Source organism: Streptomyces sp. NPDC060194, from assembly GCF_042728285.1.
In the GTDB taxonomy this organism is placed as follows: Bacteria; Actinomycetota; Actinomycetes; order Streptomycetales; family Streptomycetaceae; genus Streptomyces.
Genome location: NZ_JBHWZH010000021.1, coordinates 1 through 57,226 on the forward strand (window position 1 = coordinate 1; position 57,226 = coordinate 57,226).

A 57,226-nucleotide genomic window follows, 5' to 3' on the forward strand; every position below is an offset into this window, starting at 1 on the left:
CCCGATCTCCTTTTTGGTGTGGTGTGGGGGGTTTTTTTTTTTTTTTAAATCCCACCCCTTGCCCCGGGGGGGGGGGGGGCGGGGGGGGGGGGGGCCCCCCCCCCCGCCCCCCCACCCCCTCATGGAGCCGCCCCGTGCCCCGCCCACGCCTGCGCCTGCGCAGACCCGCCTCCACGCTCGCGCTGTCCGCCCTCCTCGCCTCCTCCCTCACCGTCATCGCCGCGCCGACCGCGGCCCAGGCCGCCGACCCCCTCATCTCACAGGGGAGGACCGCCACCGCCTCCTCCTCCGAGGGCGCCGCCTACGCCGCCTCCCAGGCCGTCGACGGCAACCTCACCGGCACCCGCTGGGCCAGCCAGTGGTCCGACCCGCAGTGGATCCAGATCGACCTCGGCCAGAAGGCCGACCTGTCCCGCGCGCTCCTGACCTGGGAGGGCGCGTACGGCAAGGGGTACGAGATCCAGGCCTCGGACAACGGATCCGACTGGCGGACGCTGAAGAAGGTGACCGACGGCGACGGCGGCACCGACGACCTCGCCCTGACCGGCTCCGGCCGCTACGTCCGGATGCTCGGCACCGCCCGGCCCGGCGGCTACGGGTACTCGCTGTGGGAGTTCCAGGTCTACGGCTCGTTCTCCGACGACCCGCCGCCGCTGCCCGGCGGCGGCGCGGTCAAGGTCACCGGCGCCCAGGGCAACTGGCAGCTGACCGTCGGCGGGCAGCCCTACACCGTCAAGGGCCTGACCTGGGGTCCCGCGATCGGCGACGCCGGGAAGTACCTGCCGGACCTGAAGTCCATGGGCGTCAACACCATCCGCACCTGGGGCACCGACGGCGGCACCAAGCCGCTGCTCGACGCGGCGGCCGCGAACGGCATCCGTGTGGTCAACGGCTTCTGGCTCCAGCCCGGCGGCGGACCCGGCAGCGGCGGGTGCGTCAACTACGTGACGGACACCGCTTACAAGGCCAACATGCTCACCGAGTTCGCCAAGTGGGTGGAGGCGTACAGGAACCACCCGGCGACGCTGATGTGGAACGTCGGCAACGAGTCCGTCCTCGGGCTCCAGAACTGCTACAGCGGCGCGGAGTTGGAGGCGCAGCGCAACGCGTACACGAGCTTCGTCAACGACGTGGCGAAGAAGATCCACAGTATCGACGCGGACCACCCGGTCACCTCCACCGACGCGTGGACCGGCGCCTGGCCATACTACAAGCGCAACGCGCCCGACCTCGACCTGTACTCGATGAACGCCTACGGCGACCTCTGCAACGTGCAGCGGGACTGGGTGGCCGGCGGGTACACCAAGCCGTACATCATCACCGAGGGCGGCCCCGCGGGCGAGTGGGAGGTCCCGGACGACGCGAACGGCGTCCCGGACGAGCCCACGGACGTGCAGAAGCGCGACGGGTACACCAAGGCGTGGGAGTGCGTGACCGCGCACAAGGGGGTCGCCCTGGGGGCGACGCTCTTCCACTACGGCCTGGAGCACGACTTCGGCGGGGTGTGGTTCAACCTGCTCCCCGACGGGCTCAAGCGGCTGTCGTACTACGCGGTGAAGAAGGCGTACACCGGGTCGAACGCCGGGGACAACCTGCCGCCGGTCATCACGAACATGACCGTGACGCCGGCCGGATCGGCGCCCGCCGGGCGGGAGTTCACCGTCCGGGCGGACATCCGCGATCCCGAGGGCGACGCGCTGACGAACAAGATCTTCCTCAGCGGGAACTACGCGTCCGGTGACAAGCGGCTGGTCCCGGCCACGTTCCGGTCCACCGGCAACGGCACCTTCGCGGTGACCGCGCCGGCCAAGCTCGGGGTGTGGAAGGTCTACATCCAGTCCGAGGACGGCAAGGGCAACGCGGGCATCGAGACGAAGTCCGTCAAGGTCGTCGCGCCGCCGGTCGCGGGCACGAACATCGCCCAGGGCAGGGCGACCACCGCCTCCAGCTTCCAGGCGTCCTACGGCGACTGCCCCTGCAACCCCGAGAAGGCCACCGACGGCCGCGCCGACACCCGCTGGGCGAGCGACTGGAGCGACCCGCAGTGGCTGTCGGTCGACCTCGGCTCGCGGCAGCCGGTCCGCACGGTCCAGCTCGTGTGGGACGCGGCGTTCGCCAAGGCGTACGAGATCCGGGTGTCGGACGACGGGACCAACTGGCGGACCGTGCACAGCACGTCGGCGGGTGACGGCGACGTCGACACGATCGCGCTGAACGAGACCGCGCGGTACGTCCGCGTGCACCAGACGCAGCGGGGCACCGGCTGGGGCTACTCGCTCCACGAGTTCGGCGTCTACAGCTGACCGTTCGACCGGTGGGGGCGGCCGTCAGGGGCCGCCCCCGCTCCCCCCACCCCTCGAAGGAGACCGGGATGAGCACGGAGAGCACGGAAACGGCACGATCGCGGCGCAGGTCGCGCAGACTCATGGGACTACTGCTCGGCACGGCGCTGGCGGCGTCGGCGCTGGGCGTCGGGACGATCACGACGGCGGGCGCGGGGCAGGCGGACACGGCGCCGTCCGTGTCGGCCGGCCTGCACCGGGGGCACGTCGCCCCCGCCGCCGCGCCGGCGTTCGGCGACGACCCGGACGGTGACGGGTACATCCCCGCCGTCCCGCCCGTCACCGGCGTCACCCCCTCGGACGCCGAGCCGCCGACCGCGTACTTCCACGAGTTCCAGGCGAACTGCTCGGTCACCCACACCGCGCCGGACGACCCGATCGTCTACCCGGGCCAGCGCGGCGCGTCCCACGACCACACGTTCATGGGCAACCGGTCCACGAACGCGACCAGCGTCACGGCGTCGCTCTACGGGGGCGCGACGGCCTGCCTCGCGCCGGGGGACTCCTCGGCGTACTGGATGCCGTCGCTCTACAAGGGCGACAAGAAGATCCTGCCCATCGGGCCGCAGGTCATCTACTACAAGTCCGGCGTCACGGACTACCGCAGCGTCCGGCCGTTCCCGAAGGGCCTGCGCTACGTGGTCGGCAGCCCGACGCAGAGCGCCGCGGAGTTCCGCGCGCACAAGGGGTGGGTCGACGGCTGGGAGTGCGGCAACACCTCCGGCCTGCCGGACTTCCCGCAGAACTGCCCGGCCGGCACGCAGCTCAACCTCCGGATGCAGGCGCCGAGTTGCTGGGACGGGCGCAACCTCGACACCCCCGACCACAAGGCGCACATGTCCTACCCGGTGGTGAAGCCGGGCGGCAACATGGACGTCTGCCCGCCGAGCCACCCCGTCGCCCTGCCGATGATCGAGTTCAAGATGGCGTTCCCGGCGGACGGCGACATGTCGCAGGTCCGCCTCGCCAGCGGTCGCGGCTACTCGTTCCACTACGACTTCTTCAACGCGTGGCACGAGCCCACCCTCGCGGCGCTCGTCAACCACTGCGTCGTCGGCGGTCTGCAGTGCAATGCGCGCGGCTACGACGAGACCAAGCCCCACCGGGGCGCGGCGCTCACGGCGGACTACCGCCTGCCGTAGGCGGCCCGCGTGTCGGGAACGGCCGGTCCGAGCACCCGCTCGGGCCGGCCGTTCGCGTGGTGCGGTTGTGGTGCAACCTGGGGGTTGCGTCTCACGTCGGCGATGTGCAACCATGGGGTTGCACCTGATCGTGACGACGGAGGAGTTCGTGATGAGCGAGGACCGGATCGAGCGCGAGACCCTGATCGCCGCGCCTTTGGAGCGGGTCTGGACGCTGGTGGCGCAGCCCGGGTTCTGGGCGGCCGACAAGGGGACGCTGGACGGCACGGTGGCCAGGGAGGGGGAGACGCTGACGGTGAAGGACGAGGAGCACGGGGCGTACCCGGTGCGGGTGGAGAAGGTGCAGCCGCCGACGTACCTCGCGTACCGCTGGACCAGCGCGTTCCCGGGGGAGGAGCTGCGCGAGGACAACAGCACGCTGGTGGAGTTCACGCTGAGCGAGGAGGCCGAGGGGACGCGGCTGCGCGTCGTCGAGAGCGGGTTCGCCGCGCTCGCCGGCTCCGAGGAGCTGCGCGCCGCGTGCCACAAGGACCACACGGGGGGCTGGCCCATAGAGCTCGACGCGCTCCGGGCCCGTGCCGAACGGAAGGCGGCGTGACGGAGGAACGTCCCGCCGCAGCCGTCGACGGCGTCCTCGCGGCGCTGGCCGATCCGACGCGGCGGCAGCTGCTCGACCTCCTGGCCGCGCGCGGGTCGGCCACCGCGACGAGCCTGGCGGAGGGGCTTCCCGTCTCCCGCCAGGCGGTCGTCAAGCACCTCGCCGTGCTGGACGCCGCCGGGCTGGTGTCGGGCGGCCGCATCGGCCGCGAGGTCCGCTACGCGGTGCGGCCGGCCGCGCTCGACGCGACCGCCCGGTGGATGACCGCGCTCGCCGCCGACTGGGACCGGCGGCTGGCCCGCATCAAGCGCGTCGCCGAGGCGGCGGAGCGCGACCTGCCCCTCGAATGAAGGGAACCCCGATGGACACGTCGGCCCTCCGCGCCGCCTACGCCGCGCTCCTCGACGCGGCCGCCCTCCCCGACCTCGGCGAGGCGGCCGACGGCGGTTGGAACGCGGACCAGATCCTGGCCCACCTCCTGAGCGTCGACGCCTCCGTCGCGGCCGTCGCGCTGGGCGTCGTCGCCGGGGCGCGGCCTACCTTCGACAACCGGATCGCCCTCGACCCCTGGAACCTCGACCGCATCATCACCGAACACACGGGCCGCGCCGACCTGATCGCCCACGTCGGAAGCCAAGCCGGCCTCCTCTGCGACGTCGCCGACCGGCTGGGCGAGGAGTCCGCGTCCGTCCTGGTGCCGTCGCTCCTGCTGTCCGGGGACAAGCTGCTGCTCGATCAGCCCGTCCCCCTGTCGGCCCTGGTCGACGGCCTCGCCGAGGACCACGTCCCCCGGCACACGGAGCAACTCCTTGCCCTCCGGGCGGGGGCAGGCGGCTGAACGGGGGCGAACGGAGCGCCCGGCGCGCCTTCGGGGCGGCACGCGCGCGCCGAGGCCCGCGTGCGGGACGGCCGGTCCGGGCCCCGCTCGGACCGGCCGCTCGTCTGCGCGTCAGCGGCGCGCGTACGCCGTGAACGCGGCCCAGGCGTCGGGGGCGACGGTGAAGGGGGCGCGGGTGGTGTCCTTGGAGTCGCGGACGTGGACGGCAGTGGGGCGGAGGGCGACCTCGATGCAGTTGTCGCCTTGGTCGCCGCTGTAGCTGCTCTTGGACCAGGTAGTGTGCGATGCGCGTTGGACGATGGCGATCTCGATGCAGTTGTCGCCGCCGCTGCCGCTGTAGCTGCTCTTGAACCAGTTGAGTTCGGTGCTCATAGCGCTCCTTGCATCTGCTTCAGCAGGCCCACCGTGGCCTCGTGGCTCAGCGCCTGTGAGCGCATCTTGCCATAGCGCTGGAGCATGCCACTGACCACTTTCGGCTCTGCGAGGAGGGTGCTGCTGTCGTGCCCTTCGACATACCCGAACCAGCTGTTCGACGGCGTCTCGGCCAGGTACATCTGGCCGTCGACGCCTGAGTGGTCAGGCTGCCTGAGCGGCATCACCAGGATCTCCACGTTGCGCCGCCGCCCCTGCGCGAGCAGGTTGTCGATCAGTGCGGCGGTGACGGCGTCGCCACCCAACCGGCGCTCCAAGAGGCTTTGCTCGATCAAGAACGAGAAGGAGGTGTTGGGGCGCTCGGGCAGCAGGCGCTGCCGCTCCAAACGCGCAGCGACCTGGTGCTCGAACTGCGTCTCGGAGAGGGGCGGCAGACGCCGGTCGAATACAGCCCGGATGTACGCCTCCGGTTGCAACAACCCCGGTATCCCCCTGCACTCGTACGCGTACAGCGTGATCGCTTCCTCCTCGATCCCCGCCCACTGGAGGAACCACGACGCCAGCCCCGCCTTGCGCCGCAGGCTCTTCGCCGCGGCGGCAAGTACCTTTCCCGCGACCGGTCCGAGCACCTCCGCCGCCCGACCCGGGAGGTTCTCCGGCGGGAACCGCTTCCCCTGCTCGATCTTCGCGATGTACGCCGCCGAGTACCGCACCCGGGGCGCGAACTCCTCCTGGGTCAGCCCGTCCGCCTCCCGCAGGGTCTTGAGTACCGCGCCGAACGTCTGCAGGCCGGCGGACGCCTCGGGCTCCGCACCCGACCTCGTGCTGTCGTGGTCCACCGTCATCGCCGCCCCGCCCTCGCGCTCCGATCAACCTCCCCATGGTCACGGCCCGTGACCCACCCGGTCCAGAGCGTCAACCCATACAACCGGAACTGTATGGGCGCCGTTCCTGTCGACCGACCCGCCCCGCGCGGAACGCTGGACGCATGACAGCCCAGCGCCTCCAACCCCCGGCCACATCCCACGTGTTCGTCCAACGTTTCAGCGCCACCCGCCGCGGCGCCGCCCTCGCCCGCCGCCTCGCCGTGTGGCAACTCGACTCCTGGGGCGTCCCGTACGGCACCCCGCTGTCGGACACCGCCGCTCACCTCGTCGCCGAACTCGCCGCGAACGCCGTCCTCCACGGCCGCGTCCTCGGCCGGGACTTCGAGCTGCGCGTGGTGTACGACACCGACGCCGCCACCGTCCGCGTCGAGGTGTCCGACACCCACCCGCGCCGTCCGGACCCCGCCGGCGTCGTCGATCCGCACGCCGAAGGGGGCCGCGGCCTCGCCCTCGTGCAGGCCCTGTCGCGGGCCTGGGGCGTCTGCGACCGCCCCGGCCCGGGCAAGACCGTGTGGGCGGAGACCGCCGCACGGGGGGCCCGCGCGGGGGCGTGCGTAGGATCGCCTGTATGGGACTGCGACCCGTCATGGTGAACATCAAGGCCGTGGACCACGCGGCGGTGGGCCGGTTCTGGGCGGCGGCGCTCGGGTGGAACGTGTCCGGCGGGGGAGCGGGGGCGACGGCGGTGATGCCCGACGGGTTCGACTGGCTGGACCCGGTGGGTGTGTGCCTCGACGTGATCGCCGTGCCGGAGGCGGGGCCGGCGGTGAAGAACCGGGTGCACGTCGATCTCGCCACCGCCTCGCCCACCCACCAGGCGGAACTGGTCGCCCGCCTCCGGGCGCTCGGCGCGACGCCGGTCGACATCGGCCAGGGCGACGTGCCCTGGACGGTCCTCGCCGACCCCGAGGGCAACGTCTTCTGCGTGCTCGAACCCCGCGAGAGGTACCGGGACACCGGCCCGATCGCCGCGGTGGTCGTCGACTGCGCCGATCCGCGCGCCATGGCCCGCTTCTGGGGCGGGGCGCTGGAGTGGCCGCCGCACGAGGTGACCGACGACGGGGCGTCGCTGCGCTCGGCCGACCGCTCGGGCCCGTACCTGGAGTTCCTCCGCGTGCCCGACACGGGGCCCGCCCCGGACCGCGTCCACCTCGACCTCGTTCCGCGCCCCGGCGACGACAAGGACGCCGAGGTCACCCGCCTGCGCACGCTCGGGGCCGCCGACCTCGCCATCGGTCAGGGCGACGTCCCCTGGACGTGCCTGACCGACCTCGAGGGCCACGCGTTCTGCGTTCTCGCCCGTCCCTGAGGGTCTACGAGGCGACGTCGACCCCGTACCCCCGCACCAGTCCTTCGAGCCCGTGGTCGTAGCCCTGGCCGACGGTTCGGAAGCGCCACAGGGGGCCGCGGCGGTAGAGCTCGGCGAGCAGGAGGGTGCGCTCGGTGGTGGCCGCGTCGAGGGTCGCGCGGGCGAGCGGCGCGGCGCCGGGGCCGGGCGCGGCGGCGACCTGGACCGCGCCGACGTCGCCGAACGTCGCCGCTCCGTCCACCGACGCGGCGACGACGACCCGTCGCGCGGAGGGCGGCAGGTTGGCGAGGTCGAGGGCGACGGTCTGCTCGGCGGGCCCGTCGGTCAGGAGGCGCACGGTTCCGGCGGGGTTCTCGGGCGCGCCGAAGAAGACGAGGTCCTGGTCGCAGGAGACCTGCTCGTCCTCGTCGAGGACGAGCGCGACGACGTCGATGTCGCAGGCCTTCTGCGACTCCCAGCCCGCGGTGACGTGCCAGACGGGCGCGCTCCCGGGCGTCACCGGCAGGTCGACGACGCCGCCGCGCGGCAGGACGAGCGGGTCGGCGCCCGGGCCGTCGCGGCGCGCGCCCGGGAGCGGCGCCGTCGGGAGGGGCGCGGCCGCAAGGGGCGCGGACAACCACGCCTCGGGGTGCACCGGGATCTCCAGCGCGGTGATCCGCTTCATCCGCCGGTCGTGCTGCCCGTCCCGGAGCAGGACGACATCGGTGACGCTCGCCGACAGGTTGATCGCCGCGGACGCGCCCAGCTCGACGACCCGGGTGCGCGCGGCCACCGCCTCGGCGTGCAGGCCGCCGAGGACGAGGACGCGCCGCTGTCCGAGAGGCCGCGCGTCCGTCCGTACGACGGCGGAGGCCGGAAGACCGGGTGCGGGTGCGGGTGCGGGTGCGGCGTCGGCGACCGGCCGAGGCGTGGGCTGCGGCGCCTGTCGCGGAACATCTGCCGCCGGTGCAGGCGCGGTTCCCTCGTGCGGCTGCCCCTCCCGGACGTCACCGAGCAGCCGGAGGAACGTCAACTCGTCGATCACCGGAACGCCTTCGGCCTCCGCGCGCCGCGCCTTCGCCGAGAACGAGGGCGCGTTGGTGACCAGCACGCTGGTGTGCCGGCTGACGGACCCCATGACGTTCAGACCCGCGGCCACCGCGCGCCGCGTCAACTCCGCCCGGCTGTTCGCCGTCTCGCCGGTGATCGCGACTTTCATCCCCTGCCGCAGCGGTCCTCCCGGTGCCATCCGACCCGGATTCCGGTACGCGCAGGGCGTCTTGGGGGGCTGCGGTGTGAACGTCGGCTCCGCCCGCGGGGGGCAGGCCACCAAGGGCAGCGGCAGGTCGAGCCGCGCCGCCTCCCGCAGCGAACCGCGCAGGATGCCGGACAGCACGCGGGCGTCGTCCAGCGCGTCGTGGGCCCGCTGCTGGGGGACGCCGTAGTGCGCGGCGAGCGTGCCCAGCCGCATGTCGGCGGTCGGCGGGTCCATCTGGCGGTTCAGTGCGAGCGTGCACAGGCGTCGGGCCACCGGCAGGGGCTTGCCCGCGCGGGCGAACTCGTGGGCCAGGAAACCGTAGTCGAACTGGGCGTTGTGCGCGACCATCACACGATCGGTGAGCAACTCCGCGATCCTGGCCGCCACATGGCCGAACGTCGGCGCGCCCGCCAGCCGCTCCGCCGTGAGCCCGTGCACCTCCACCGGGCCCGGGTCGCACCCCGGGTTCAGCAGGGTGGAGAACTCGCCGGTCTGCCGCCCGTCCGCCCCGAGCGTCACCACGGCTATGGACAGCACCCGGTCCCTGCGCGCCACCAGGCCGGACGTCTCGACGTCCACGAGCGCCCAGTCGTGCGCGTATTGCAGGGGGAAGAGGCCGGAGTCGTCCAGCGGTGCGGCGAGGGTCATGCCCGCAAGGATGGGTCGCCGTTCTTCGCGGCTTCAACCGGAATGCCGGTTTGCCTGCATATGCGGGGGGAAAGTGTGCGGAACGGGGATGGGGAGGGAACCGTTCCGCTGCGGTGGGCGTCCGGGAGCCGCTTCACTGGGGGCATGGAACTCGTCGCGCCACCGGCCGTGTGGTCTCCCCGCCACCACGGAGCCGGCACCAAGTCGGCCGCGGGGCAGTGCACATGGGGCGCGCCGTGCGGCGCCGAGGCCGTCTGGAGCGTGCACGTCGCCGACCGCGGCGGCGAGAGCCGGCGGGCGGCGTGCGAGGAGCACCGTGCGGCGTCGCCGGTGCTCAGCGCGCTGCCGCCCGCGACGGGGCCGGCGGGCTGAGCCGGCGGCCCGCACTGCGGCGCAGTCGGCCCGTACGCCGGCTCCTCGGGTCCTCTGATGGGGCGGGCCCGGTGGCCGCGCGCTCCCGCACGAGCGCGCTCCGACCCGGGCGCCGCCCCCTCCCGCGCCCCCGCCTCAGCCCTCGGCCGTCAGCGGGGCGTACGCGTCCGGGCGGCGGGTGGTCAGGAAGGGGAACAGCTCCAGCCAGTCGCGGCGCGCGTCGAGGTCGAGGTCGGCGACGAGGACGGCGGGTTCGTCGCGCGGGGCCTGCGCGAGGACGCGGCCGTAGGGGTCGACGATGAACGAGCTGCCGTAGAAGACCAGGCCCTCCTCCGCGCCGATGCGGTTCGGGACGACCATGAACGTCGCGTTGGCGATCGCGTTGCCGGTGATCACCTTCTGCCACAGCGGCTGGGTGTCGAAGCCGGGGTGGCCGGGCTCGGAGCCGATCGCCGTCGGGTAGACGAGGACGTCCGCGCCGGCGAGGGAGTACGCGCGGGCCAGCTCGGGGAACCACTGGTCCCAGCAGGTCGGCAGGCCGAAGTTCGCCTCGTCGACCTTGACCAGCGGGAACGCGTCGTCCCCGGCCGGACCCTGCCGGAACCACTGGTCCTCGTAGTAGCCCTCGGTCACCGGGATGTGCGTCTTGCGGGTGCGCTGGGCGAGCGTGCCGTCGGGGGCGACGAGGATCGCCGTGTTGTAGCCGAGGCCGTCGTCCTCGCCGCCGGGGGCCGCGGCCCGCTCGTACAGCGAGGCGTGCACGTAGAGCCCGAACTCGCGCGCGGCCTCCGCGGCGAAGGTGAACGTCGGGCCGGTGAGCAGCTCCTCCGGGTCGGCCGGGGCCGGGTGGTCGGCCTTGCGGACGACCGCGAAGTACGGCGAGAGCGTCAGCTCCTGCAGGCACACCACCCGCGCGCCCTCCTGCGCCGCGAGGCGGATCCCCTCGCGCAGCGCCGCGCGGTGCTCGGCCGGGTCGCGGTGCCAGCGCGTCTGCACGGCGGCGACCCGCAGCGGGGTCCGCTCGGCGTCGCGGGTGCGGGCGGGGGAGGCGGGCGGGGCGTACGCGGTGATCAGGCGCATGGGGGTTCCTGACGGGGGTGCGGGGCGTCGGGGCGACGCGGGGGGCGGGGGGCGGGGGGCGGGGGTGCGGGTGTGCCGGGATGCCGGATGCCGGAACGTTCCGGCACGGTCGAATGTAGGTCATGCCGGAACGTTCCGGCAAGGCCTGGCCGGTACGTCTAGACTTCGTGACCGTGACCCCCCGCCCCGCCACCCTCCTCGACGTCGCCCGCGCCGCCGGTGTCTCCAAGAGCACCGCGTCCGACGCGCTGCAGGGCTCGGGCCGGGTCGCCGACGGCACCCGCGACCGGGTGCGGGAGGCCGCCGCGCGCCTCGGCTACCGCCCCAACAGCGCGGCCCGCCGACTGCGGCGCGCGAGCACGGGCGCGGTCGGCCTGCACCTGCCGCGCACGGCGACGCGGCTCGACTACTACATGAAGCTCGCGTTCGGCGCCGCCGCCCGCGCCCAGGAGGCCGGGTACGACGTCGTCCTGCTCGCCCCGGGCACCACCGACCGCATCGCCTCCCGCGTCGACGGCCTGCTCGTCATCGACCCCGAGCTCGACGACCCCGCCGTCCCCGCCCTGCTCGCCGCGGGCGTCCCCGTCGTCACCGGCGAGCGCTACCTCGGCCCGGCGTCCGCCCCCACGGGGGCCGTCGTCATCGACAACGCGGCCTCCCTGACCGCCCTCCTGGACCACGTCCGCGAGCGCGGCGCCCGCCACCCCGCCCTGCTCGCCCCCGCCGACACCTCCGCCTGGGCCGCCGCCCTGCGCGCCACCGCGGCCGACTGGTCCCGCGCCCACGCCACCCCCGTCGCCGTGCGCACGGTCTCCTTCGCCGCGACCCCCGACGAGGCCGAGCGCGCCACCCTCGCCCTCCTCTTGGAGGCCCCCTCCGTCGACGCCGTCGTCTGCGCCCCCGACGGCGCGGCCCCCGGCGTCGTCCGCGCCGCCTCGGCGCTGGGGCGGTCCGTCGGCGACGACCTCCTCGTCGCCGCCTGCGTCGACGGCCCCACCGCCCGCGCCACCACCCCGGCCCTCACCGCGGTCGACCTCCACCCGGACGCCTACGGCCACGCCTGCGCCGACCTCCTGTGCGCCGTCCTCACTGGGCACACCCCCGCGGACACGGTCCGCACCCACGCCTGGACGCTGGAGGTCCGCGCCTCGACGCACGGGCGCGGCTGAGGGGGCCCGCCGGGTGCGGGGCGCGGCGCTGTGCCGTGCGGTGCCGTGCCGTCCCGGAAATTCCGTCGCTCCCGCCGGCCCGCCACCCTAGGCTCGCGCGGATGACCTCCCCCTGGACGAACGAGGCCGCGATCGGCCGATGGAACACCGGCACCACCGTCGAGGCGATGGAGGCGACCGCCGATGACGGGGACTTCGCCAAGCGCCACCTCGTCAACCCCGACCTCCTGCGCCTCCTCGGCGACGTGCGCGGCCGCAGGGTCCTGGACGCGGGCTGCGGCAACGGGTACTTCAGCCGCATGCTCGCCGAGCGCGGGGCCTTGGTGACGGGCGTCGAGCCGACGGACCGCATGGTCGCCTTCGCCCGCGGCAAGGAGGCCGAGCTCCGGCAGGGCGTCACCTACGTCCAGGCGGACCTGACCCGACTCCCCGACCTCGGCGACCCCTTCGACGCCGTGGTCTGCAGCATGGTCCTGATGTCGATCCCCGACTGGAAGCCCGCCATGCGCGCCTGCGTCGAAGCCCTCCGACCGGGCGGCCGCTTCGTGTTCGCCCTCGTCCACCCCGCCTTCGAGCACCTCCTGGAGACCTGGCGCGAGCACGGCCACCACCGCCGGCACCGCTACCTCACGGAGTACGAGATCCCCGGCCCCACCGCCCCCGACTTCCACCGCCCGCTCTCGGCCTACCTCAACGAACTCGCCTCCCTCGGCTGCCGCATCCGCGAACTCGCCGAACCCGCCCTCGCCCCGGCGGCCGCCGCCGAGGCCACCCCGACCACCCCCGGCATCGACGCCTACGTCCACCTCCCGAACTTCCTGCTCGTCTCGGCGGACGCACCCGCCTGATCCTCGTGGGGCGGCAGGCAACGGGAGGCTGCGCCCCGCAGAAGCCGGCGCGGACGATCAGCCTGATCTGATGGGGCTTCTCTCCTGGCCGCTCGTCCATCGAGTCGTCTCCCCCTGGCGCTGTCCTCCCACCCGTGGGCGAGAGGGCAGACGCCTTCGAGGCGCGTGTCACGATGAACGCGCCTACAGGCTCCGGTAGACGTCGCGACGGTTGGCGACCGCTAGAACCCAGAGGATCAGCTCGCCGTCCTCGACGGTGTAGACAGCGCGGTAGTCGCCGATCCGCAGGCGCCAGCGGGCGTGGTGTCCCTGGAGTGCTCTGATGTCGAAGGCCGACGTGTCGCCGCTGTCCAAGGCGCGCTGGAGTTCGGTCAGGCGATGGAGGATGCGAACGGCGTCGGAGCGGGGGACCTTCAGCAGATCCCGCTGGGCGTGCGGGGTGAACCGCGTGACGTGTCCCACGGCGCTAGGCGTTTCGCGTCCGCAACAGCTCGGCCATCTCCTCGAAGGAGACCGACCCCGCCGTACCCTCCGCCTCGGCCTGGTCGGCGAGCCGGTTCAGCCACGCGTCCTCGCCCTGCTCGGCGAGCCGCTGCAGCCGCCGGTACTCGTCGATGTCCACCAGCACGGCCTCCGCCTTGCCGCGGCGGGTGATGACGGTGGGAGTGTCGTCGCGCCGGGCGCGGTCTATGACGTCCGCAAGGTGACTCCGGACCTCGGCCATGGATGCCACTACAGGCTCACTCATGTAACAAATGTAGCGGATGTACATCTGTTGGTTTCAGTCATCCGCGGTCGGTGTCGCCTACCGGTTGATCCGGAGTCGGCCCGGCGCCCGCTCGGGTACGGGGCCGGCCGGTCGCTGAGGAGAGGGGAGCGAACCGATTCTTGCGCCGGCGAAGGCCCGGGGGGGGGGGCAGGCGGGCGCGGACGCGGGTCGGGAAGGCGCTTGTCCTGAACTCGCCCGGCTCGGCGACGGATCCTCCGTCGGCCGACATCGCGCCTGGTGGGGAGTGGTGTGCGCCCCCGGCAGGACTCGAACCTGCGGCCAAGCGCTTAGAAGGCGCCTGCTCTATCCACTGAGCTACGGGGGCCGGTGGTGGCCTGGCCGGGCTGCGGGCCAGGGGTGTGCCGGGTGGACCTTGCCGGGACAAGGATAGGGCTCCGGTTTCCGTGCCCCGGTCGCTTCGCCCCCGTGGAGCGGTGTGGAGGTTCGGTGAAGCGGTCCCGATAATCGCAGGCAGGTACGAATCGTGCACCGCTTTTGACGCCCCGCGCCTCTGGTGTTGTGCACTCGTTATGCCTGCGCCCCCCGTCGTCCCATCTGTCCGGGCGCGTCCCGGTGGGCGAGGGGGCTGATCTTCCCGGGTGATCGGCGCGCTGGAATGCTTATACGCTTCAAAAAATGGACAAACGCGGGCATTCTGCACGTGTGGTGACCTTGGACGTACGGCCTCAGCTGCTCGATGCACTCTCCGCCCTGCGCGACCGCGTCGCCGCGGCACGCTTCCCGCTGCCGCTGGCCGGGGCCGAACGCGCCCGGATGAACCGGGCGGAACTCCTCGCCCAGCTCGACGACTACCTGGTACCCCGGCTGCGCCGCCCCGACGCCCCGCTGCTGGCCGTCGTCGGCGGCTCCACCGGGGCGGGGAAGTCGACGCTGGTGAATTCACTCGTTGGGCGGCAGGTCAGCGAGGCGGGCGTGCTCCGCCCCACCACCCGCACACCCGTCCTGGTGTGCCACCCGGACGACCACCACTGGTTCGCGAACCTGCGGGTCCTGCCCTCCCTGGAGCGCCGCTGGGTGCCCCACCAGCTCGCCGTCGAGGCCGACGACCCCGACGACGGCGGCGACGGCGAGGGCGACCCCGAGCAGCGGTCGCTGCGCATCGAGACCGCCGAGACGCTCCCGCGCGGACTCGCGATCCTCGACGCCCCGGACATCGACTCCCTGGTCGACGAGAACCGCTCGCTGGCCGCGCGGCTGCTGTGCGCGGCCGACGTCTGGGTGCTCGTCACCACCGCCGCCCGGTACGCCGACGCCGTCCCCTGGCACCTGCTGCGCACCGCGAGGGAGTACGACGCGACGCTCGTCGCCGTGCTGGACCGGGTGCCGCACCAGGTCGTCGCCGAGGTCTCCCGCCGGTACGGGGCCCTCCTGGACAAGGCCGGCCTGGGCGGCGTGCCGCGGTTCACCGTCCCCGAGCTGCCCGAGTCCGCGGCCGGCAGCGGGCTGCTGCCCGGCAGCGCGGTCGCCCCGCTGCGCGACTGGCTCACCCGGCACGCCCAGGAGCCCGGCCCCCGCCGGCAGGTCCTCGACCGCACCGCGCGCGGCCTCATCGGCTCGCTCGACGCCCGACTCCCCGAGCTGGCCGGCGCGGTCGCCGCGCAGTACGCCGCCGTCGTCCGGCTGATGACGGCGGTGGAGGACGCCTACGAGCGCGAGCACGCGGTCCTGCGCCGCCGGCTGCGCTCCGGAGCGCTGCTCTCGGGGGACGCCCTGGGCGTCTGGCGGAGCTTCCCGCACGACAGCGCGCCGCTGGAGCTGACCGACGCGCTGACGGAGGCGCTCGCCGCACTGCTGCTGTGCGCCGTGTGCGCGGCGGACGAGCGGGCGGCGGCCGGGTGGACCAAGGAGGCCGCCGCGAGCGGCCTGCCGCCGGTGGAGGGCGAGGCGGAGGCCGAGGGCACCGCGGACCGGATCGGGATCGCGGTACGGCGCTGGCGGCGGATCGTCGACGAGTTCGTGGAGGAGGAGCTGCGGGGGCCCGACGCCCCCGACCCCGACACCGTCGGCGCGCTCCTGCTCGCCGCGCTGCTCGGCGGGCGGCGGGCCCGTACGGCCGGCGACCGGCTGGCCGAACTGGTCGGCGCGCAGAGCGCCGTACGGCTGCGGGACCGCGGCGCGCGGTCCCTGGACGAGTACCTGGACCGCGTGCTGCACGCCGAGCGCGACCGTCGGCTCGCGCCGCTCGACGCCCTGGACGTCGTCGTGCACCCGCAGGCCGAACTCATCGCCGCCCTCTCGGCGGTGCGCAAGCAGTAGTCCGCGCGCAGGGGCGGTCGCGAGAACGCGAGCCCTCGTCAAGCGCGATGACGGACGACGGACGACGGCGGGAGCCGGGAAGCAGGGAGAAGCGGCGTGGAGAGTGCGGCGAGCGAGGGCAGGACCCCCCAGGCGAACGGGGGAGGGACGGCCGTCCCCGTGGGGGCTGGACCGGGCGACGACGGTTCCAGGGGCGACGAAGGTGCGGTCCGGGCGGGGGAGTGGTCGGGCGGAGTCGCGCAGGACGTGCTCCGCGCGGGGGGCCGACCGGTCGACGGCGGACCCGGTGACGACCGCGCGGACGGCGACCGGACCGGCGCGCCCGCTCCCCGCCCCGGCTGGGACGACGGCCTGATCGCCCGCCGCGCCTCCCCCTCCGAGGAGTCCGCCCGGAGCATCGCCGCCCCGGCGGCCCCGGACGCCGGCATCTCCGGCGAGTCGGCCCGCACCCCGGGCCCCCGGGACCCCGCCCCGCGCGCCCCCCGCGAGGCCGCCGCCCGGCGCGACGGCGGACCGGAGTCCGCAGGCATCCTCCGCGGCTCCGAGGCGGCCCGGATCGAGGCCCTCAAGGAGCTCGTCGGCCTGTCGAGGACACGCCTCGAGGGCGACACCCTCGCGGAGGCCGGGCGCGTCCTCGACGAGGCCGCCGCGCGGGGCAGGCTCTCCGCCGACCACACCGTCGTCGCCCTCGCCGGAGCGACCGGCAGCGGCAAGTCAACGCTGTTCAACGCGCTCGCCGGGACGCAGATCTCCGAGGCGGGCGTCCGGCGGCCGACGACGTCCGCGCCGATCGCCTGCAGCTGGTCGGACGGGGCGGCGGGACTGCTCGACCGGCTCGGCGTCGCCGGGCGGCTGCGGCGCCGACCGATCCTCGGCGCGTCGCCCGACCCGCAGCTGCGCGGGCTCGTCCTGGTCGACCTGCCCGACCACGACTCGGCGGTCACCGCCCACCGCGACGAGGTCGACCGGGTGCTGCGCCTCGTCGACGCGGTGATCTGGGTCGTCGACCCGGAGAAGTACGCCGACGCCGTCCTGCACGAGCGCTACCTGCGGCCGATGGCCGGCCACGCGGAGGTCACGTTCGTCGTCCTCAACCAGATCGACCGGCTGGCCCCGGAGGCGGCGGACGCCGTCCTGGACGACCTGCGGCGGCTCCTGGACGACGACGGCGTCGCGCTCGGCGAGCACGGGGAGCCCGGGGCGCACGTCATGGCGCTGTCCGCGCTGACCGGCGAGGGCGTCGGGGAACTGCGCGAGGTCCTGGGCCAGTTCACGCACGAGCGGGGCGCGCCGGCGCGCCGGATCGCCGCCGACCTGGACGCCGCGGCGGCCGGGCTGCGGCCCGTCTACGTGGCCGAGGGGCCGACCGGGCTCAGCGAGTTCGCACGGGAGCGGTTCGCCGACCGGCTCGCGGAGGCCGTCGGCGCGGTCGCGGTCGGCCGGTCGGCCGAACGGGCGTGGCGCCGCAACGCGGGCCTGGCCTGCGGGACGCCGTGGCTGCGGTTCGTCCGGGAGTGCGGCGGTGAGCGCTGGGCGGGCCGGAGCGGGAGGGCGGCGGCCGTCGCTCCGCGCGGGGCGGCGGGGGAGGGCGCGGCGCACGCGGGCGGCGACGGCGCGCAGGAGCGGCCGGCGGCCCGGCAGCAGGTGGAGCAGGCCGTCCGGGAGCTGGTCGCGGAGGCCGGGCACGGCCTGCCAGGGCCGTGGGCGCAGGCCGTGCGGGAGGCCGCCGCGCGGGGCGCGGAGGAGCTGCCCGAGGCGCTCGACGAGGTCGCGGTGACCGCGGAGAAGCGGCGCGGAACGCCGCCGCGGCCGAGCTGGTGGGCCGGCGCGGTCCTCACGCAGACCCTCATGGCGGTCCTCCAACTCCTCGGCGTGCTCTGGCTCGTCGGCCAGGTCGCCGGTGCGCTCGCCCCCGAGCTGATCGGCCCCTTCGTGCTCCTCGCCGCGGGCACGGCGGGCGGCCCCCTCGCCGAGTGGGTCTGCGCCCTCGCCGCCCGCGGACCCGCCCGCCGCTACGGCGCGGAGTCCGAACGCCGCCTGCGCGACGCGGCCGCGGGCTGCGGCCGGGCCCGCGTCCTCGACCCCGTCGCCGCGGAGCTCCTGCGCTACCAGGAGGTCCGCGAGCAGTACGGCACCGTCGCCGGCCCCACCACACCCCTCCCGGGCCTCCCGGGCCCGGCGGCACCCGCCGCGGCGGTCGGCGCGGATCTCCGCAGGGGGTGACCGCCGCGCGGGATCGGGTGGCCGCCGCCCTGACCGGAGCGGCCGTCCGAGGGGGCTGACCGCGACCGCTGGTCAGCGAGCCCGGCCCGCCCGGCCAGTGCGGTGGTCTCACCCGGCCGGGTGGCCGAGTTGTCCACAGGTCGCCGCCCGTCCACAGCCCCGCGCGCGGCCTCGCGGAGCCGGGCAGTCTGAGGTCTCCACCCGCTCCCGGACCACGGGGCGGGGGAGACGGACAGCGCCCCGCCGACGGGGGCGGGCGCGTACGGACGGGGGAGACGGACATGCACAACGACACGATGGTGACGCTGGTCGGACTGGTGGCCACGGAGCCGGTCTACGGCGGGTCGGCCTACGGGGGCGCCGCCCGCTTCCGCCTCGCGGTCACCCCCAGACGCTGGGACCGCGAGAAGGAGACCTGGTTCGACGGCCACACGAGCTACTACACCGTGTGGGCGCCGAAGGCGCTGGGGGTGAACGTCGCCGCCTCGGTGTCGGTCGGCGAACCGGTCCTCGTGCGGGGTCGGTTGAAGGTCAAGGAGGACAACTACGACGGGCGGCGGGGGAGTTCGGTCGAGATCGACGCGGTGGCCGTCGGCCACGACCTGGCACGGGGCACCTCGGACTTCCGGCGGGTGACGCCGGGTCGGCCGGGCGCCGGGGAGAGCGGCGCATTCGGCTGGCCGGAAGGGGGTGGGACGCCACCGGAGCCCGGTGCGAGGGCCGCGGTGCTGCCCGGGCCCGTGCCCGAACCGGTGCCGGTTCCGCCGTTCTGAAAGTCCGAGGGACGGACGGGGGTTCGAGGGGGGTTCGTCGGGCACACGGGGGCAGGGTGGACCGCTCTGCGGAGTCGCGGGCGCCGGGCTCGGACAAGTGCGCGGCGATAACGATTGCGACGCGGATCGAGCGAAGATCCCGATTGGCCCGAGTTGGGGTGCGGGGCGTCTTCGTAGGATGCCAGGGGTGGGGCAGGGGAGCGCAGTGGGCCGTGCGGTGGGGCCGATGCGTTTGAACAGGGCCTGCCGGAAGGGGAGTTCGGTGTTCTCAGCGTCATCCGCAGCCGCGGCGGCGGAGGTTGTACGCGGGGCCGTCGCACCGGGGCGGTTCGGTCGGGGGCGGCTCGCGCGGGTCGGTACCGGGCGGCTGGCCGGCGCGGCGCTCGCCGCCCTGCTGACGGTCGCGGTCCCTGGCGCGGCGGCCGTCGCCGCCCCGCCGGCGGACGCGGCGGCCGACCGCCCGGGCCCCCAGCGCACCGGCGCCTCCGCGGTCCTCGGCGACCTGAAGACCTTCGGCGCGGCGGTCGTCCGGGACCACGGCACCGAGACGCGGCTACCGGCCGGTCTCTTCCAGATGGCCGTCGAAGGCGGCGGCACCCTGCAGACCTACGGCCTCGACCCCCGCACCCCCGTGCAGAGCGAGGCCCGCTACCAGGAGACCCCCTGGCGCGGCACCTCCCTGCACGGCAACGCGAACGCCGGCCGCATCCGCTGGATCCTCCACAACTCCTACCCCCAGGTGAACGACCTCGCGGCGCTGGCCAAGCGCTCCGGCGTCCCCGCTCTCAGCGAGGAGGAGGCCGCAGCCGGAACCCAGGTCGCCGTCTGGCGCTACGCCGCGGCCGACGGGACGGGCATCACCGTCGAGGCCCTCGCCCCCCGCGCCGAACGGTTGGCCGACTTCCTGGTGGCCCGGGCCAAGCGGCTCCCCGAGCCGAGGGCGACCCTGTCCCTCGACTCCCCGGCGATCTCCGGCACGACCTCCGCACCACCGGCCGTGACGGGCGCGTCGGCGGCGGGCGCGACGGCGGACGGCGGGAGCCGCACCGCGGAAGACGCCTCGGGGAGCGGGGGGACGGGCGACCTCGCCCACCGGTTCGGGCCCGTCACCGTGCGGACGAGCGCCCGGACGGTGAGCGTCGCACCGGCCGAGGAGTCCGCTGCCCAGGGGATACGCGTCGTCGACGGCAACGGCCGCCAGGTGCAGACCGCCCGCGACGGCAGCCGGCTCTACTTCGAGGTGCGGCCCCGCACGGAAGCCCCCGAGGACGCGAGCGACGACGCGGCCGGCGACGCGAGCGACGACGCGGACGGCTCCGCGGCGGCGGAGGACGGCACCGGAGCGGACCCGGCCGCGGCCGCCCCCGCCGCGAAGGGCGGCGACGGAGGCGCGGCGGACGACCCGGCCGGTACGGACGCCTCCGCCCGCAAGGGCGGGCCCAGCGCCGGCGGCGCACCCGTCGCCCCGGAGACCGCCGGCCCCGACGGAACCACGGGCCCCGACGGAAGCGCCGACCCCGACGAGGCCGCCCCGAGCACCCCCCGCGCCCCCGCAGCCGGGACCGCCGCGCTGACCGTGCAGGCCTCCACCCCCGTCCCGGTCGGCCGCGCGTTCACCTCCGAGTCGCGCAGCCAGACCCAGGTCCTGGCCGGCTCCAGCGGGACCGCGGTGACCGCGACCGCCACCGTCCGCTGGGCGCCCGGGGGCGCGATACCCGCGGTCGTCGCCGAGGAGGACTGCGACGTCGCCGGCGTCGGGGTCACCGTGGCCAACGCGGGGGACGAGCCGTTCGCCTTCGAGGTCGCCGGGATGGCCGGCACCGCGGCCCCGGGCGAGCGGACCTCGACCACCGTCCCGGTCGTCGAGGACAGCGGCTACGACTTCGCCGTCACCGGGCCCGACGGCTTCGAGCAGCGCTTCGAGGGCGTCCTGGACTGCGCCCCCGCCGGCGGCGTCGCCACCGCGGCCGGCACGGGCAAGGGCGAGGGCCTCGCCCCTCAGGCGGCCCCGAAGGCGGCGGATGGAGCCGGGAAGAAGGCCGCCGTCGCGGAGCAGGACGCCGACGACCTCGCGACGACCGGCGCCTCGGACACCACCGGCACCGTGCTCGTCGTCGCCATCGCCCTGCTGTCGGCCGGCGTGCTGCTGCTGGTGCTGAAGCGCAACAAGCGGGAGTGACGCCCGCCCGCCGGGAACCCGGTCCGACCTACTCATTTCCGTACGGGGACGGCCGTACGGCAGACTGGGGTGCATCTGCCCACCCATCGATCTGCCGGACGGTTTCTCTTGGCTGAGTACATCTACACCATGCGCAAGACGCGCAAGGCGCATGGCGACAAGGTGATTCTCGACGACGTCTCCTTGAACTTCCTGCCGGGCGCGAAGATCGGTGTGGTCGGCCCGAACGGCGCCGGTAAGTCCACCGTGCTGAAGATCATGGCGGGCCTGGAGCAGCCGTCCAACGGCGACGCCTTCCTCTCGCCCGGCTTCAGCGTCGGCATCCTCATGCAGGAGCCGGAGCTCGACGAGTCCAAGACCGTCCTGGAGAACGTGCAGGACGGCGCCGCCGAGACGATGGCGAAGCTCAAGCGCTTCAACGAGGTCGCCGAGCTGATGGCGACCGACTACTCCGACGAGCTGCTCGAGGAGATGGGCCGGCTCCAGGAGGACCTGGACCACGCCAACGCCTGGGACCTCGACGCCCAGCTCGAGCAGGCCATGGACGCCCTCGGCTGCCCGCCCGGCGACTGGCCGGTGACCACCCTCTCCGGTGGCGAGAAGCGCCGCGTGGCGCTCTGCAAGCTGCTCATCGAGGCGCCCGACCTGCTGCTCCTCGACGAGCCCACCAACCACCTCGACGCCGAGTCGGTCAACTGGCTGGAGCAGCACCTCTCCAAGTACCCGGGCGCCGTGGTCGCCGTGACCCACGACCGGTACTTCCTCAACAACGTCGCCGAGTGGATCCTCGAGCTCGACCGCGGCCGCGCCCACCCCTACGAGGGCAACTACTCGACCTACCTGGAGAAGAAGCAGGCCCGCCTCAAGGTCGAGGGCCGCAAGGACGAGAAGCGGCAGAAGCGCCTCAAGGAGGAGCTGGAGTGGGTCCGCTCCAACGCCAAGGGCCGCCAGACCAAGTCCAAGGCCCGTCTCGCCCGGTACGAGGAGATGGCCGCCGAGGCGGACAAGATGCGGAAGCTGGACTTCGAGGAGATCCAGATCCCGCCGGGCCCGCGCCTCGGCTCGATCGTCGTCGAGGTGAACAACCTCTCCAAGGCGTTCGGTGACAAGGTCCTGATCGACGACCTGTCGTTCACCCTCCCGCGCAACGGCATCGTCGGCGTGATCGGCCCGAACGGCGCCGGTAAGACCACGCTGTTCAAGATGATCCAGGGCCTGGAGACGCCGGACTCCGGCTCGATCAAGGTCGGCGAGACCGTCAAGATCAGCTACGTCGACCAGAGCCGCGCGAACATCGACCCCAAGAAGACGCTGTGGGCCGTCGTCTCCGACGAGCTGGACTACATCAACGTCGGCCAGGTCGAGATGCCGTCCCGCGCCTACGTCTCGGCGTTCGGCTTCAAGGGCCCGGACCAGCAGAAGCCGGCCGGCGTGCTCTCCGGCGGTGAGCGCAACCGCCTGAACCTGGCGCTCACCCTCAAGGAGGGCGGCAACCTGCTCCTCCTCGACGAGCCCACCAACGACCTCGACGTCGAGACGCTCTCCTCGCTGGAGAACGCCCTGCTCGAGTTCCCCGGCGCGGCCGTCGTGATCTCCCACGACCGCTGGTTCCTGGACCGGGTCGCGACCCACATCCTGGCGTACGAGGGCAACTCCAGCTGGTACTGGTTCGAGGGCAACTTCGAGTCGTACGAGAAGAACAAGGTCGAGCGGCTCGGTCCGGACGCCGCCCGCCCGCACCGTGCCACGTACAAGAAGCTCACCCGGGGCTGATCGGGTTGAGCCGCCACATCTACGCCTGCCCGCTGCGCTGGTCGGACATGGACGCCTTCGGGCACGTCAACAACGTCGTCTTCCTGCGGTACCTGGAAGAGGCGCGGATCGACTTCATGTTCCGGCTCGCGCCGGGCGACGGCAGCCCGTCCTTCTCGGGCGGCTCCGTCGTCGCCCGCCACGAGATCGACTACCTGCGCCCGCTGGTGCACCGGCACGAGCCGGTCGTCGTCGAGTCGTGGGTGACGAAGATCAGCGCCGCGTCCCTGACCATCGCCTACGAGGTCAAGGACGCCGAGCAGGTGTACGTGCGGGCGTCGACGGTCGTCGTGCCGTTCGACCTCGCGGCGGGACGGCCGCGGCGGATCACCGCCGAGGAGAAGTCGTTCCTGCTCGAGTACCTGGAGGACGGTTCGGAGGCGCTCGTCGCGTGAGCGCCGTCCTGAGGTTCGCCGACGAGGGGGAGGCGGTCGACCTGACCGCCTTCCTCGGCCGGCTGCTGCGCTACGACCGGGCCGCGGCGGTCCGGCTGCAGGCCGCGGGCGACGCGCTCGCCGTCTTCGGCCGGCCCCCCGCGTTCGAGGTGCTCGCCGTGCGGGCGGTGCGGCTCGCGGAGCCGACGGAGCTCGATACGACCGTGTCCGCGGGCGAGCTCCTGGAGGCCGTCGAGGGCGACCGGGTACGGGTCCCGGCCGCGGTGACCGGGCCGGCGTGGGCGGGCGTGCTGCCGCCCCGCGGCGGCTGGCGGCAGGTCGACGCGCCGTCGGCCGAGGCCGTGCGCGAGGAGGTCGCCGGTGCCGTCGCCGATTTCAGGGCGCAGGTCGAGGAGCTGCCCGCGGACAAGCGCACCCGGGCCGAACTCGACCGGATAGGGCGCCTGGTGTGGTCCTCGCTCGTCGCGGGCACGGAGCTGCCGGTCCGCGTGGCGCACGCCGCGCAGGGGCTCGGCTTCCTGCGGCCGGGCGCCGCGGTGGAGCTGCTCGCCAGCGGCACCTGGCTGCGGTTGCGCACCCCGTACGGGGCGGTCGTTTTGCGCCGCGGCGGCGGGGCGGGACTCAGCGTCAGCCCGGTCTGAGCGCCCCTCTATCTCGGGCTCGGTTCGCCTCCGGGGCACCGTGTGTCGGTGTCGAGACGGCGACCGTGCTCGGCCCTCCTCCGTCCGGCCTCCGCGCGCTCGCCGTCTCGACACCGACGCGCCCCTTCGGCTCACTCGCCCGTGTGCCCCGGGGCCGAGAGCCCTCGCCCCGGTCAGCCCTCCGTGTTGAGCATGGACGCCGCCGCGTACGTCAGGTAGCTCCACAGCGTGCGCTCGTGCTCCTCGGAGAGGCCGAGCTCGTCGACCGCCGCCCGCATGTGCAGCAGCCAGGCGTCGTGCGCCGCGCGGTCGACGCGGAAGGGGGCGTGCCGCATGCGCAGCCGGGGGTGGCCGCGGTTGTCGCTGTAGGTGCGCGGGCCGCCCCAGTACTGCATCAGGAACAGCGCGAGGCGCTCCTCGGCCGGGCCGAGGTCCTCCTCCGGGTACATCGGCCGGAGCAGCGGGTCCTGGGCGACGCCCCGGTAGAAGTGGTGCACGAGGCGTCGGAAGGTCTCCTCGCCGCCGACCTGCTCGAAGAAGGTCTGTTCCTGAAGCGTGCCGCGCGGGATCTCTTTCACGCCCCCATGCTCTCAGACGCCCGGCCCTAGGTCCGAGGGACCAGGACTCCGCGCGGACCTCGCCGCGGGGGCGTCCCGCGCGGGACAGTGGAGGCATGAGCCACACACCCCGGCCCGCCGCGGGGCCGGGCCCGGGCGACCCGGCGGCCGCGCGGGCCCACGAGGGCCTGGTCGCCGCGCTCGCCCGGGCCGGGCTGCCGGCCGACCCCGCCTGGCGGGCCGCCTTCGCGGCCGTGCCCCGCCACCTGTTCGTGCCGTCCTACCACGCCCTGCTGCCCGCCGGGGGCCACGAGCGGCTGGCGGCGGACGACCCCGACCCCGCCGTCCGGGAGCGGTGGCTGCGCGGGGTCTACGAGGACACCGCGCTCGCCATCGAGGTCCACCAGGGGTCCGTCCGGTCCTCCAGCAGCCAGCCCTCCCTGACGGCCCGGATGCTCGACGTCCTGGAGGTCGAAGACGGCCACCGGGCCCTGGAGATCGGCACCGGCTCCGGCTACCAGGCGGCCCTCCTCGCGCACCGGCTCGGCGACGCGCGGGTGACGTCGGTCGACCTCGACGAGTCCCTGGTGGACGCCGCCCGCGCACGGCTCGCGGCGGCCGGCCACCGTCCGGCGGTGCTCGCGGGGGACGGCGTGCGCGGCTGCCCCGAGCGGGCCCCGTTCGACCGGATCGTCGCCACCTGCGCGCTGCCCTCGGTGCCGAGGAGCTGGCCGGAGCAGTGCGCGCCGGGCGCGGTGGTCGTCGCGCCGCTGTCGACCGGGCTGCTCGTCCTGCGGGTCCGCGACGGTCGCCGGGCGGAGGGCCGCTTCCTGCGGACGCCGGTGAGCTTCGTGCCGCTGCGGGGCGAGGGCGGCCGGCCGCCGCGCCCTTACGTGGGCGGGCTGCCGAAGGCCGCCCTGGAGGACGAGGGGTTCCGCTTCATGCTCGCGCTGACGACCGGCCGGCTCGACCCGCACGAGGCGCTGTCGCTGTGGCGGCGCGAGGGCCGGCCCGAACGGGACCGCTTCGGCATCACGGTCAGCGGCGACCACGAGTGGGCCTGGCTCGACGACCCGGCGGGCCCGTACGCCTGGCCGCTGTAGGCGCGCGCCCCGCGCCCCGGCCCGTGCCCACACGCAGACGAGGACCGGCCCGAAGCCTCGGACCGGTCCTCGTGGAGGTGAGACGCGGGGCTCAGCTCCGGTGGATGGTGATCGTCGTCCAAGCGCCCACGTGCACCTTGTCGCCGTCCTGCAGCGGCACCGGCACGAACGGCTGGATCGGGTCCTCGCCGCCGTTCACGGTCGTGCCGTTGGTGGAGTTCTGGTCGACCACGGCCCACGAGCCGTCCGGCTGCTGGACGAGCACCGCGTGCTGGTGCGAGACGCCCGGGTCCTCCGGCGGCACCGACAGGTCGATGTCCGGGGTGTCGCCGGTGGAGTGCCGGCGGCGGCCGATCGTGAACTGGTTGCCCGCGAGGTTGCGCTGCTGCTCGGGCGAGTACGCCGGCAGGTTGAGGCTGGTGGCCTCGGGACCCGAGCGGTGCATCATCGACCGGAAGTAGTCGCGGTCGGTCTCGACCGTCACCGACCAGTTGCCCCCGCCCTGCGGGTAGCCCTGCAGGCCCGGTGCGCCCTGGCCCTGCGGGCCGCCGCCGGGCGGCTGCAGCGTCCAGTCGCCGCCGCCCGGGCCCTGACCGCCCTGGCCGGGCCCCTGCTGCCGGTTGTCGTACCCCTGCTGGCCCTGCGGGTAGCCCTGCGGGCCCCCGCCCTGCTGGTACCCCTGCGCGCCGCCGTCGCGGCCGCCGTACGACGGGCCGCCGGGGGCCGGCTGGCGCTGGGCGTACGACGGCTCCTGGTGCAGGGCCTCCGCGGGCCGGTTCACCTGCGAGGGCCGCGACGCCTGGTACTCGTACGGGTCGCGGGACTGCTGGTAGCCGCCCTGCTGCCCCTGCCCCTGGCCGGGCCCCGGGTAGCCGCCCTGCGTGCCCGGGCGCTGACCGCCGGGGTAGGGCGTCGCGGAGTTGGTGAGGAAGTTCCACCGGCACTCCTCGCAGTACGGCGCCAGCGCCTCGCGGGGCGTGTGGCACTGCGGGCAGTACTCGGCCGACGGCGGGCCCGCCTGCTGCGGCGGGTAGCCGTAGCCCTGGTTCTGGTTCCCGTAGGGCGGCGGCGGGGTCGCGCCGCTGGGAGCCATGCGGTGTCCGCAGACCTCGCACCAGTCGTCGGCTCCCGACTGGTGTCCGTTCGGGCAGGTCGGCATGTCGGCGTTCCCCCTCTCCTCATCCGGCCCGAGGGCCGTACATCAAGCATCTCAAACACGTGTGCTGTCTACTGCTGCTTCTTCACGCGAACCGTCTTCGTCGACCGGGTCTCGAGCGTCATCTCGTCGGCCTCCGTGACCTTCGCCTTCAGTCGTACGGTACCTGTCGCCGCATCGACGACATCCACCACCTTCGCAAGAAGTTTCGCAGTATCGGCGTTGCCCGACGCACTCGCCAGCTGCACCGCACGGCCCAGTTTGGCCGTCGCCCCGTCGATATCGCCCGACTTGCGGGCGTCGAGGCCCTGTTGGATGACCTGTGCCAGTTCGGCCTGGCCCGTGTAGTGCGCGACCTGGGGGTTGATGGACGTCGAGGCGGCCATGTCGTCCGTCCACACGGCCCGCACCAGACCCTGGGCGAGCGTCTGCGGGGCCCCCTCGGCCCCCTCGGCGGGCGGCAGGACCAGGGACACGCGGGCCGCCAGCATCTCCTGCCCGACGCTCGCGGCCGGCACCTCGACGCAGACGTGGTAGTCGCGCGACTCGTCGCCCCAGGAGCCGGTCGGGTAGTCGCCCGCGCGCGGCCCGGCCTCGGTGCGCCGCCCGGTCAGCTCCTCGACGGTGGGCGCGACCTGCTTGACGAACCTGACCTCCGCGCCCATGGGCGTCCACAGCCGCAGACCGACGTCCGCGACCTCCTTGCCCATCGCGGCCTCCATCATCCGCGTGAAGTCCCCCGCGAGCCCCGCGGGGTCGGCGACGATGTCGGCGCTGCCGAGGAGCGCGGAGGCGATCTGGGTGACCTCCTTCACCTCCCAGTCCGTGCCCACCCCGCGCGCGTCGCAGGTGTACCTGCCGTCGACGGCGTCCAGGGCGGCCCGCAGGTCCTCCGCGGACTCGTGCTCGTTGCGGCCGTCGGTCAGCAGGATGCCGTGCCGGATGGCGGCGTCGCCGGAGTCGAAGAGGCGGTCCGCGAGCCGCAGCCAGGTGCCGATCGCCGTGCCGCCGCCCGAGGTCAGCTTGGCGAGCGCGGCCTTCGCCTGCTCCCGGGTCTCGGGGCTCGCCGTCGCCAGCCGGCCGCCGCCCGGGTAGACCTCCTTGGCGACGTGGGTGCCGGCGACGACGGCGAAGGAGACCCCGTCGCGCAGGGTGTCGACGGCGGCCTTCGTGGCGTCCTTGGCGTTGCGCATCTTGGTCGGCGGGTACTCCATCGACCCCGAGCAGTCGACCATGACCACGACGGCCGCGTCCGGCGCCTCCCCGGCCCGGTAGGTGTGGCGCGTGCCGCTGCCCTGGGTGCCCCCGCCCGTCGAGCTGACCGTCACGATCGCGTTGACCTCGCGCCCGCCCTCCGGCAGGAACTCGTTCTGGTACACCTCGACGGCGAACCGCGGCACGCTCGATTTCGAGAAGTTGGCCATGCGTGTCTCTCCCCCTAGCTCTCCACGCCGATCCTGCCCTCTACGGCGAGAGGGGGAACGGCAGCACCGCCACCGTTACGTTGTCGTGCCCCCCGCCGTCGAGGGCGTGGCCGACGAGCACCTGGGCGGCGTGCAGGGGCCGCTCGGAGGCGTCGGGCGGCAGTACGGCGGCCATCTCGTCGGCGGACTCGGCGTAGTTCCACAGCCCGTCGGTGCACACCACGACCACGCCCGGGCGGTCGGGCTTGAACGAGGCGGTGTGCGGGTCGATCTCGTAGGCGTCGGCGCCCAGCCAGCCGGTGATCGCGTGCGCGCGGTCGTCGGCGTAGGCCTGGGCCTCGCCCATGAGGCCCGCGGCGACCATCTGGGCCGCCCAGGAGTCGTCCTCGGTGAGCCGGGCGGCGAGCCCCGTGCGGTCGTCGGGCACCCAGTAGGCGCGGCTGTCGCCGATCCAGCCGACCGCCAGCAGCCCGCCGGCCACCACGGAGGCGACGATCGTGCAGGCGGGCGCGTTCTGGTGCGGGGCGTGGTCGCGGGCCCGCGCCCCCGGCTCGGCCGGGCGGGCGGCCAGCGCGTTGACGGCGTCGGCCGCCGCGACGATCGCCTCGTGCAGGGCGGTCTGCGGGTGGGTGCCCAGCGGAAGGGCGGCGAGCAGCGACTCGTTGGCCGCACGGGAGGCGGCCATGGAGGCCTCGTCGGGGCGGGTCGCGGAGGAGACGCCGTCGCAGACCACCGCGCAGACGGCCGAGGAGCCGTCGGGCAGCGCGGTGGCGGAGATCGCGAAGGCGTCCTCGTTGCGGTGGTGGCGCAGCCCACGGTCGCTGACCGCGGACACCGCGTCCAGCTCCCGCTCCATGTGGTCGCGTTCGCGCGGCTGGGCGTGCCCGCACCGCTCGCAGTAGCCGTCGGTGTCGACGTACCCGGTCCGGCAGGCGACGCAGACCTTGCCCGCGGGCTCCGGCGGGGCCGCGGTGCGCGGGTCGGCGGGGCGGGGGTTCTCCTGGGTCGGCGAGTAGCCCTCGGGGTCCCCGGCCGGGGGCCCGTCGAGGCGGACGGCCGGCGGGGCCTGCGGGGCACGCGCCGCCGGCACGGGGGCCGCAGCAGGCGCCGCGGGCGCCGCGGCGGCCCGTGGGGGCGCCTGCGGGCCCTGCGGCGGGTCCGTGGGCAGGACGGTCCCGCCCGAGTCGACGCCGGGCAGGTCGGCGGGCCGGTGGACGGGCGCCGGGCCCCGCGGGCCCTCCCCGCCGTCGGCCGCCATCGGCCACTCCACCGCGGCCGGCGGGGTCCCGTCGGGGCCGTTCCCGGGCGGCGGTTCGACGGCGGCGGACAGGTCGTGTCCGCAGGCGCCGCAGTAGCGGTCACCGGAGTCCAGCGGTTCCGAGCAGCTCGGGCAGGCCGTCAGCTGATGCGTATCCGACATCAATCACACCCACGTCCGGGGGCGGAAACGGTTGGCCCGCCCCACCAGTTCGATCCTCTCCTCGCCGCGCTGCGCGAGTCTGGCGAGGGTCCGGTAGGACCGTTCCAGGCCGAAGCGCAGCCCCCGCTCGTCCAGGCTGCTGCCGAGCAGGGTGGTGCCCTGCGGCGGCAGCTGACCGGATGGGGGCGCCGGGCTCGCGCCGCGACTACCGGAGAGTACCCAGTCGAGCGCCGTACCCAGTACCTCGGTGGACAACTGTTCGCGCCGGACCGCGTCCAGGCCGAACGCGCGCAGGGCGTCGACCTGTCCGGCGGCGGCCGTCAGGTCGCCCGCGAGGGGTTCGTGGGGGGCGCGTTCGCGCAGCCGGGCGCGGACCGCCGCCACCCGGGCGGGGGTGTAGTGGATCGACGCCTCCGGCACCGACTCCAGGGTCCGCACGGCCGCGTTGCGGTCGCCGGCGGCCAACTGGACCCGGGCGAGTCCGAACGCGGCGCTCACGTAGGCGGGGTCGGTGGTCCAGACGAGCCCGTAGTAGTCGGCGGCGTTGTCGAGCTGGCCGAGGACCTCCGCGCAGACGCCGAGGGCGAGCTTGGGGGCGGGCTCGCCCGGGAACGCGTCGTAGATCGCGTCGAAGGCGAGCGCGGCGCCCTCGTGGTCGGCGGTGGCGAGCGAGGTGACGCCCCGGTACCAGACGACCCGCCAGTCGTCGTCGTACCGGGTTTCCAGGACGGCCAGGGTGTCGGCCGCCACCGCCAGTTCGCCCATCTCCAGGCGGGCCCGCAGCTCCCGCAGCTCGCACTCCAGGGACTCCGCCGGCGCCGAGCGCAGGGCGGTGATCAGCTCGGCGGGCGCCGACGTCATCAGCCCGGCCAGGAAGCCCGCGTTGGGGTCGGCGGGGTCGACCCGGGGGACGGGCAGCGCGAGCGCGGTCGCCTTGAGGTCCAGCGGCCGCAGCGCCTGCGGGGCGGTGGTGGGCGCGGCGGCGGGCGGCGGGGAGGCGGGAGCGGGGACGGTCGCGGGCAGCGGGGCGGTGGACGCCCCCGGCGCCGCGCCGCGCCCCCCGGAGCGCCGGCGGCCCGCGCGGACCTCCCGCACCCCGAGCCGGGAGACGACGCTCGCGCCGCCCCACGCCGGGAACAGCTCGGTGTCCGTCACCCGCGTCTCCGGGCCGAACAGCGTCGACAGCTGGGGCCTGGGCCGGCCGCTCTGCAGCGCCACGACCTCCCGCAGCACCCCGGTGAGCTGCTCGGCCATCTCCTGCGCGGAGGCGAACCTGCGCCCCGGATCGGGGTCGGTGGCGCGCACCAGGAGCCGGTAGAACGACTCGTAGCGCCGGAAGACCTCGATCGAGTCGGGGTCCGGGAGGCTGTCGGCGTAGGACGTGGTGTAGCCCTGGAAGTCGAAGGTCAGGACGGCCAGGGTGCGGGCGACGGTGTACAGGTCGGAGGCGACCGAGGGGCCGACCTCGCCGACCTCGGGGGCCTGGTAGCCGACCGTGCCGTAGATCGCGGAGACGTCGTCGTCCGCCCGGCGCACCGCGCCCATGTCGATCAACTTGAGCTGCTCGCCCTGCTGGATGGCGTTGTCGACCTTGAAGTCGCAGTAGAGGAGGTTGCGGCTGTGCAGGTGCCCGAGCGCCTCCAGGGCCTCGATGCCGTAGGCGCAGGCCTGTTCGACGGGGAGCGGGTCGCGCCGGCCCGTCGTCGGGTCGCGGCGCTCGTTGGCGATCTCCTTCAGGGACTTGCCGCCGACGTACTCCATGACGATGTAGCCGTCCAGGGAGCCGGTGCGGCGGTCGAGGTGCTCGACGAAGTTGTAGATGCGGACGATGTTGCTGTGCTCGATCTGCGAGAGGAAGCGCCGCTCGGAGATCGCCGCGGCCATCGCGTCCTGGTCGCCGGTGTCGAGCAGGCCCTTGAGCACCACCCAGCGCCGGTTCACCGGCAGGTCGATCGCCAGGTACACCCAGCCGAGCCCGCCGTGCGCCAGGCAGCCCACCACCTCGTACTGGCCGTGCACGACGTCGCCGGGGCGCAGCTTCGGCACGAAGGAGTACGGGTGCCCGCACTTGGTGCAGAAGCCCTCGGTGCGGCCGGGGCGGTCGCCGCGCGAACGGCCCACCGGGGCCCCGCAGTCCGAGCGCGAGCAGAACCGCTTGCGCTCGGGCACCTCCGGGTTGTCCTGGACCACCTCGGAGGGGTTCGGCGGCGGGATGCCGGGCACGGAGACGAGCCCCGCGCCGAGCCGGTGGCGGCTCGCCGAGCCGCTGGCCGCCGATCCGGAGGAGCGGACGGACACCGACCGGGTTGAGGTGCTGCCGCCGGCCAGCGAGCGGGACAGGCGCCCCGAGACCGAGCGGCGGGACGTCGAGGAGCGCGCCGAGGCGCGCGAGGACGCGGTGGACCCGCTGGAGCGGCCCTGGCGGCCGGAGACCGAACCGCTGCCCGGCCTGCGGGCGTTGCCCGTGACGCCGGTGGGCGGCGACTCCAGGGTGCCCGAGGGGGCGACCACCGGGGCGAGCCCGCAGGTCCCGCAGTACAGCTCGCCGCCGCCCATGTCCTCGTAGGCCCCGTCGCAGCCCGGCCGCTGGCAGGCGCCTTCCGCGCCGCCTCCCGTACCGCCGCCCGCGCCGCCTGCCGCGCCCTGTGCCACGCTCATGACTCCCCCCTGAGATCCTCGGGCCCCCGGCCGCCGTCCTGCCCGCCCGGCGGTAGCTCGCGCGGGGCCTCCAGGGCCTCGCGGGCCGCCTGCTGGTACCGCCACACCGCGGACTCCGCCACCCGCAGGTCGCAGGGCGCGCTCCACAGCATCCGGCGGGCCGCGTCGTACCGCTCGGTGAGCAGCGGGTCCTCCGCGTGCCCGAGCCGGGCGACCTTCGCGCGGTACGCGTCGAGCCGCCCGCGCAGCTCCGCGCGGACGGCCAGCGGGGCCGTGACCGCGGTGAGCTGCTCGCGGGCCCGGTGCAGCTCCTCCTCCGCCCGCCGCTCCAGGGACTCCAGGAGCGGCGAGAGGCGGTGCCACTGGGCGTGCCTGCGGTACTCGGCGGCCGTCGCCAGCTGCTCCTGCAGGGCCGTCGGCGGGCCGCTCACCGCGGGCACCTCGCTGGCCGCGATCTTCGCCAGCACCTCGCCCCGCGCGGAGCGCGCCTCGGTCAGCGTCCGGTCCGCGCGCGAGAGCACGTCCCGCAGCCGGCCGAGGCGCACCTCGGCGTCCTGGCGGACCGTCAGGACCGCCTCGATCTCGCGGCGCACGTCGTCCAGGGCGCGCGCCTGGCGGTCGTAGCGGGAGGTGTCCGGGCGGCCGCCGCCGGGGGCCTGGGAGCCGGGGCCCGGCAGCCAGAAGGCGAGCGGGTCGCTTATCACCTGCGCGCGCAGGGTGGTGAGTTCGCCGGTGATCCGCTCCAGGTCGTCGCCGGCCGGGTGCTCGCCGGGCAGCACCCCGGCGGAGCGGGCGAGCGAGCTGGTGCGGCGCAGCTCGGCGGAGAGCAGGTCGATGCGGGCCGGCAGCGCGTTCCACACCGAGTCGGCCGCGACGACCATGTCCAGGGCGCGCGCGTACAGCTCGTTCATCCGGGCGACCAGCTCGGCGAGGGTGAACTGCTCGCTGAGCACGGTGCTCTGCGGGCCGCCCGCCAGGGTGACGCTGCGGCCGCGGAGCAGCTCGGTCAGCTCCACCAGGTCCTCACGGGACGGCCAGCGCCGCCGGCCGCGCAGCTCCCGCGCGGTGGTGACGGCGTCGGCGTACGCGTCGAAGTACGCCCACAGGCGGGTGATCACGGCCTCGGTCTCCGCCCACCGGTTCTTGGTGGTGCCGGTCAGCTCGGCGCCCTCCAGGAGTCGGCGGCCGGCGTGGTCCTGCAGGGCGAGCAGGGAGCTCTCGACGGCCTCGTGCTCCGCGCCGAGCCGGGCCAGGGCGCGGTCCGCCTCGTCCCGGTCCATGACCGGGCCCGGCGTTCCCGAGACGCTCATCGTTCCCCTCTCCGCACCGCGTTCGCCGTACCGGCCCCGTGACCCCTGCCGCCGCCTGCTGCCCGTCCCGGCCGGTCCGGCCGGTCGGCCGGGCCCGCCCGATCCGTCACCCGGGTGCCGCTCAGTCCCGGTACAGCGGCACCGGCGGGGTGCTGCTCTCGGTGGCCAGCTTGCCGTCCTCGCCCTCCAGGCCGGCCTTGAGCCACTTGTCGTACGCGTCCTGCCAGCCGTCCGCACGGTAGTCGTCCAGGACCTTGTTGACGCGGCGGACCAGGTCGGGGGACCTGTCGTCCATGGCGACGCCGTAGTACTCGTCGGTGAAGGTGGCGCCCACCAGGTCGACCATGGGGTCCTGGGCGGCCTGGCCGGCGGCCAGCGCGTTGTCGGTGACGACCGCGTCGACCTCGCCGAGCTGGAGCCGGACCAGGCAGTCGAGCTGGTTGGGCACGGTGGTGGAGATGTCGGCGCCGTGCGCCTCCTTCTTCAGCTCCTCCAGGGCCGTCGAGCCGGCCGCCGAGCACACCTTCTTGCCCTGGAGGGTCTCGTCGTAGCCCGTGATCGTCGTGCCCGCGGGGGCCAGGAGCTGCTGGCCGGCCTTGAAGTAGGCGGTGGAGAAGGCGACGCCCTGGGCGATCCGGGAGCAGGAGATGGTCATGGTGCGGACCACCATGTCGACCTTCCCGCTCTTGATCATGGGGATGCGCTGGTTCGTCGGCACCGCGCGGAAGACGACGTCGTCGGGGCTGCCGACGATCTCCGCGGCCAGCCGCCGGGCCAGGTCGATGTCGAAGCCCTCCAGCTCGCCGGTGTCGGCGTTGCGGTAGCCCCAGCGGTAGCTGTTCTGGTCGATGCCCACCACCAGCTTGTTCCGCAGCTCGGCCCGGGTCTTGATGGCGCGTATCGCGGGCCCGTCCGCGTCGGACGGCTTCAGGCTGCGGACGGCCGTCTCCGGCGTGCAGTCGTCGTCGGCCGCCTGGACGGCGCGCCCCACGCCGGTGCCGGCGCCCTGCGGCGGGGCCGAGCCGGCCCCGCCCGCCCGGGAGAGCGGCACCAGGGTGAGCGATGCGGTCAGCGCGCAGGCCCCGGCCATGGCGGCCACGCCGCCCCAGCCCCGAAGCCGGCTCCCGCCCCGGTCCCTGTCCATGCCGTCCGCTCCCATCCCGCCCCTCCTCACCGGTACTCCGAAAGCCTGCGCCCGACCCCGAGCAGCGCGCCCGCCGCCCCGAGCAGCGCCACGACCACCGCCCCGAGGGGAAGCCCCGTCATCGCGCCCCTGCCGTCCCCGGCGGCGGTCTCGAACTGCCGCTGCTCGAAGGCCAGCGCCTTCTCCAGCGCGCGGTCGACCTCCTCGAAGCACTCCCCGGTGGACCCCTCCTCGCCGATCACCCGGGACAGGGCGGCCTCGTAGTCGCCCTCGGCGTCCTGCGTGCGGGCGCCGGAGTGCCGTTCCTTCCAGACCTTCATGGCCTTGCCGGCGTCGGCGACCGCGCGGGCCCCGCCGTCGCCCTTCCCGGCCAGTTCGGCGGCGCGGTCCAGGAGTTGGCCGAGGCCGCGCTGCTCCTTCGGGAGCAGGCCGATCGCCCGCTGGTACTCGACGTCGTAGAAGTCCTCGCCCTCGTGCGGCTCCTGGACGTCGGGGTCCTTGTCGGGGACGGTCACCGCGCCGCGGGCCACCAGGGTCAGGTTCTCGTTGCCCCGGGCCTTCAGGGAGCTGATGCGGGCCTCGTTGAGGACGTTCAGCGAGCGGACGCCGTTGTCGTAGGAGTCGCCCAGCTGCGCGCGGGCCAGGGTGTGGCCGGCGGCGAGCCAGAGCAGCACGGCGACGGCGGCGACGGTGGCGCCGAGCAGGCCGTGGTTCAGGACCCGGTTGGTGTGCAGGAAGTTCCGCCGCTGCGCCCACAGCAGGGCGCCGACGGCGAGCACGCCGAGGGCGAGCGCGGCCCAGGGGTAGGCCTTCGCGTCCTCGTAGTCGGCGTCGAGGCGGGCCTTCTCGGCGGTGTAGAGGTTCTCGGCGACCGGCAGCATCTCCTGCTGCATCAGGTCGTTGGCGTTGCGCAGCCAGGCGCCGCCCAGGGGGAGGCCCTGCCGGTCGTAGACCCGCGCGGTCTGCACCCGGCGCTCGTACTCGGGCAGCAGCCGGTTCAGCTTGGCGATCTCGGCGGCCGCCGAGGAGCCGCGGCCCGCGTTCGACGCCGCGCCGGCGAGCTTCTGGGAGGCGTTGCGTATGCCGCGCTCGTAGGCCTCGCGGGCCTTGGCGGGCTCCGGGCCCTCGGCCAGGAAGCCGCTGGAGGCGGCGGTGTTGGCGTCGGCGAGCGAGCTGTAGATGCTCGCGGCGTCCGCGGTGAGCGGCTGGCTGTGCTCGACCACGGAGGTCGCGGAGGCCTCGCGGGCGTCCATCTGCAGCGAGGTGACCGCGCCGAACGCCACGACCAGCGCGGCGAGCACCGCGCCGATGATCCGCAGCCGGCCCGGTTCCGTCGTGGCGCCGGCGCGCAGCCGGTCGACACCCTCCGACCAGGCGGTGCGGCGCGGCGGTTCACCGCCCGGGGCGGACGCCGGAGGGTAGGCGGGCGCCTGCCGGGATACCAGGGGCAGCGCGGCGGCCGGCTGCGGGGGGACGACGGCCGGTGCGGCGGGAGCGGGCGGTGCCGACGCGGCCTGTCCGGGCTGCGCCTGTCCGCCGTACGGCGGGTACGTCAAAACCGACCTCCCCCTGAGGACCATCCCGCGTGAGCGGGGAGCAGACTACTCGAACGCCGGGCCGCACGGCCCCCCTTGCCTGTACTACGCCCGAGATCGCCGATCGGTTCCGCTCGTCGGCGGCTTCGCGGGATCTTCCCGCGGAATTCCCCCGGACGGAGGACGGCGCTACTTGGTGAGGCTCGGCCCCTGCCCCGGCTGCGGCCCTATCGGGTTGGTCGCCACCGACTGCGGCGAGGTCGGCGAGGCGTACGCCGAGGGCGCGGCCATCTGGGCCGCGGGGTCGGCCGCCGGGGCCTCCTCGCCGGCCGGCGCCGGGCCGCCGACGATCCGGATGCCGGCGGCGTCGAACGCGCGCTTGACCCGCCAGCGCAGCTCGCGCTCGACGCCGAGCGCCTTGCCGGGCATGGTCTTGGCGGCGATCCGGACCGTCGTCGCGTCCAGGAGCACCGACTCCAGGCCCAGGACCTCGATCGGGCCCCAGAGCTGCTCGTTCCAGGGCTCGTCCTTGGACATCGTCTCGCTGACCTCGGTCAGCACCCGCCTGATCTCGTCCAGGTCCTCGTCGGAGCGCACCTGCACGTCCACCGCGGCCGTCGCCCAGCCCTGGCTGTGGTTCCCGACCCGCTTGACCTCGCCGTTGCGGACGTACCAGATCTCGCCCTCGTCGCCGCGCAGCTTGGTGACGCGCAGGCCGACCTCGATGACCTCGCCGGTGGCGACGCCGACGTCGATCGTGTCGCCGACGCCGTACTGGTCCTCCATGATCATGAACACGCCGGACAGGAAGTCCGTCACCAGGTTGCGGGCGCCGAAGCCGAGCGCGACGCCCGCGACGCCGGCGCTCGCGAGGAGCGGCGCGAGGTTGATCTTCAGGGCGCCGAGGATCATCAGCGCGGCGGTCGCGAGGATCACGAAGGACGCCACCGAGCGCAGCACCGAGCCGATGGCCTCCGAGCGCTGCCGGCGCCGCTCGGCGTTCACGAGCAGACCGCCCAGCGCCGTCCCCTCCACCGCCTGCGCGCTGCGGTTCATCCGTTCTATGAGACGGCTCAGCGACCGGCGGATGACCGTCCGCAGGACGGCCGCGATCACCACGATGAGCAGGATGCGCAGGCCCACCGCGAGCCAGGCGGACCAGTTCTCCTCCACCCAGCCGGCGGCATTGGTGACGGATTCGTGGTTCAAGGAGGTTCCCCTTCGTGTGCGGCGCACGGAAGGGTCACCGGGCGCGCAGGACGTCCACACTAACGGGGCATCACGCGCGGCCCGTTGTGCTTCCGCGCGGAGAGACACAGCTCACCGGCGCTGACCGGGCGCGGCCCGCCGGCTGTGTCGCAAAACACCTCGGACCCGTTACCCGGACGTGGTGGCGCTTCCACCAGCCATGAGGGGAGACTGAGACCTGATCGTCCCGGCGCGAGCCACGCGCCGCCGGCGTCCTAGGAGGCACCGTGCCGCATGTCCTGGTCCTCAACGCGTCGTACGAGCCCCTCGGCGTCGTACCGCTCCGCCGCGCGCTCATCCTCGTCCTGGAGAACAAGGCCGTGTGCCTGGAGGAATCAGGCGCTCTCGTGCACAGTGCGACCCTGTCCGTCCCCGCGCCCAGCGTGGTGCGCCTCAAACGCTTCGTCCGGGTGCCCTACAAGGGGCCCGTGCCGCTGACCCGGCGGGCGCTCTTCGCCAGGGACGGCGGCCGGTGCGCGTACTGCGGGGGCGTCGCCACCAGCGTCGACCACGTCATCCCCAAGAGCCGCGGCGGCCTGCACCGCTGGGACAACGTGGTGGCGTCCTGCCGCCGCTGCAACCACACCAAGGCCGACCGGCACCTCATCGAGCTCGGCTGGCGCCTGCGGCACCAGCCCGCGCCCCCCAAGGGCCTCGCCTGGCGGATCATCGGCACCGGCCACCGCGACCCGCGCTGGCTGCCCTACCTCCAGCCGTACGGGGCGGACGACGCGCTGGCGCGGATCGACGGCATCTCGGCGTGAGTCCGCGCGGGGCGGGACCGCCCGCCGCGCGGACCGCGATCGGCGTCCACGCGGGTCAGCGCGGCACCGCGATCCGCCACCGGTCGTCGTAGGTGCCCTCCACCTCGCTGACGCGCCACCTGTCGTCGTCGCCCGGCGGGCCCGCGCGGTTCTTCAGGACCACCGCGTCCGGCGTGCGGCCGGGGCTGTGCGCGGCGGGCGAGCAGCGGGCCCAGTAGGCGAGGGGGATCACGGCGCTGTCCCCGCCGAGGACGCACCCGGGGCCCACGCCCGCCTCGCGCAGGGCGCCGGCGACGCGGGGCCAGTCGCCGCGCGCGCCCCGCTGGATCTCGGTGTGGCCGTCCACCAGCGTCAGCTGGAAGGCCACGTGCCCCGCGACGGCGACCGCCACCAGGGCCGCGGCCGCCCGGCCGCGGGCGCGGGCCGCCCGCCACAGGGCGTGGAAGGCGAGCGAGGCGGGGACCAGGGCCAGGGCGTAGGTGGTGAGCAGGAAGCGCGGGGCGGCGTAGTACAGCAGGAAGGCGTAGGTGACCGCCGAGGAGCCAGCGACCGCGAGCGCCAGCAGGGCCGCGGTCCGCTCGCCCGCGCGGACCGCGATCCGGGTGCCCGCGACCGCGAGGGCGGCCAGCGCGACCCACCACAGCGCGGCGGGCCAGAACAGCTCGTCGCCGGTGCAGGGGCGGCACAGGAGCGGCCCGTCGAGCGAGGTGAGCAGCGGGGCCAGGTTCAGCTGCGGACCGACGTCGCCCTGCTGCGCGCTCGCCAGCCGCAGCCGGTCGCGTACGCCGTCGAAGCGCAGGTAGGACTCCACCAGCCAGGGCACCGCCGCGGCCGCGCCCCCGGCGACCAGGGCGGCGGCGACCCTCCACGCGCCGGGCGGCCGCAGCAGGAGCAGGGCGAGGAGCAGCGGCCCGGCCACCCAGACGGCGTCGTTCGGCCGCATCAGGGTGACGACGCCGATCCCCGCGCCCGCGCCGGCCAGGAGCCGCCTCGCCCGCTCCCCGCGCAGCCACCGCACGACGCAGGCGGTCGCCGCCGTCGCGCCCATCGCGGTGTAGTGGTTCGGCATCGCCGACGCGGCGTAGAACAGGGTGATCCACAGCGTGCCGTACCCCGCGGCGGCGAGCGGCGCGGTCCACGGCCGGTGCGGGAAGACCCGCAGCCACGGCCGGAAGCCGGCGTACAGCGACGCCCCCGCGAGCAGGGCCAGCCAGCCGCGCAGCAGCACCGTGCTGTCCGACCAGGCGGCCACGGGGGCCAGCAGCCCGGGCACGCCCCGGGTGCGCGGCGCCTGGAAGGGCACGTCCACCCCGTGCGACCAGGGCGCGAACCGCGACGCGTAGACCAGCTCGTCCCAGCCCAGCGGCAGGGACAGCGGGACCAGCGCGGCGGACAGGAGCGTCACGGCGGCGCAGACGGCGAGCAGCGCGATCCGGGGCCGGTCCGGGGGCGCGCCCGCTCCCCGGGCGACCGGCGCCCCCTCCGCGGGGACGTTCGCCGCTCCGGGGGTCGCGGGGTCCGGACGGGTCCAGAACGTCGTGCGCATGGATCGCGAGCCTCCTCGTCGGCGGCCACCGCGGCCCCGGCCCATCCTGGGCCGCGCGGGCCCGGAGGCGGGGGTAGCGCGCGGGGTGTGACCGAATCCGGCCCCCGGAAGGGCGACGTCCGCGTCACGCCGCCGCCGGGGCCCGGCGTGTGCGCGTCATGTCGTGCGGAGCTCCGACGGGCGCAGGGCGCGGCGGAGGGCGGGGAGGGTCGCCGCGGTCGCCAGGAGGCAGGCGGCGTAGACGGCGACCGGGGTGAGGAGGGGCGGCAGGCGGCTGCCGGCCCCGTCGCCGGTCAGGCCGGCGTACCAGCCCTGGACGGCGAGTCCGACGGTCCCGGCCAGGAGGACGGCGGGGGCGAGCGGGAGCGCGGTCTCCAGGAGGACGGCCCGTCCCAGCACCGCGCGCGGCACTCCGGCGGCGCTTTGGGCGGCGAGTCCGCGGCGGCGGCCCGCCAGGGATTCGACCGTGCCGACCGCGAGCGCGGCGAGGCCGATCAGCAGGGCGAGCAGGATGCCGGCGCCGGTCAGGTCGATGCCGGTGGTGTAGAAGGCCCTGCTCTCCCCAAGGTGCTCCTGCGCCCCGAGCGAGGCGAGCAGTACCTCGCGCACCCCCATGAACGCGGTGCCGACGAGCGCCACGAGGACGAGCACCGCGTGCGTGCGGGCCGCGGCCCAGGGGTCGGCCTCCAGGCGGCCGGCCGCGATCAGCACGGCGGGACTCCTGGTGCGGGCCCCCAGCCGGCGGCCGACGATCCGGGCCGCGCCGCCGGAGAGGGCGAGCGCGGCCGCTCCGACCAGCAGCACCAGGCCGATGACGCCGACCGGGACCAGGGCCGATGTCAGGTCGTACGCGTTCCGGCCGTCGCGCACCACGAGCGGCACCAGACCGGTGACCAGGGCGACGGTCACGATCGGCACCACGATCGTCAGCAGGGCCCGGCGGCCGTACGCGGGCCGGATGCGCCGCACCCAGCCGAGCGGGGAGACGACCACCCGGCGCAGGGCTGCGGCGGTCACCAGGCCGACGGCGAGCGGGATGCCCGGCACGAGCAGCGCGTAGCCGATCCAGGCGAGCGGCCAGGGGGTGTGGCCGATCGCCAGGAGCCCGACCAGCGCGAGCAGCGCCGCCGCCAGGGCGCCGGCGAGGCTCGCGAGCCCCGCCTCCAGGGCGGCGATCCGCCGGACCTGGCCCGGTGTGGCACCCGCGAGCCGCAGACCGGCGAGTCGCCGGTCGCGGTGCACGGCGCCGATCCGGGCGCACTGCCCGAGGAAGCCGAGGACCGGGACGAGCAGGAGCAGCAGTGCGATCACGGCCCCCGCGCGCTGCCCGGGCTGGTCCAGCAGACCGTGCACGTACGGGATGCTCACCTGTCCCCGGATCGCCGCCAGGGTCACCGCCCCCGCCGCGCACAGCGTCGCGAGCATCGCCCCGACCCCCGTGAACCCGACCCGCCACCACTCCCGCCGGTCGGAGCCGCGGACCAGGAGGAACGTCAGCCTGGTGTCCGCCCGCAGGGCCGTGATCCGGCCCGGACGCGCGGACGCCTTCAGCTCAGCTCTCACGACGCGCCTCCACCGCAACGGAGGCGGAGACCGACGCGTCCGACGGACCCGTCGCGTCCCCCTCGACCAGGCCGTCCACCACCCGGACCTCCCGGTCCGCGTACGCCGCCACCCGCGCGTCGTGGGTCACGAGGACCACCGCCGCACCCGACTCGCGCGCCGCGTGCACCAGGGCGGTCATCACCTGCTCGCCGGCGAGCGAGTCGAGGGCGCCGGTCGGCTCGTCGGCGAAGACGATCCGCGGGCCGGTGACCAGCGCGCGGGCCGTGGCGACCCGCTGGGCCTGGCCGCCGCTCATCTCGCCCGGGCGCAGTTCCCCCTGCCCCCGGACACCGAACCGTTCCAGCCACTCCCCGGCCGCGGCCCGTGCGTCCCCCCGCGACGCACCGGCCAGCAGCAGCGGCAGGCTGACGTTGTCCAGAGCGGTCAGCTCCGGGATCAGCTGGCCGAACTGGAAGACGATCCCGAAGTCGCTGCGGCGCAGCGCCGAGCGGCGGGACTCGTCGAGGGAGTCGAGGCGGTCGCCCGCGAAGAGGACCGTGCCCTCGTCGGGCGTGAGGATGCCGGCGAGGCAGTGCAGCAGCGTGGACTTGCCGCTGCCGCTCGCCCCGGTGACGGCGAGGATCTCGCCGGGGCCGAGGGCGAGCGAGGCACCCCGCAGGGCCGGGGTGCGGCCGTAGGACTTCCGCAGAGCGCGGGCGATCAGCAGACTCATGCCGAGCCGACCTCCTGGGTCAGTGAGGCGAGCCGGTCCGCGGCGGTGGTCATCCAGCGCAGGTCGGCGTCGAGGTGGGTGAGGGCGTAGTCGGCGGACAGGACGGTGGCCAGGGCGGCCGCCGGGTCCGTCTTGGTCGCGGTGAGCTGCCGCATCCGGGCCAGGTGGGCCGCCCGCTGGGCGGCCAGGTACGCGGCGGGGTCGGCGCCGGTCAGGATCGCGACGACCACCTTGGCGAAGATCTCGTTCGCGACGAACGGCGTCGGGGCGGCGGTCTCGCCGATCCACGCGGCGAGTTCGGCGCCCCCGGCCGGTGTGGACCGGTAGCGGGTGCGCTCGGGACCGCCGTCGGACTCCGTGCCGTCGACCTCGGCGAGACCGTCCCTGACCAGGCGCTGGAGGGTGGTGTACACCTGCCCGTACGCCAGCGGGCGGGCCTGCGGGAAGCGCTCGTCGTGCCGCCGCTTGAGGTCGTAGCCGTGGCGCGGACCGTCGGCGAGCAGCCCGAGGAGCACATGACGGGTACTCATGCGGCTCAGTATACACCGCGTGTATGTACGGAGTGAATAGTCGGCGCGGAAAAGGTGTCGGTGGGTCGGGATGTGGGGGCCGGGGGCTCCGTTCGCGAACGGCCGGATCGCGCCTTGCGCAGGCGGCGTCACCGCCCGCACAACCGGAATCAGGCATTCCGGTCATCACACCCATCATGGACAGCGCGTTCGGCCACCTGTACGGTGCAGCAGCTAAAGGAGTTGCAAAGCCGGTGTGCCGGGGGTCCTTCGGGCGGAGCGCACCGACTGCCGCATGAGGGGGCCGTTGTGCGCGTGGCGACATCCGGAGGGGAGACGCGGTCGGCTGTGGCCTCCGCGGACGCCCTCAGCCGCTCCGCACTCGCGGTGCTCCATCTCCACGCCCGGTTCACCGCGGAGCTGAACCGGCTGACCCTGGACGCCGGCCTGACCGCGGCCCAGTGGCAGATCCTGCACGCGATACGGGCCGAGCCGCGGTCCGTGTCCGCCGTCGCCCGGCTGCTCGGCCTCACCCGGCAGAGCGTGCAGCGCGTCGCCGACCTGCTGGTCGGGCGGGGGCTCGCCGGCTACCGCGACAACCCCGCCCACCGGCGGGCCAGGCTGCTGGCCGCCACCGAGGCCGGCGCGGCGGTGCTGCGCGGGATCGACCCCGGCCACACGGAGCTCGCCCGCCGGCTGTGCGGGGAACTGGGCGGGGCGGAGGAGTTCCGCAGGGTCACCGGCGTCCTCGGCGAGCTGTCGCGGGCGCTGGCCGCCGTCGCCCCGCACGCCGCGCCCGACCCGCACGAGCGGCCCTGAGCCGGCCGGGGCGGCCCGCGGACGCGGACCGTCCGGCACCAGGCCCCACGGAGGCCGGAACTCGCCTCTCCGCACCAAGGAACTGCTGCTGATACCGCACTATCTCGTTGTCGGACGGGCACGACCGCCGGCCTCGGTCGGTCGTATCGGGGGGACCTTTGAACCAGTTAGTCTTCAGAATGCTCGGCCCGTTGCTCGTGCAGGCCGACGGGGCGACGGTCCGCATCAAGGGCCGCCGCCAGTCCACCGTCCTCGCGATGCTGCTCCTGTCCGCCGACCGGATCGTCTCGGTCGACACCCTCGTCGACGCCGTGTGGCCCGAGTGCCCGCCCGCGACTGCGCGAAACCAGATCGCCATCTGCGTCGCCACCCTGCGCAAGACGTTCAAGGAGACCGGCGAGGACGGCCTGCTCCTGACCTCGCCGCCCGGCTACGTCCTGTCCAGCGGCGAACACCGCATCGACGTCGTGGAGTTCCACCAGGCCGCCGAGCGCGGGCGGGACGCCGCGCGGCACGGCCGGGCCGAGGACGCCTGCGCCCTCCTGGAGGAGGCGCTCAGCACCTGGCGGGGTGCCGCGCTCGACGAGCTGTCGGGGGAGCGGATCGAGGCGGAGGCGGCCCGGCTCGAACAACTGCGGCTCGACCTCGTCGAGGAGCGGGCCGGTCTGATGCTGGAGCTCGGCCGGCACCGGGTGCTGACGGGGGAGCTCGGTGAACTGGTCGCCCGCCACCCGCTGCGCGAGCAGTGCCGCGAGCACCTGATGCTCGCCCTGTACCGCTCGGGGCAGCGCGCCGAGGCGCTCGACGTCTTCCGGCAGGGCCGCCGCCTGCTCAACGAGGAGCTGGGCATCGACCCCGGCCCCGCCCTCCAGCAGCTGCACGACCTGATCCTGCGCGACTCGCCCGAGCTGTCCCGGCCGCCCGCCGCCCAGCCGCCGCCCGCCGTCACCGTCTCCGAGCGCACCGTGCCCGCCCAACTCCCGGCCGACGTCCAGAGGTTCACCGGCCGGCAGCCCGAACTCGCCGCGCTCGACCGGCTGCTGAACGAGCCGTACCTGCGGCACGCCCCGACCCTGGCGACGATCGCCGGGGTGGGCGGGGTCGGCAAGACGGCGCTGGCCGTCCACTGGGCGAGCCAGGCCGCCGAGCGCTTCCCCGACGGGCAGCTCTTCGCCGACCTGCGCGGCTTCGACGAGGAGACCGCGCCCGTCTCGCCCGCCGCCGTCCTCGACCGCTTCCTGCGCGCGCTCGGCACCCCCGCCCCGCAGATCCCCGAGGAGTCCGACGAGCGCGCGGCGCTCTTCCGCAGCCTGCTCAGCACCCGCAAGATGCTCATCGTCCTCGACAACGTCCGCTCGTTCGCCCAACTGCGGCCGCTGCTGCCCGGCGGCGGCCGCAGCGTCGTCATCGCCACCGGGCGCGAGGCGCTGGACGACGTCACCGACGACTACACCGCGCTGCGGCTGCGGCTGCGGGTCCTGCCGCCCGCCGAGGCCACCACCCTGCTCACCAAGATCGCGGGCGCGGACCGGTTCGGCAGCGACCCGGTCGCCCTCGAACAGCTCAGCGCGCTCTGCGACTGCCTGCCGCTCGCGCTGCGCATCGCCGGCGCGCGGCTGGCCGCGAAGCCCGGGCTGAGCGTGCGCGGACTGGTCGAGCGGCTGCGCGACCAGCGGCGGCGACTGGACGAGCTGAGCCCGGAGGGCGGCGGGGTACGGGCCGGCTTCCGGCTCACCTACCGCGACCTGTCGCCGGAGGCCGCCCGGATGTACCGGCGGCTCGGGCTGCTGCGCACGCCGGACTTCGCCGCGTGGGCGGCCGCCGCGACCGTCGAGACCACGGTGTGGCAGGCGGAGGAGCTGCTCGACCAGCTCGTCGACGCGCAGCTCCTGGAGGCCGTCGAGCCGGTCGCCGGCCGGGCGGCCCGCTACCGGTTCCAGGACCTGCTCCAGCTCTTCGCCCGCGAGCGCGCGGAGGCCGACGAGTCCGCCGACGACTGCGACGCGGCGCTGGAGCGCACCTTCGCCGCGTGGCTGTGGCTGGCGGAGGAGGCCCACCGGCGGCTCGACGGACGGGAGTTCCCCGTCGGGCGGGCCGCCGAGCCGGCGCCGGACTTCCTGCGCGGCACGGCCGACGAGCTGCTCGCCGCGCCGCTCGAGTGGTTCGAGTCCGAGCGGGCGCCGGTCGCCGACGTCGTCGTGCACGCGGCGGAGACCGGCCGGCCGCGGTTCGCCTGGGCGCTCACCGAGAGCGCCGTCCCGCACTTCGAGACGCGCAACTACCTGGAGGACTGGCAGCGTTGCGCCGACGCCGCGCTCGCCTCCGCGCGGCGGGCGGGCGACCGGGCCGGCGAGGCGACGATGCTCCGGCTGCTCGGGTCGCTCGCCATCTACCAGCGGCGCTACGAGCAGGCCGAGGGGTGGAACGTCGCCGCGCTGCGGCTGCTGCGCGGTACCGACGACCTGCACGGCGCGGCGCTCGCCGAGCGCAACCTCGCCATGTGCGCGCGGCTGCAGGGCGACTGGGAGCGGGCGTTGGAGCACTGCCGGGCCGCGCTCGACGGGTTCTCCGCGGCGGGGGACACGCGCAACCAGGCGCACCTGCTGGGGTACCTCGCGCAGATCGAGCTGGACCGGGGGCGGGTGGAGCAGGCCCTGCCGCTGGCCGTCGAGGCGGTCGCGCTCAGCCGGCGGGCCGGGTCCGTGCGGGCCGAGACGCAGAGTGTGTACCGGCTCGCGGAGGTGCGGTTGCGTGCGGGCGGGTTCGACGAGGCGGCGGAGTCCTTCCTGGAGGTGCTGCAGCTGGCCCGCAAGGAGGGGGACCGGGTCGGGGAGGCGCACGCGCTGCGGGGGCTCGGGGAGACGCAGTGGAGCCAGGGGCTGCTCCCCGCGGCGGAGCGGACGCTGACGCAGGCGCTCGACATCACCGAGGAGCTGGCCGACCGGTACCTGTTCGCCCGGGTCGAGACGGACCTCGGGTGCGTCGACGCGCTCCACGGGCGGTCGGCCGACGCGGCCGGGCGGTTCGAGCGGGCCCATGCGGCGCTGGGTGAGGTGGGTGCGCAGCCGTGGCGCGAGCGGGTCCTCCGCCTGCGGTCGGCGGTGACGGAGGGGGCTCCCCTCACCCCGGCGGGGCTGCGGGCGCTCCTCGCGAGGGCCTAGAGCGGCGGGCGCCTTGGGCGGCGGGCGCCTTGGGCGGCGGGCAACGCGGGTCTCGCGGCTCCGCCGCGGGTGCACGGGCTGCGCCCGCGCGGCCTCAAACGCCGGCCGGGCTGAAAGGGGGGCTTGCTGTGGGCCGTCGTGCCGCAGGGCGAGTGGGGTATCCCCTGCTCGAGCGAAGCCGAGAGCTTGGGGAAGGGTGGGCACAGCCCCACGTGCCCAGCGCAAGCGACCGTACCCCGCGCCATCGTCGGCCCCCCGCCCCGCAGGGGCGCTTCGCGGCTCCGCCGCGCGTACCGGGCTCCGCCCGGCGGCCTCAAACGCCGGCCGGGCTGAATTTTTTGGCCTCCGCTCGCCAGCGAGGCCGGGCATATTGTGCCGCCGCTAGCCGGACAGGCTGGGCTTTTTGTGCAGCTGCTAGCCGACCGGGCTGAGCTTCGTGTGCCTCCGCTTGCCGGCCAGGCTGAGCGTTGTGGGTCGCCGTTCGCCGACCGGGCTGAGCGTTGTGGGTCGCCGCTCGCCGACCGGGCTGAGCGTTGTGGGTCGCCGCTCGCCGGCCAGGCCGAGCGTTGTGGGCCACCGCCCGGCGATCGGGCTGAAGTTCTCGCGCCTCCGCTCGCCGGCCCGCCGTGTTACCGGCCGCTCAGCCCCACGGCATGTCCTGCGTGCCCGTGCCCGTGGGGCCGACCGGCTTGGTGGCGCCCCAGGGCATGTCGTCGTCGGTGGACGGGGTGTGGGGCTTGGCGATGCCCCAGGGCATGTCGTCCGCGAGGACGGAGGTCGCGGCCGGGGTCGCGGTGGCCGCGGTCAGGCCGGCGAGGAGGGCGAGGGCGGAGAGGGCGGTTCTGGTGGTGGACGTGAGCATGGGATTCCCCCTGGTGGATGGTCCGTGGTGACCGCTGTTCTGCGGTGGCACGGACATTAGGAAGAGGCCCTTTCGATCCCTTGTCCCGGCGATTTCACGCGCGGGGGCGGCCGTGAAAGCGGCGTGAAATCGCGGGGAAAGCGGACCGTTCTAGCGTCGCCCGCAGAATGTCCGCGCGCGCTTCGAACGGGGCTTTTCATGGAATTCCGAGTGCTCGGGCCGGTCGAGGTGCGCCGGGACGGGAGGCGGGTGCCGATCTCCGGGACCAAGCTGCACACGGTGCTCGCGGCGCTGCTCCTGGCCAGGGGGGAGGTGGTGTCGGACGACCGGCTGAGCAGGCTGCTGTGGGGGTGGGCCCCGCCGGCGACGGTGAGCGCGCAGCTGTACACCTACGTCTCGCGGTTGCGGAAATTACTCGGCGAGGGCGTCCTCATCGATCGTAGGCCCCCCGGATATGCCATGGCCATAGGCGATGCGAAACTCGACGTAACGGAATTCCGCGATCTCGACCGCGCGGGCCGGGAGGCGCTTTCCGCGCGGGAATTCGAGAAGGCGGGCGAACTCCTGCGGGAGGCGCTCGCGCGCTGGAACGGGCAGCCGCTGGCGAACACCACGGAGTACCTGTCCGCCGCCGAGGCGCCGAGCCTGTCCGAGGCGCGCGCGGCGACGCTGGAGCACCGGGTCGCGGCGGACCTGGCGCTCGGCCGGCACGAGCAGATCATCGTCGAACTCACCGGCCTGGTCGCCGAGTTCCCGCTGCGCGAGCGGATCCGCTGCCAGCTGATGACCGCGCTGTGCCGCTGCGGCCGGCAGGCGGACGCCATCCGGCTCTACCACCACGGCCGCGAGGTCCTCGCCGAGGAGCTTGGCGTCGACCCCGGCGAGGAGCTGCAGGCCGCCTACCGCGCCCTGCTCGACGGGACGCTCGTCCGGCTCCCGCGCCCGGGCGGCGTCCCCGCGCTCCCGGCGCGCGCCGGGCCGCCCGCCCCGCCCGCCGCCGGCCCCGACCGGACCGGCACCCGGCCGGGGCCGATGATCCTGCCCCCCGACACCGTCGACTTCACCGGCCGGGAGCGCGAACTCGGCGTGCTGCTGCGGGCGCTCGCGCCGGACGCCGCCGCGCCCGGCCGCCCGCGCCGGGTCCTGGTGACCGGCATGGCGGGCATCGGCAAGACGGCCCTCGGCGTGCACGCCGCGCACCGCTGCAAGCACCACTTCCCCGACGGGCAGCTCTACGCCGACCTGCGCGCGCCCGACGGCAGCGCGCGGCCGCCCGGCGGGGTCCTGCTCTACCTGCTGCGGGCGCTCGGCCACCCCGGCGGCCCCGCCCTGCCCGCGGTCGCCGACGACACCGACGAGCTGGTGCGCCTCTACCGCGAGCACACCGGCGGCCGGCGGCTGCTCATCCTGCTGGACAACGCGGCGAGCGCGGCCCAGCTCGGCCCGCTGCTGCCCAACACCCCCGAACCGGCGGTCCTCGTCACCGGCCGCACCGCGCTGCCCACCGTGGCCGGGGCGCACACCGTCGCCCTCGACCCGCTGGCGGACGGGCCGGCGCTGCGGCTGCTGGCCGCCGCGGCCGGCGCGGAGCGGATCGCCGCCGCGCCCGGGGCGGCGGCCGTCATCGTCGAGCACTGCGCCGGGCTCCCGCTGGCGCTGCGGATCGCCGGCACCCGCATCGCCGCCCGGCCGCACTACGCGCCGGACCGGTTCGCCCGCCGGCTGACCGACCCCGCCACCCGGCTGCGCGAGCTGCACGCGGGCGACCTGGACGTCCACGGCGCGCTGCTCGCCTCCTGGCGGGCCCTGGGGCCCGACCCGCGCGCGGCCTTCGGGGCGCTCGCCGGACTCGGCCCCGAGCCGTTCCCCGCCGAGCGGGCCGCGGCGCTCCTCGGCCTGTCCGAGGCGGACGCCGAACTGCTCCTGGAAGCGGTGGCCGACGAGGCGCTGGTCGAGGTCAGCGGCGCGGACGCGTACGGCCGGCCCTGCTACCTGTTCCACCCGCTGGTCCGGCTCTTCGGGCTCTCGCTGCCCGCGGTCCCGCCACCGGCGCCGCCCCCGGCCGGGGGGTCCGCCCCCGCCGTGCTGCCGCACGAGGGCGTAACCGGTGGCTAACCGGCCTGATCCAGACTCACCGGGCCCGGGGCAGCGGCAGTCCTGTCCGGACGTATTCCCCCTCACCCCTTGTGGAGTTGGAAGATGACCGAGCTCTTGCACGGCCCCGCCGACAGCGCGGCGCCCTTCCCCATGACCGAGACCCAGCAGGCGCTGATGATCGGCCGCGGCGAGGGCGTGGAGCTCGGCAGCATCGGCTGCTACGGCTACTTCGAGTGGGAGCGCGAGGACCTCGACCCGCAGCGGTTCGCCACCGCCTGGCGGCGGGTCGTCGCCCGCCACGACATGCTGCGGGCGGTGGTGCGGACCGACGGCACGCAGCACGTGCTCACCGACCCGCCGGCGTACGACCTGCCGGTGCTCGACCTGCGGGCGCTGACCGAGGAGCAGGCGGAGGAACGGCTCGCGGAGCTGCGCGCGGAGATGAGCCACCGGGTCTTCCCGGTCGGCAGCTGGCCGCTGTTCGACCTGCGGTTCGTCACCCTGCCGGAGCGGTCGGACGGCGCGGGCGGCTCCGGCCCGGCGGACGGCACCGGCGGGGCGCCCGGCGGGCGCGGCCGGGTGCACCTCGGCATCGACCTGCAGGTCCTCGACGCCTCCAGCGCCTTCCAGGTCCTCTTTCCCGACCTGATCGACCTCTACGAGGACCCCGACGCCGAACTCCCCGCCCCCGGGATCACGTTCGCCGAGTACGCCCGCTGGCGCGCCGACGCCATGCCCCACACCGACGCCTTCCGCGCCGCCCAGGACTACTGGCTGGCCCGCGTTCCGCAGCTCCCGCCCGCCCCGTCGCTCCCGGCGGGCCCCGGCAGCGACGGCGAGGTCCGCTTCGAACGGCACGAGCACCGCCTCGCCCCCGCCGACTGGGTCCGCTTCCAGGAGCTCGCCCGGCAGGCCGAGCTCACCCCGTCGGTGCTGCTCACCGCCGCCTTCGCCGAGGTCGTCCGCTGCTGGGCGGAGGAGCACGACTTCACCCTCAACTACCCCGTCTTCGACCGGCCGCGGGTCCACGAGGACATCGGCGCGGTCCTCGGCGACTTCACCAACGCCGTGCTGCTCGCCGTCGACGGCTCGGGGGCCACCTTCCTCGACCGCGCGCACGCCCTGCGCGACCAGCTGCGCCGCGACACCGCGCACGGCACGTTCAACGGCGTGCGGGTCCTGCGCGAGCTGACCCGGCTGCACGGCGCCGGCGCGCAGGCCGGGATGCCCGTGGTCGTCACCAGCCTGCTCGACTACCCCGGCCGCCGCCCGGTCACCGACCTCGGCCACGAGATCCACTCCATCTCGCAGACCCCGCAGGTCTCCCTCGACGTCCAGCTGCGCGAGCTCGGCGGCGAGCTGCGGATCATCTGGGACTACGTCGACGGGGCCTTCGCGCCCGGCTTCACCGAGGCCGCGTTCGGGGCCTACGTCGGACTCGTCCGGCTGCTGCTCGACGAGCCGGAGAGCCTGCGCACCCGGCGCTTCGACCTGATCCCCGCCGCCGAGCGCGAGCTGCGCCGCCGGATCAACGACACCGCCGGGCAGATCCCGTACGTCACCCTGCACGAGCTGTTCGCCGCGCAGGCCGAGCGCACCCCGGACGCCGAGGCCGTCGTCGACGCCGGCCGCCGGCTCTCCTACGGCGAACTCGCCGCCTACGCCTGGCGGATCGGCCGCCGGCTGCGGCAGCACGGCGCGAAGCCGGGCGAGCTGGTCGCCGTCGTCATGGAGAAGGGCTGGGAGCAGTACGCGGCCGTCTACGGCGTCCTCGCCTCCGGGGCCGCCTACCTCCCGCTCGACGCCTCGCTGCCGCCGGAGCGCCTGCGGAAACTGCTCGCGCTCGCCGGCGCGGACAAGGTGCTCACCCAGTCCCGCCTGGACCGCAGCCTGGCCTGGCCGCCCAACGTCCACCGCTACCGCGTCGACCAGGACTTCGAGCTCGGCGACGCCACCCGCCCGGAGACCGCGCAGATCCCCGCGGACCTCGCGTACACCATCTTCACCTCCGGCTCCACGGGCGAGCCCAAGGGCGTGATGGTCGACCACATCGGCGTCGTCAACCTGATCCGCGACGTCGCCCAGCGGTTCGGCGTCGACGCCTCCGACCGGCTGCTCGCCATCTCGGGCCTGCACTTCGACGCGTCGATCTACGACGTCTTCGGCGTCCTCACCCAGGGCGGCACGGTCGTCGTCCCGCCGCCGTTCCAGCACGCCGAACCGGACGTCTGGGCCGATCTGGTGGCCGCGGAGCGGGTCACGCTGTGGAACTCGGTGCCGGTCCTGATGGAGCTGCTCGTCGGCGAGGCGGAGACCCGCGAACGCCGCATGGGGGAACGGCCGCTCACGTCGCTGAGGCTGTCGGTGCTCTCCGGCGACTGGATCCCGCTGACCCTGCCCGACCGGCTGCGCGCGCAGAGCCCGCGGATCGACGTCGTCGGCTCCGGCGGCCCGACGGAGACGATCTGCTGGTCGCTGTTCCAGCGCATCGGCGAGGTCGACCCGCGGTGGACGAGCATCCCCTACGGCACGCCGATCACCAACCAGCACTACTACGTCGTCGACGCGACCGCCCGGGAGCGGCCGCTGGGGGTCGTCGGCGAGATGGCCGTCGCCAGCGACGTCGGGCTCGCGCTCGGCTACCTCGGCGACGAGCAGCGCACCCGGGACCGCTTCGTGCACCTGCCGGAGACCGGCGAACGCGCCTACCTGACCGGCGACCTGGGCCGCTACCTGCCCGACGGGTCGATCGAGATCCTCGGCCGCGACGACTTCCAGGTGAAGATCCAGGGCCACCGGATCGAGCTCGGTGAGATCGAGGCGGCGCTGCGGCAGGACGAGCGGGTCACCACGGCGGTCGTCGTCGCCCCGGCCAGCGCGCACGGCGTGCGCCGGCTGCACGCGTACGTCACCGTGCCCGGCGGGGACGCGACCGGCGAGCAGATCCTCGCCCGGCTCTCCGAGCAGCTGCCCACGTACATGGTCCCCGCCGCCCTGACCGTCCTCGACGAGCTGCCGCTGACCCGCAACGGCAAGGTCGACCGGCTCGGACTCGCCGACACCGCCGGCACCCGGCAGGCCGCCGACGACACCGCCGCGGACGCGGCCGGGGACGTACCGGGCGACCCGCTGGAGCTGGTGCTGTGCGCGGCCGTCGCCGACATCCTCGGCATCGACCAGGTCGCGCCCGGGGACAACTTCTTCCGCCTCGGGGGCGACTCGCTCAGCGGCACCCGGCTCGCCGGCCTCCTCCAGGACCTGCTCGGCGTCCCCGTGCCGGTCAAGACCGTCTTCCGCACCCCGGTCGTCGCCGAACTCGCCGCCCGCATCGCCGCGGACGAGGAGCACGGAGCCGAGGCGCGGGCGGCGGCGGAGGCCCTCGCGTCGGGCGAGCTGCCGGAGGAGGACCCCGCGGACGCGTGACCGCGGTGCGGGGGCCCGGCCGTGAACCGGCCCCGGCGCCCCCGCCCGACCGGCACGCCGACCACGCGACCGGCAGGCCCGTCACCCGGGCCGGTCCGGCGCCCACCGCCGGGGCAGCGGCCGCGAACCGGCCCGGCCCCGACCGCACGGCGCCACCCCGGTCGCACCGTCCGCGGCGACCGGGTCCCACCGACCACTCCAGGAAATCCACGAGGGGACTGCCATGACCACGACCCTGCCCGCACCGCCGATCGCCCCGGCCGCCGTCGCCCGGCCGTACGGGCCCGATCTCGTCACGTTCGCCGGGAGCGCCGCCGCGCGGCTGAGGAGAGCCGACGCGACGCTGTACGACCTGCTGAACCGGGAGGCGGCCCGGCAGCACAGCACGCTGATGATGGTCGCCGCGTCCAGCGTCGCCGACCCCTCGGTGCTGGCCTGCGGCGGCAGCGCGCTCGGGAACCTCACCGCCGAGGGATACCCGGGCGGTCGCTACCACGCGGGCTGCTCGGTCGCCGACGACATCGAGCGGCTCGCGATCGACCGCGCGAAGACCGCGTTCGGCGCTCAGGACGCGATCGTCCAGCCGCACTCCGGCTCCTCGGCCAACCTCGCGGTGCTCACCGCGCTGCTCGCCCCCGGCGACACCCTGCTCGGCCTCGACCTCGACTGCGGCGGCCACCTCACCCACGGCTCGCCCGCCTCCGTCAGCGGCCGCTACTACAACGCCGTCGGCTACCGCCTCACCCGCGAGGGCCTCCTCGACTACGACCGCATCCGCGACCTCGCCCTCGCCCACTCGCCCAAGCTGATCGTGGCGGGCGCCAGCGCCTACCCGCGCACCATCGACTTCGCCCGCTTCCGCGAGATCGCCGACGAGACCGGCGCCTACCTCCTCGCCGACATCTCCCACATCGCCGGCCTGGTCGCCGCCGGACTCCACCCGAGCCCGATCGACCACGCCCACATCACCACCACCAGCACCTACAAGCAGCTCTACGGCCCCCGCGGCGGCCTCATCCTGCTCGGCCGCGACGCCCGCTCCTCGGGCCCCGAACGCGGCACGCTCGCCTCGACGATGCGCCGCGCCGTCTTCCCCTTCACCCAGGGCACCCCGGACCTCGCCTCGATCGCCGCGAAGGCCCGCGCCCTCGACTTCGTCGCCGGCCCCGACTTCGCGGAGCTCGCCAAGCGGCTCGCCGACGGCGCCCACGCCATCGCGGAACGCCTCTCCGCGCGCGGCCTGCCGCTGGTCACCGGCGGCACCGACACCCACATGGTCCTCATCGACCTGCGCCCCACCGGGCTCACCGGCGACGTCGCCGAACAGGCCCTGGAGTCCTGCGGGATCATCGTCAACCGCAACCGGGTCCCCGGCGACACCACCCCCGTCCGCACCACCGGCGGGCTGCGCCTGGGCAGCAACACCCTGGCCGCGCGCGGCATGGACCGCACCGCCGCCGGGGCGTGCGCGGACCTCGTCGCGGACGTCCTCGACGCGCTGCGGGCCGGCTCCGGCGTCCTGCCGCCCGCCGTCCGCTCGGCCGCCCGGGCCCGCGTCGACGAGCTGTGCGCGCGGCACCCGCTGCCGGGGTACCTCGCGTGAACCGCGCGCCCGAGAAGAGGAGTTGACCCCCACCCATGACCGCGGACCTCGTCGACCTGCGCAGCGACACCGTCACCCGCCCCACGCCGGCCATGCGCCGCGCGATGGCCACCGCCGAGGTCGGTGACGACCTGTTCGGTGAGGATCCCACCGTCCGGGCCCTGGAGGAGCGGCTCGCCGGGGTCTTCGGCTTCGGCGGCGGGCTGTTCACCCCGTCCGGGGTGATGGCCAACCAGATCGCCCTGCGGCTCCTCCTCGACCCCGGCCAGGAACTCGTCTGCGACAGCGAGGCGCACGTCCTGGCCCACGAGGAGGGCTCGCCGGCCCGCTACGGCGGCATCCAGACCCGTACGGTCACGGGCCGGCGGGGGCTGCTCACCGTCCCCGCCCTGGAGCGGGTGCTGCGGCCCGGCAACGCGTACACGATCGGCACCCGCGCGGTCGCGCTGGAGCAGACCCACACCCGGGCGGGCGGGACCGTGTACCCGGTGGCCGCCCTGCGCGCGATCCGCCGGCTCACCGCCGGCGCCGGGATCGCCGTCCACGTCGACGGCGCGCGGATCTGGAACGCGCACGCGGCGACCGGGGTGCCCCTGGGAGAGTACGGGGCCCCGGTCGCCGACACGCTCGCCGTCTGCCTCTCCAAGGGGCTGGGCGCGCCCGTCGGGTCCGTGCTGCTGACCTCCGCCGAACTCCTGCCGCGCGCACGGTCGTTGCGTCACGGGCTCGGGGGCGGGATGCGGCAGTCCGGAATCCTCGCCGCGGCGGGGCTGCACGCGCTCGACCACCACCTCGACCGCATCGCCCACGACCACGACCACGCCGCGCTGCTCGCCGGCGTCCTGCGGGACGCCGGCTGTGCGGTGCGGCCCCGCGAGACCAACATCGTCCTCGTCGACACCCCCGACGCGGGGGCCGTCGTGCGGCGGGCGGCCGAGGAGGGAGTACTGGTCACCGCCCCCGGGCCGCGGCTCGTCCGGCTCGTCACCCACCTGGGTGTCGGGCGGCGGGACTGCCGGCGGGCCGCGGGGGTCCTGGCCGCGCTCATGGGCGCGGCCGTACCCGTTCCGAACGAAGAGAGTGAAGCAGCCTGATGAGTTGGGAAGTTCTGCCGGCGACCGCCGAGCGCTGGGACGACGTGCGGGCCGTCCTGCAGCCGAGGCCCAGCAAGCACACCTGCTGGTGCATGGCGTGGCGGCTGTCCACGGGGGAGTACGGGCGGCTGTCCGCGGAGGAGCGGGGCGCTCATCTGAAGTCCCTCGCGGCCGAGGAGCCCGCGCCCGGGGTCCTCGGCTACCTCGACGGGGCCGTCGCCGGGTGGTGCAACGTCGCTCCCCGCAAGTCCCTGGACCGGTTGGCGGCCTCGCGGACCATCCCGGAGGTCGACGACCTGCCGGTGTGGTCCGTGACGTGCTTCGTCGTGCGCGCGGAGTTCCGCGGGAAGGGGGTCGCCTCCGACCTCCTGGAGGGCGCGGTCGAGCACGCCCGCGCGCACGGCGCGCCCGCGGTCGAGGGGTACCCCGTCGACCCCGAGGGGGGCCGGGTCAACCCCACGCTCGCCTACGTCGGCACGATGGAGATGTTCGAGCGGAACGGCTTCGTGCGGGTGCGCCGCACCGAGGCGAAGAGCGACAAGCGCCACCGCTGGATCATGCGCCGCGACCTGACCTGACCGGCGCGCCCCTTGTTGCGCCTGCGGCGCGTGCACGGCCTGCGGCCGCGCGGCCTCAAACGCCGGCCGGGCTGGATGTTTTCGCCTCCGTGCGCCGGTGGCGTGTGCAGCACCACGGTCGGCCCCGCCCCTTTCGGAGGCGGGGCCTTCCGTGTGCCGGGCCTACGCGTGGGCCGCGATGTCCCACAGCTGTGTCGGGCGGCCGCAGCGCAGCGCCTCCCAGGCGACGCGGCGGTAGCAGCCGGCGACGAGGGCGTCGCGGACGAGGCCGGACGCGCCGTGGAGGTGGACCGCGTCGCGGGTGACGTCGAGCGCCGTCTCGGCGACGAGGGCGACGAGCCCGGCCGCCTCGCCGGGATGGAGGCGGCCCTCGTCGAGGTCCTTGGCCGCGTCCCCGACGGCCCAGCGGACCGCGTCGAGCCGGGCGAGCAGCCCCGCGACCCGCAGCCGCGGCCCCTGGTGCTTGACGAGCGCCTGCCCGAACTGCCGCCGCGCCCGGATCCGGGTGACGACCGCGGTGAGCGCGGCGGCGGTCAGCCCGGCGAGGAGCGCGGACTGGTGGACGGCCGCGCGGAGCCCGGCCCGGGCGAGCGCGGTCTCCGCGGCGAGCCCGCGCAGCAGGACCGCGTCGGCGGGGACGCGCGCCCCGTCGAGGGTGACGCCGGAGACGGCCCCGCCCCCGTGGTCGCGCAGGGCGCGGACGGCGACGCCGTCGGCGGGCAGGTCGACGAGGGCGACGCACGGCCCGTCCGGCCCGGAGGCGAGGACGAGGAGCGAGCCGGCGGCGACCCCGGAGGCGAAGGGGCCGCCGGAGCCGGTGAGGACGACGCCGTCGCCGTCGGGCTTCCAGGAGATGCCGGGCGCGACGACCCCGCGCGGGTCGGGGAACCGGCCGGGGACGGCGACCGGGTGGGCCCCGTCGCGGACCCGGTCCAGGAGCCCGTGCAGCCGCTCGGGGAGCAGCGGGCCGAGCCCGGAGAGCACGTCGAGGGCGAACAGGGTGTCGGTGAGCGGCACCGGCTGGAC

Annotated in this window: 47 protein-coding genes and 1 tRNA gene (1 of these 48 cut by a window edge); 26 read left to right on the forward strand and 22 right to left on the reverse strand. The window is 75.1% G+C overall.

Features of this window, described 5'->3' with window-relative positions:
- The first annotated feature begins 134 nt into the window (after window positions 1-134).
- The 5 genes from ACFWEG_RS07095 (at window position 135) to ACFWEG_RS07115 (ending at window position 4,920) form a co-directional block, all read left to right on the forward strand.
- Window positions 135-2,303, forward strand: coding sequence for a discoidin domain-containing protein (locus ACFWEG_RS07095; protein ID WP_387210098.1), 2,169 nt, complete (start codon window positions 135-137; stop codon window positions 2,301-2,303).
- Window positions 2,304-2,425: 122 nt separating this feature from the next.
- Window positions 2,426-3,484, forward strand: a complete 1,059-nt coding sequence (locus ACFWEG_RS07100) for a DUF1996 domain-containing protein (protein WP_387210100.1) — start codon at window positions 2,426-2,428, stop codon at window positions 3,482-3,484.
- A gap of 151 nt (window positions 3,485-3,635) precedes the next feature.
- Complete coding sequence (locus tag ACFWEG_RS07105; protein ID WP_387210185.1) at window positions 3,636-4,082, forward strand: SRPBCC domain-containing protein; 447 nt, start codon at window positions 3,636-3,638, stop codon at window positions 4,080-4,082.
- Entirely contained in the window at window positions 4,079-4,432 is a 354-nt protein-coding gene (locus tag ACFWEG_RS07110) for an ArsR/SmtB family transcription factor (protein ID WP_387210102.1), read from the forward strand. Before ACFWEG_RS07105 ends, ACFWEG_RS07110 begins: the two co-directional genes overlap by 4 nt.
- An 11-nt stretch (window positions 4,433-4,443) precedes the next feature.
- Window positions 4,444-4,920: a hypothetical protein gene (locus ACFWEG_RS07115; protein WP_387210104.1), complete on the forward strand. Its 477-nt coding sequence runs from the start codon at window positions 4,444-4,446 to the stop codon at window positions 4,918-4,920.
- A 111-nt stretch (window positions 4,921-5,031) separates the two neighbouring features.
- Here ACFWEG_RS07115 and ACFWEG_RS07120 read toward each other — a convergent pair whose 3' ends face one another.
- Window positions 5,032-5,292, reverse strand: a complete 261-nt coding sequence (locus ACFWEG_RS07120; protein ID WP_387210106.1) for a DUF397 domain-containing protein — start codon at window positions 5,290-5,292, stop codon at window positions 5,032-5,034.
- A complete protein-coding gene (locus ACFWEG_RS07125; protein ID WP_387210107.1) occupies window positions 5,289-6,137 on the reverse strand; it encodes a helix-turn-helix domain-containing protein in 849 nt (282 codons plus the stop codon). The genes ACFWEG_RS07120 and ACFWEG_RS07125 overlap by 4 nt, the downstream gene beginning before the upstream one ends.
- Window positions 6,138-6,280: 143 nt before the next feature.
- Between ACFWEG_RS07125 and ACFWEG_RS07130 the strand changes: the two genes are divergently transcribed.
- Entirely contained in the window at window positions 6,281-6,772 is a 492-nt protein-coding gene (locus ACFWEG_RS07130) for an ATP-binding protein (protein ID WP_387210109.1), read from the forward strand.
- Window positions 6,748-7,488: a VOC family protein gene (locus tag ACFWEG_RS07135; RefSeq protein WP_387210111.1), complete on the forward strand. Its 741-nt coding sequence runs from the start codon at window positions 6,748-6,750 to the stop codon at window positions 7,486-7,488. Before ACFWEG_RS07130 ends, ACFWEG_RS07135 begins: the two co-directional genes overlap by 25 nt.
- Before the next feature lie 4 nt (window positions 7,489-7,492).
- On the opposite strand, the gene ACFWEG_RS07140 is transcribed toward ACFWEG_RS07135, so the two are convergent.
- The gene (locus ACFWEG_RS07140; RefSeq protein ID WP_387210112.1) at window positions 7,493-9,373 is read right to left on the reverse strand and encodes a TerD family protein; all 1,881 of its coding nucleotides are present in this window, start codon (window positions 9,371-9,373) and stop codon (window positions 7,493-7,495) included.
- A 144-nt stretch (window positions 9,374-9,517) separates the two neighbouring features.
- Between ACFWEG_RS07140 and ACFWEG_RS07145 the strand changes: the two genes are divergently transcribed.
- The gene (locus ACFWEG_RS07145) at window positions 9,518-9,745 is read left to right on the forward strand and encodes a hypothetical protein (protein ID WP_387210114.1); all 228 of its coding nucleotides are present in this window, start codon (window positions 9,518-9,520) and stop codon (window positions 9,743-9,745) included.
- A 135-nt stretch (window positions 9,746-9,880) separates the two neighbouring features.
- Here the strand turns inward: ACFWEG_RS07145 and ACFWEG_RS07150 are convergent, their stop codons facing one another.
- A complete protein-coding gene (locus ACFWEG_RS07150) occupies window positions 9,881-10,825 on the reverse strand; it encodes a carbon-nitrogen hydrolase (RefSeq protein WP_387210116.1) in 945 nt (314 codons plus the stop codon).
- A 173-nt stretch (window positions 10,826-10,998) separates the two neighbouring features.
- On the opposite strand from ACFWEG_RS07150, the gene ACFWEG_RS07155 reads away from it, so the two are divergent.
- Window positions 10,999-11,994, forward strand: coding sequence for a LacI family DNA-binding transcriptional regulator (locus tag ACFWEG_RS07155; RefSeq protein WP_387210187.1), 996 nt, complete (start codon window positions 10,999-11,001; stop codon window positions 11,992-11,994).
- Window positions 11,995-12,095: 101 nt separating this feature from the next.
- Window positions 12,096-12,842, forward strand: coding sequence for a class I SAM-dependent methyltransferase (locus ACFWEG_RS07160; protein ID WP_387210118.1), 747 nt, complete (start codon window positions 12,096-12,098; stop codon window positions 12,840-12,842).
- Window positions 12,843-13,025: 183 nt separating this feature from the next.
- Here the strand turns inward: ACFWEG_RS07160 and ACFWEG_RS07165 are convergent, their stop codons facing one another.
- The 3 genes from ACFWEG_RS07165 to ACFWEG_RS07175 form a co-directional block, all read right to left on the reverse strand.
- Window positions 13,026-13,304: a type II toxin-antitoxin system RelE/ParE family toxin gene (locus ACFWEG_RS07165; protein ID WP_387210120.1), complete on the reverse strand. Its 279-nt coding sequence runs from the start codon at window positions 13,302-13,304 to the stop codon at window positions 13,026-13,028.
- A 4-nt stretch (window positions 13,305-13,308) separates the two neighbouring features.
- A complete protein-coding gene (locus ACFWEG_RS07170) occupies window positions 13,309-13,590 on the reverse strand; it encodes a type II toxin-antitoxin system Phd/YefM family antitoxin (RefSeq protein ID WP_387210122.1) in 282 nt (93 codons plus the stop codon).
- A gap of 273 nt (window positions 13,591-13,863) precedes the next feature.
- Window positions 13,864-13,936, reverse strand: a tRNA-Arg gene (locus ACFWEG_RS07175).
- 338 nt (window positions 13,937-14,274) lie between these two features.
- Here ACFWEG_RS07175 and ACFWEG_RS07180 point away from each other — a divergent pair.
- From ACFWEG_RS07180 to ACFWEG_RS07210, 7 genes are all read left to right on the forward strand, one after another.
- Complete coding sequence (locus ACFWEG_RS07180; RefSeq protein ID WP_387210124.1) at window positions 14,275-15,888, forward strand: dynamin family protein; 1,614 nt, start codon at window positions 14,275-14,277, stop codon at window positions 15,886-15,888.
- A gap of 159 nt (window positions 15,889-16,047) precedes the next feature.
- Window positions 16,048-18,111 carry a GTPase gene (locus ACFWEG_RS07185; protein WP_387210126.1) on the forward strand — a complete coding sequence of 688 codons (2,064 nt, stop codon included), beginning with the start codon at window positions 16,048-16,050 and terminating at the stop codon, window positions 18,109-18,111.
- Window positions 18,112-18,392: 281 nt separating this feature from the next.
- Window positions 18,393-18,884 (forward strand): single-stranded DNA-binding protein, encoded by a 492-nt coding sequence (locus ACFWEG_RS07190; RefSeq protein ID WP_387210128.1) that lies wholly within the window; start codon window positions 18,393-18,395, stop codon window positions 18,882-18,884.
- Between the two features lie 262 nt (window positions 18,885-19,146).
- Window positions 19,147-21,063, forward strand: coding sequence for a Cys-Gln thioester bond-forming surface protein (locus ACFWEG_RS07195; protein ID WP_387210129.1), 1,917 nt, complete (start codon window positions 19,147-19,149; stop codon window positions 21,061-21,063).
- A 108-nt stretch (window positions 21,064-21,171) separates the two neighbouring features.
- On the forward strand, window positions 21,172-22,836 hold the full coding sequence (ettA, locus tag ACFWEG_RS07200) for an energy-dependent translational throttle protein EttA (protein WP_387210131.1): 1,665 nt from the start codon (window positions 21,172-21,174) through the stop codon (window positions 22,834-22,836).
- A gap of 5 nt (window positions 22,837-22,841) precedes the next feature.
- Window positions 22,842-23,270 carry an acyl-CoA thioesterase gene (locus ACFWEG_RS07205; protein ID WP_387210133.1) on the forward strand — a complete coding sequence of 143 codons (429 nt, stop codon included), beginning with the start codon at window positions 22,842-22,844 and terminating at the stop codon, window positions 23,268-23,270.
- Window positions 23,267-23,911 carry a hypothetical protein gene (locus ACFWEG_RS07210; protein ID WP_387210135.1) on the forward strand — a complete coding sequence of 215 codons (645 nt, stop codon included), beginning with the start codon at window positions 23,267-23,269 and terminating at the stop codon, window positions 23,909-23,911. The genes ACFWEG_RS07205 and ACFWEG_RS07210 overlap by 4 nt, the downstream gene beginning before the upstream one ends.
- Window positions 23,912-24,084: 173 nt before the next feature.
- Here ACFWEG_RS07210 and ACFWEG_RS07215 read toward each other — a convergent pair whose 3' ends face one another.
- The gene (locus ACFWEG_RS07215) at window positions 24,085-24,489 is read right to left on the reverse strand and encodes a globin (RefSeq protein ID WP_387210137.1); all 405 of its coding nucleotides are present in this window, start codon (window positions 24,487-24,489) and stop codon (window positions 24,085-24,087) included.
- Between the two features lie 95 nt (window positions 24,490-24,584).
- On the opposite strand from ACFWEG_RS07215, the gene ACFWEG_RS07220 reads away from it, so the two are divergent.
- Complete coding sequence (locus ACFWEG_RS07220; protein WP_387210139.1) at window positions 24,585-25,571, forward strand: methyltransferase domain-containing protein; 987 nt, start codon at window positions 24,585-24,587, stop codon at window positions 25,569-25,571.
- 91 nt (window positions 25,572-25,662) lie between these two features.
- Here the strand turns inward: ACFWEG_RS07220 and ACFWEG_RS07225 are convergent, their stop codons facing one another.
- From ACFWEG_RS07225 to ACFWEG_RS07260, 8 genes are all read right to left on the reverse strand, one after another.
- The gene (locus tag ACFWEG_RS07225; RefSeq protein WP_387210141.1) at window positions 25,663-26,730 is read right to left on the reverse strand and encodes an FHA domain-containing protein; all 1,068 of its coding nucleotides are present in this window, start codon (window positions 26,728-26,730) and stop codon (window positions 25,663-25,665) included.
- A gap of 68 nt (window positions 26,731-26,798) precedes the next feature.
- Window positions 26,799-28,151, reverse strand: coding sequence for a VWA domain-containing protein (locus ACFWEG_RS07230; protein ID WP_387210143.1), 1,353 nt, complete (start codon window positions 28,149-28,151; stop codon window positions 26,799-26,801).
- 40 nt (window positions 28,152-28,191) lie between these two features.
- A complete protein-coding gene (locus ACFWEG_RS07235; protein ID WP_387210145.1) occupies window positions 28,192-29,571 on the reverse strand; it encodes a protein phosphatase 2C domain-containing protein in 1,380 nt (459 codons plus the stop codon).
- Window positions 29,572-29,574: 3 nt separating this feature from the next.
- Window positions 29,575-32,127: a tetratricopeptide repeat protein gene (locus ACFWEG_RS07240; protein ID WP_387210189.1), complete on the reverse strand. Its 2,553-nt coding sequence runs from the start codon at window positions 32,125-32,127 to the stop codon at window positions 29,575-29,577.
- Between the two features lie 98 nt (window positions 32,128-32,225).
- On the reverse strand, window positions 32,226-33,539 hold the full coding sequence (locus tag ACFWEG_RS07245) for a hypothetical protein (RefSeq protein ID WP_387210147.1): 1,314 nt from the start codon (window positions 33,537-33,539) through the stop codon (window positions 32,226-32,228).
- A 121-nt stretch (window positions 33,540-33,660) separates the two neighbouring features.
- Window positions 33,661-34,698 (reverse strand): glutamate ABC transporter substrate-binding protein, encoded by a 1,038-nt coding sequence (locus tag ACFWEG_RS07250; protein WP_387210149.1) that lies wholly within the window; start codon window positions 34,696-34,698, stop codon window positions 33,661-33,663.
- 11 nt (window positions 34,699-34,709) lie between these two features.
- Complete coding sequence (locus ACFWEG_RS07255) at window positions 34,710-36,239, reverse strand: hypothetical protein (RefSeq protein WP_387210151.1); 1,530 nt, start codon at window positions 36,237-36,239, stop codon at window positions 34,710-34,712.
- A gap of 168 nt (window positions 36,240-36,407) precedes the next feature.
- Window positions 36,408-37,427 carry a mechanosensitive ion channel family protein gene (locus ACFWEG_RS07260; protein WP_387210153.1) on the reverse strand — a complete coding sequence of 340 codons (1,020 nt, stop codon included), beginning with the start codon at window positions 37,425-37,427 and terminating at the stop codon, window positions 36,408-36,410.
- A 266-nt stretch (window positions 37,428-37,693) separates the two neighbouring features.
- On the opposite strand from ACFWEG_RS07260, the gene ACFWEG_RS07265 reads away from it, so the two are divergent.
- The gene (locus ACFWEG_RS07265; protein WP_387210155.1) at window positions 37,694-38,230 is read left to right on the forward strand and encodes an HNH endonuclease; all 537 of its coding nucleotides are present in this window, start codon (window positions 37,694-37,696) and stop codon (window positions 38,228-38,230) included.
- 55 nt (window positions 38,231-38,285) lie between these two features.
- Here ACFWEG_RS07265 and ACFWEG_RS07270 read toward each other — a convergent pair whose 3' ends face one another.
- From ACFWEG_RS07270 to ACFWEG_RS07285, 4 genes are all read right to left on the reverse strand, one after another.
- Window positions 38,286-39,776 (reverse strand): hypothetical protein, encoded by a 1,491-nt coding sequence (locus ACFWEG_RS07270; protein ID WP_387210156.1) that lies wholly within the window; start codon window positions 39,774-39,776, stop codon window positions 38,286-38,288.
- Window positions 39,777-39,932: 156 nt separating this feature from the next.
- Window positions 39,933-41,339, reverse strand: coding sequence for an ABC transporter permease (locus tag ACFWEG_RS07275; RefSeq protein ID WP_387210157.1), 1,407 nt, complete (start codon window positions 41,337-41,339; stop codon window positions 39,933-39,935).
- Window positions 41,329-42,054: an ABC transporter ATP-binding protein gene (locus tag ACFWEG_RS07280; protein WP_387210159.1), complete on the reverse strand. Its 726-nt coding sequence runs from the start codon at window positions 42,052-42,054 to the stop codon at window positions 41,329-41,331. The genes ACFWEG_RS07275 and ACFWEG_RS07280 overlap by 11 nt, the downstream gene beginning before the upstream one ends.
- Window positions 42,051-42,584, reverse strand: a complete 534-nt coding sequence (locus ACFWEG_RS07285; protein ID WP_387210161.1) for a PadR family transcriptional regulator — start codon at window positions 42,582-42,584, stop codon at window positions 42,051-42,053. The genes ACFWEG_RS07280 and ACFWEG_RS07285 overlap by 4 nt, the downstream gene beginning before the upstream one ends.
- A 327-nt stretch (window positions 42,585-42,911) precedes the next feature.
- On the opposite strand from ACFWEG_RS07285, the gene ACFWEG_RS07290 reads away from it, so the two are divergent.
- Together ACFWEG_RS07290 and ACFWEG_RS07295 are read left to right on the forward strand one after the other, a co-directional pair.
- Window positions 42,912-43,382 carry a MarR family winged helix-turn-helix transcriptional regulator gene (locus ACFWEG_RS07290; RefSeq protein WP_387210163.1) on the forward strand — a complete coding sequence of 157 codons (471 nt, stop codon included), beginning with the start codon at window positions 42,912-42,914 and terminating at the stop codon, window positions 43,380-43,382.
- 179 nt (window positions 43,383-43,561) lie between these two features.
- Window positions 43,562-46,543 carry a BTAD domain-containing putative transcriptional regulator gene (locus ACFWEG_RS07295; protein ID WP_387210165.1) on the forward strand — a complete coding sequence of 994 codons (2,982 nt, stop codon included), beginning with the start codon at window positions 43,562-43,564 and terminating at the stop codon, window positions 46,541-46,543.
- A 640-nt stretch (window positions 46,544-47,183) separates the two neighbouring features.
- On the opposite strand, the gene ACFWEG_RS07300 is transcribed toward ACFWEG_RS07295, so the two are convergent.
- Window positions 47,184-47,405 (reverse strand): hypothetical protein, encoded by a 222-nt coding sequence (locus ACFWEG_RS07300; RefSeq protein ID WP_387210167.1) that lies wholly within the window; start codon window positions 47,403-47,405, stop codon window positions 47,184-47,186.
- Window positions 47,406-47,603: 198 nt separating this feature from the next.
- Here ACFWEG_RS07300 and ACFWEG_RS07305 point away from each other — a divergent pair, with 198 nt between their 5' ends.
- The 5 genes from ACFWEG_RS07305 to ACFWEG_RS07325 all read left to right on the forward strand — a co-directional run bounded on the left by ACFWEG_RS07305 (window position 47,604) and on the right by ACFWEG_RS07325 (window position 56,200).
- Window positions 47,604-49,520, forward strand: a complete 1,917-nt coding sequence (locus tag ACFWEG_RS07305) for a BTAD domain-containing putative transcriptional regulator (protein WP_387210169.1) — start codon at window positions 47,604-47,606, stop codon at window positions 49,518-49,520.
- An 84-nt stretch (window positions 49,521-49,604) separates the two neighbouring features.
- Complete coding sequence (locus ACFWEG_RS07310) at window positions 49,605-52,925, forward strand: amino acid adenylation domain-containing protein (protein ID WP_387210171.1); 3,321 nt, start codon at window positions 49,605-49,607, stop codon at window positions 52,923-52,925.
- Between the two features lie 223 nt (window positions 52,926-53,148).
- A complete protein-coding gene (glyA, locus tag ACFWEG_RS07315) occupies window positions 53,149-54,528 on the forward strand; it encodes a serine hydroxymethyltransferase (protein WP_387210173.1) in 1,380 nt (459 codons plus the stop codon).
- A 35-nt stretch (window positions 54,529-54,563) separates the two neighbouring features.
- Window positions 54,564-55,622 carry a threonine aldolase family protein gene (locus ACFWEG_RS07320; RefSeq protein WP_387210175.1) on the forward strand — a complete coding sequence of 353 codons (1,059 nt, stop codon included), beginning with the start codon at window positions 54,564-54,566 and terminating at the stop codon, window positions 55,620-55,622.
- The gene (locus tag ACFWEG_RS07325; protein WP_387210177.1) at window positions 55,622-56,200 is read left to right on the forward strand and encodes a GNAT family N-acetyltransferase; all 579 of its coding nucleotides are present in this window, start codon (window positions 55,622-55,624) and stop codon (window positions 56,198-56,200) included. The genes ACFWEG_RS07320 and ACFWEG_RS07325 overlap by 1 nt, the downstream gene beginning before the upstream one ends.
- Before the next feature lie 162 nt (window positions 56,201-56,362).
- Here ACFWEG_RS07325 and ACFWEG_RS07330 read toward each other — a convergent pair whose 3' ends face one another.
- Window positions 56,363-57,226, reverse strand: partial view of an acyl-CoA dehydrogenase family protein gene (locus ACFWEG_RS07330; RefSeq protein WP_387210179.1) — the 3' portion only. It continues 291 nt past the right edge of the window; only the last 864 of its 1,155 coding nucleotides appear in the window; the start codon falls outside the window, past its right edge; its stop codon occupies window positions 56,363-56,365.

Coding starts and splice junctions, on each gene's coding strand:
- ACFWEG_RS07100 (WP_387210100.1), top strand. CDS start 2,426: ATGGGACTACTGCTCGGCACGGCGCTGGCGGCGTCGGCGCTGGGCGTC.
- ACFWEG_RS07105 (WP_387210185.1), top strand. CDS start 3,636: ATGAGCGAGGACCGGATCGAGCGCGAGACCCTGATCGCCGCGCCTTTG.
- ACFWEG_RS07115 (WP_387210104.1), top strand. CDS start 4,444: ATGGACACGTCGGCCCTCCGCGCCGCCTACGCCGCGCTCCTCGACGCG.
- ACFWEG_RS07120 (WP_387210106.1), bottom strand. CDS start 5,292: ATGAGCACCGAACTCAACTGGTTCAAGAGCAGCTACAGCGGCAGCGGC.
- ACFWEG_RS07125 (WP_387210107.1), bottom strand. CDS start 6,137: ATGACGGTGGACCACGACAGCACGAGGTCGGGTGCGGAGCCCGAGGCG.
- ACFWEG_RS07130 (WP_387210109.1), top strand. CDS start 6,281: ATGACAGCCCAGCGCCTCCAACCCCCGGCCACATCCCACGTGTTCGTC.
- ACFWEG_RS07135 (WP_387210111.1), top strand. CDS start 6,748: ATGGGACTGCGACCCGTCATGGTGAACATCAAGGCCGTGGACCACGCG.
- ACFWEG_RS07140 (WP_387210112.1), bottom strand. CDS start 9,373: ATGACCCTCGCCGCACCGCTGGACGACTCCGGCCTCTTCCCCCTGCAA.
- ACFWEG_RS07145 (WP_387210114.1), top strand. CDS start 9,518: ATGGAACTCGTCGCGCCACCGGCCGTGTGGTCTCCCCGCCACCACGGA.
- ACFWEG_RS07150 (WP_387210116.1), bottom strand. CDS start 10,825: ATGCGCCTGATCACCGCGTACGCCCCGCCCGCCTCCCCCGCCCGCACC.
- ACFWEG_RS07160 (WP_387210118.1), top strand. CDS start 12,096: ATGACCTCCCCCTGGACGAACGAGGCCGCGATCGGCCGATGGAACACC.
- ACFWEG_RS07170 (WP_387210122.1), bottom strand. CDS start 13,590: ATGAGTGAGCCTGTAGTGGCATCCATGGCCGAGGTCCGGAGTCACCTT.
- ACFWEG_RS07190 (WP_387210128.1), top strand. CDS start 18,393: ATGCACAACGACACGATGGTGACGCTGGTCGGACTGGTGGCCACGGAG.
- ACFWEG_RS07220 (WP_387210139.1), top strand. CDS start 24,585: ATGAGCCACACACCCCGGCCCGCCGCGGGGCCGGGCCCGGGCGACCCG.
- ACFWEG_RS07225 (WP_387210141.1), bottom strand. CDS start 26,730: ATGCCGACCTGCCCGAACGGACACCAGTCGGGAGCCGACGACTGGTGC.
- ACFWEG_RS07230 (WP_387210143.1), bottom strand. CDS start 28,151: ATGGCCAACTTCTCGAAATCGAGCGTGCCGCGGTTCGCCGTCGAGGTG.
- ACFWEG_RS07235 (WP_387210145.1), bottom strand. CDS start 29,571: ATGTCGGATACGCATCAGCTGACGGCCTGCCCGAGCTGCTCGGAACCG.
- ACFWEG_RS07240 (WP_387210189.1), bottom strand. CDS start 32,127: ATGGGCGGCGGCGAGCTGTACTGCGGGACCTGCGGGCTCGCCCCGGTG.
- ACFWEG_RS07245 (WP_387210147.1), bottom strand. CDS start 33,539: ATGAGCGTCTCGGGAACGCCGGGCCCGGTCATGGACCGGGACGAGGCG.
- ACFWEG_RS07250 (WP_387210149.1), bottom strand. CDS start 34,698: ATGGGAGCGGACGGCATGGACAGGGACCGGGGCGGGAGCCGGCTTCGG.
- ACFWEG_RS07270 (WP_387210156.1), bottom strand. CDS start 39,776: ATGCGCACGACGTTCTGGACCCGTCCGGACCCCGCGACCCCCGGAGCG.
- ACFWEG_RS07280 (WP_387210159.1), bottom strand. CDS start 42,054: ATGAGTCTGCTGATCGCCCGCGCTCTGCGGAAGTCCTACGGCCGCACC.
- ACFWEG_RS07285 (WP_387210161.1), bottom strand. CDS start 42,584: ATGAGTACCCGTCATGTGCTCCTCGGGCTGCTCGCCGACGGTCCGCGC.
- ACFWEG_RS07295 (WP_387210165.1), top strand. CDS start 43,562: ATGCTCGGCCCGTTGCTCGTGCAGGCCGACGGGGCGACGGTCCGCATC.
- ACFWEG_RS07300 (WP_387210167.1), bottom strand. CDS start 47,405: ATGCTCACGTCCACCACCAGAACCGCCCTCTCCGCCCTCGCCCTCCTC.
- ACFWEG_RS07305 (WP_387210169.1), top strand. CDS start 47,604: ATGGAATTCCGAGTGCTCGGGCCGGTCGAGGTGCGCCGGGACGGGAGG.
- ACFWEG_RS07310 (WP_387210171.1), top strand. CDS start 49,605: ATGACCGAGCTCTTGCACGGCCCCGCCGACAGCGCGGCGCCCTTCCCC.
- glyA (WP_387210173.1), top strand. CDS start 53,149: ATGACCACGACCCTGCCCGCACCGCCGATCGCCCCGGCCGCCGTCGCC.
- ACFWEG_RS07320 (WP_387210175.1), top strand. CDS start 54,564: ATGACCGCGGACCTCGTCGACCTGCGCAGCGACACCGTCACCCGCCCC.
- ACFWEG_RS07325 (WP_387210177.1), top strand. CDS start 55,622: ATGAGTTGGGAAGTTCTGCCGGCGACCGCCGAGCGCTGGGACGACGTG.